The organism is Brucella pituitosa (genome assembly GCF_965577835.1).
GTDB classification, from domain to species: domain Bacteria; phylum Pseudomonadota; class Alphaproteobacteria; order Rhizobiales; family Rhizobiaceae; genus Brucella; species Brucella pituitosa.
Genome location: NZ_OZ264092.1, coordinates 57,672 through 115,342, shown reverse-complemented (window position 1 = coordinate 115,342; position 57,671 = coordinate 57,672). Strand labels below are relative to the sequence as shown.

The window sequence follows — 57,671 nt, the reverse complement described above, 5'->3', positions numbered from 1 at the left end:
TCGGTGTCACGTTCCAGAGCAACGTCTTCACCGTAGTGAGCACGTGCGGCAGCTTTCGCTTCCTCTTCGCTCTTCTCCACGAAGCACTTACCATCCGGTCCGTACCATGCAGGGATCTGATGCCCCCACCACAGCTGGCGGGAAACACACCACGGCTGAATGTTTTCCATCCAATCGAAATAGGTTTTTTCCCAGTTTTTCGGTACGATCTGTGTGCGGCCATCGCGGATCGCTGCCATAGCTGGCTTTGCGAGTTCGGCTGCGTTTACATACCACTGATCAGTCAGATACGGCTCGATAGGCACGCCACCACGATCGCCGTGCGGGACGGCGTGCGTGTGATCTTCAATCTTTTCCAGATAGCCCTGTTCATCAAGCATTTCGACGAGGCGCTTGCGTGCAGCAAAGCGATCAAGCCCCTCAAACTCTTTGATAAGCGCGATGAGATCGGGTGTCAGTTCCAGACCTTCAAGGAAATCAACATTGTCCTTGAGCGTAATCGCTGCCGACGGCGTCAGAATGTTGATTGCGCGAAGATCGTTGCGCTTGCCAACTTCAAAGTCGTTGAAGTCGTGCGCAGGTGTAATCTTCACAGCACCAGAACCGGCTTCCGGATCAGCATAATCGTCAGCAACAATCGGGATGCGACGTCCAACAAGCGGCAGAACGATGTTGTTGCCGACAGACGCGTGATAACGCTCATCCTTCGGGTTAACAGCGACACCCGTGTCACCAAGCATGGTTTCAGGGCGCGTTGTTGCGACAACGATGAAGGTGTGCGGATTATCTGGATCGAACGGAATGTTCTCCAGCGGATAACGCAGATGCCAGAGATGGCCTTTGATTTCGCGGGATTCAACTTCGATATCGGAAATCGCGGTCAGAAGCTTCGGGTCCCAGTTCACGAGACGCTTGTCGCGATACATCAGTCCCTGCTTGTAAAGCGAGACAAAGACTTCGAGAACAGCCCGCGACAGCCCCTCATCCATCGTGAAGCGTTCACGCGACCAATCGCATGATGCACCAAGACGGCGGAGCTGATTGGAGATCATTCCACCTGATTCAGACTTCCACTGCCAAATACGTTCAATAAACTTCTCGCGGCCCATGGCATGACGGTTTGGTTCCTGGCGTTCAGCAAGCTGGCGCTCGACAACCATCTGCGTGGCAATACCCGCATGATCCATGCCAGGCTGCCAGAGAACATTCTTTCCGCGCATGCGCTCGAAACGGACCATGATGTCCTGAATCGTGTTGTTAAGCGCGTGCCCCATGTGCAGCGATCCCGTCACATTCGGCGGAGGAATGACCACAGCAAAGGGATCGGCGCCAGGCTTTGAGCCTGCACCCGCCTTGAATGCGCCGGCTTCTTCCCAGCGTTCAGCGATTTTCGGCTCTACAGCCGCGGCGTCATAAGTCTTCTCAAGCATGGAAACGTCCGGTCTTTATGCGGAATGAATTGATTGACGGCTCAATAGCAATTAACAGCCGACAAATCACCCTAAAAGTTAAAACCCGCCTGCGAGACAGACGGGTCATGAGGTCCAATCTGGTGCGAACCTGATCTAAAGCGCACCTCGCTTTAGATCAGCGTTTTTCGCATATCTTTATCTCAAAACTGGTTCCCACTATTGCGAGATATGCTTAGCGTTCGCCTCGCACCACGCGTTCGATTTCTTCGCGAACGAGCCGCTCAACAAGAGGCGGCAGATTGTTATCAAGCCAGCTCTGCAACATCGGGCGCAAAAGGTCAGAAGCGATTTCATCGAAAGAACGGCGCGGTTCCGAGTGAACCGCATGGTTCAGATCCTGAAACGCAGCGGCAACTTTCCGTTCGGTGCCCTCTGACAAAATATGTGCTGCACCCTGCGCTTTCAAGTCGACAGGTTGAGTTGCAGCAACAGGTGGTGCTTCAGCTTCCGGCTCAGAAGGTTGTGAAGCATCAAGCTCAACGGCAATCTGCTCTTCCAAAGATTGAGTGACTTCAACTTCGGCATTGGTCTCTGCGACTTCACTGCGATGATCATCATTCTGTGCGTCGAGAATAAAATTGTCGTCGTCCTCATCCGCTTCAGGAATTTCATCTGCAACAGTCACAGCAGTAACTGCTTCTGAAATCGGGCCACGCAATACGGGCTCATCTAAGAAGACGTCGCTCTTGGGGGCAGATTTATTTTCTGCTTCAGGCTGAGTTTCCTGCACTGTAACGGGCTTACGAAACTTGGCGACTTCACCACGTGCTGGAAATGCGGACGCAGCAGGCATCGGATGACGCGAAACATCGCTATCTTCGATAATCCGGCGAATGGAAGCGAGTATCTCTTCCATTGACGGTTCGCGTGCTGCGCTGGATGTTTGTGCCATAGCTGTCCGTCTTTCCCTTATTGCCAATTACTCACACAGGCAGAGAATCAATGGATTAAGGGTACCGGACCTGCGGCGATTTGAGAATCCCTCCACAGGCACATGAAATCCGAACCCACAGCTTTATCATTTTATTAAGAATTTCCGGGCGCAGCGAGAATCAAACAAAAACGGCGCCGATGGCGCCGTTTCTTTATCTCATATGCTTAGGGCTTAACGGCCATCTGGCGTGCGCAGGCCGAACCACTTGTCCTTCACAGCATTGTAATGCTCTTCAGGCTTATACTGAGCCACCTGCAACTGCATATCCTGCGCTGTCATACGACCACTTGCATTCAGAAGCGCATAGCTTGCAACAATCGAGTCATGCTCTGCCTGAACAAGTGCGATCTGCACCGTGACAAGCGCGTTCTGCGCGTTCAACACATCAAGCGTGGTTCGCTGTCCAACTTTACGTTCTTCGATAACACCATCAAGAGCCAGCTGAGCTGCTGCGATACCGTCGCGGTTTGCCTTGACGGACGCACGCGCTGCTTCAAGCTGTGACCAAGCCGAGCTGATTGCCTGACGCACCCTGTCCTGAATAATATCGACTTCGATACGTGCCTGACCGAGCTGTTCTTTGGCCTGACGTATCTGTGCCGATGTACGGCCGCCGGTATAAATCGGGATACTTACACCAACACCGACCGAAGCCGAGTTGCCATCGCCAGCATTCGTGCCAGCATAAGTGTCGAGGTGGCTCGCGCTGGCGGTCAAACCAACGGTCGGTAGCAACGCACCTTCCTTGGCCTTGACGTTGAAGCCTTGCGCGTTAACTGCATACTGGGTAGCCAGAATGCCCGGATGCACGGTAACAGCGTTTGCATAAGCAACATCTGGAGAGCGTGGCAAGTTCTTGGCGGCAGGTGCCGTGGCAAGACGATCTGGTTGCGATCCGATGACCTGAACATAAGTCGCTTCGGCAGACTTCACATTGGCGCGGGCCGAATTGAGCTCCGCAACCGCTGTCGAACGCTGCGATTCTGACTGAGCAACATCAGTACGTGTGCCTTCACCGACGTCAAGACGTGCACGCGAAGCACGGACCTGCTCGTTCATCGCAGCAAGGTTCTTTTCGCGAAGCACTGCGACCTGGCGAAGCTGGTACACATTCATATAAGCTTGAACGGCTTCCAGAAGTGTATTCTGCTCATCGTTGCGGAGGTTTTCGCGTTGCGCAAACACGGTCGTTTCAGCTGCGGCGACATTGTTCTTGGTCTGAAAACCATCGAACAGCATCTGATTCAGCTCGATACCGTAAGTCCCGGTCGTGCGATAACCATTTAAGGGGGTCTTCCCGCGAACAGCCTGATAAGAACCTGTCACCTGCGGACGGTAGTTAGATTTTGCAATCGCAACGTTTTCGTCCTGAATGCGCACACCTGCCCGCGATGAGTTCAGGGTTGCGTTGTTCTTATAGGCTTTCATGAGAGCGCCGTTCAGCGTCTCTGACAAAGCGGCCTGTCCCGATAAAACGGTGCCAGACAGGAGTATTGCCGCCGCCATAAGTCCTTTGCACGCTTTGAACACCGTATACCTCATATCAGAACAAACGAATCTATAATCGAACCGATCGGTTCGGGAAGACTTAATAACGTGTAAATTCCGCTATTTCCATCTTTCCCGCCAGTGCTTTCACAAACAATTTCTGCATCGTTGCAGAATTGCCCCACGCGCTGGATTAAAACTCGAACTGCTCAATACGCTCAAAACCGGGAAGCGGACGAACTGCTGTATTGAAAACGCTGCGTCCCGAAGCAACACCGTTTTCTTTCACATAAAGTCGCGCAATTCCGGCATTTCCACGCCCTTCGACGACAACCAGACGGCCACCCTCTTTAAGCTGATTGAAAAGTACTTCCGGCACAAAATCAACTGCACCCTCGATGAAAATCACATCGTAAGGCGCTTCGGAAGGGTAGCCTGCATTCAAATTGCCTGAAACGATCACAACATTGTCATGGCCAAGTTCCTGCAAACGAGCCGTCGCAACGGCCGATAAAGCGGAATCACTTTCGAGGCCAATGACCGATCCAGCTAACTCAGAAAAGATTGCAGACGAGTAGCCAGTACCGCAACCGACATCCAGAACGACATCGTCCTTGTTAACCTTTGCGAGCTGCACGAGCTTTGCAAAAGGTGACGGTTCCATGAGGAAGCGCGGCGCAGTGCCCTCGCTTTCAAGAAGCTGATCTTCATCGATATAAGCAAGCACCTGACGGTTTGCCGGAACAAAAGCTTCGCGTGGAACAGTCAGAAAAGCATCGATGACCCTGAGGTCCGTTACATCCGTGGTACGGATCTGGTTATCGACCATCTTCGTGCGAAGATCCTGGAAATCGGCTGCCATAGCCATGCCCTACATCCTTCTATATCGCGATCACGCGATGATTATGCCTTCTGGCACCCATTTCGAACAGAGCCCGGATCGTTCGGCAAATCCGTAACAATCGCGGTTCACTATCTTTATGGGACACCATAAACGAGATTTGCCGTTGATGTGGCAAAAATCGGCCTCTCAGTCAATCAAACACAAGATTTGCAGACCTGACTGCAACACTTAGTCGCCGCGATCTGCGCCCTTGTGAAACTGATCAAAAAAATGCCGGGCATTTCAGCCCGGCAATTATGCTTTGGATAAATATCTTACAAGCGGTGCATCATCACAACGCGCGCAATGTCGATCACTTTATTGCGCAATCGTCGCGGGATAACCGGCAGCAGACAGAGCATTGAGCGCTTCATCCTGCGACGCGCGGCCATCAAACTCGACCTCTTTCTTATCGAGATCAATATTAACAGTGGCCCTTTCATCGAGCTTCCGCAGAGCGCCCGTGACACTATCGGCGCAACCACCGCATTTCATCTTCGGTACAGAAAAAATTACCATTCAACTACTCCTTGCTCGTGAACAGTTCCCGTTGGGATTGAATACAGAACCGCTCTACTTCGTTGTCTCAAGCATTTAGCTCAGACGAAAATGCTTCGGTCTTTTGGCTTAAATGCTTTAACTGACACCACTGTGCAGCTTCCCATCGTGACAAGGTCAAGCGTGAATTTTCGTTACGGTGCCTCACAGCTTTCCGGCACACTCTCTTCGATGGCCAGTGGTGACTTGGTCAATGAGCCCGTCATGATCTGCATTGGCTTATAAGGCGGCTCTTCCTGCATACCAGGATTGGTAAGACGGATCGTATAACAGCCCGTGAACACTTGCTTTTTGCCGTCATCGCCTTCAGATTCGATTGCAATCGGAAGGCTCCAATAGATTTGTCCTGCGCCCGGATCTGGATCGATCTTCCTGACCGCAACCTTTACGCTCTTGGTGCCCTCATACCCCTTGGCAAATGTCTTGAAATCAGGCTCCCGCCCCTCCTCCGAATAATAGCTGTAAGCGCGAGCATATTCCTTGCGATTGATCGCATTGTAATAAGATTCCATCAGCGCCTGTGGAGTCGAGCGGTCATCGCGATAATCAGGAACAGTTACGCCATCACCAGCATCCTGAGTTTGTTCGGACGGCTTGGTTTGTTCGACAGGCTTTTCCTGCTTCTGAGTTTGGGCCGGAGCAGCTTTCTTGGGCGCTTCCTGGGCTTGCACACCGGACATCAGAACCAGGGTGCTGAAAACGCCCGCGACCCCAGCAAGTATCAAAGGCTTCATGCGCTCAATCGACATTCGCTTCTCCTCTTCCAGCAATTCTTTGTTTGCAGAGCACCAAGGTATGCACGCTCGTTGTGGCTGCGCTCCCGATTTGGTGTCTTGCAGTAATGATGTTACAACACTAACTATAGTGAAAACGTGGCAATCCCGCAGAAAAGCGCATTGCTTCGAACAGACTGGATGATTCTCCAGTTGCAGACCAGCATAACACCGGAAGAGATGAAAAATGGGCCGTTTCTCAGTCTTGACACTTACCGATGCAGCAGCAGCTCGCGTTAGTGAAATCATGGCGTCGCGTGACGGTGCGCTCGGCATTCGCGTCGGCGTGAAAAAAGGTGGCTGCGCTGGCATGGAATATACGATTGATCTCGTCACTGAGCCGAAAGCCGGCGATGACTCCGTCGAAAAAGATGGCGCAAAGGTTTATATCGCGCCTGAGGCTGTGCTGTTCCTGCTAGGCACACAAATGGACTTCGAAGTGACTACGCTACGCACCGGATTTGTCTTCAACAACCCCAACCAGACATCCGCTTGTGGTTGCGGTGAATCTGTTGAGCTGACCGCAGCGTCCCCGGAAAGCCTTCGTCAAATGCAGGGCGCAGCTTAAATACCCGGGTTCCAAAAATGGACGATCAAACCTTACGTGACCTGTTTGAAGGATTGGGGGCGATCAGCATTCGTCGCATGTTTGGCGGCAAGGGTATCTATCATCAGGGATTGATAATAGCGCTCGTTGTTCAGGACGAACTGTTGTTGAAAGCTGATTCCCAGACGGCACCTGCCTTCATCGAAGCCGGTTCCAGTCAATGGGCTTACGATAGTCGGAAGAGTGGCAAGCCTGTCGCCATGCCTTACTGGAGTGTGCCGGACGAGGCTTATGACGACCCTGAAATCATGACTGATTGGGCGCGTCTGGCATTCGCGGCGAGTCTTAGGGCTACTCCTGTTAAAGCGAAGTCATAAGAACGGCTCTGACAGAGCGCTCTCACCCAATTATTCACATCGAAAATATAAAACGCCGGCCTGATTGAACCAGACCGGCGTTTTCAATTTGCAACAACCTAATTTCAGACGCCAGTCGGGATCAACATAAAGGCTGGGATGTCATTACCAAAACCAACTGGAACCGGACCATCATCGTCATCGCGATCACGGCGACGCTTGTGGTTATCGTGCTGTGGCTTATTACGGCGCTCGTCGTTTGACGAGCGGATCGCATCACGACGCTCTTTGATTTCGCTGATTACTGGCTGCGGCTCATCTGCCTGAACAATCACAGGTGTCTCGACCTTCTGCTTATCTTTCGATCTGCCCTTGGCATCTTTACCTTTGCCACGAGCATTCTTGCCCTTACGTGACGTATCTTCAGATTCGTCGGATGCTGGCAAGGTTGAAAGATCGCCGTCAAGCCATTCAATCTTTTCGCCAATCATGGATTCGATTGCCGTCAGATATTTCGTGTCTGAAGGCGTAACAAGCGTAAACGCCTTACCAGAACGTCCGGCACGACCTGTACGACCGATACGGTGCACATAGTCTTCCGAATGGATCGGAATGTCGTAGTTGAACACATGACTTACGTCCGGAATGTCGAGGCCGCGCGCCGCAACATCGGAAGCAACCAGAAGCCTCAACTTGCCTTCTTTGAAGTTGGCCAGCATCGTCATGCGCGCGCGCTGGTCCATATCGCCATGCAACGCACCAGCATCAAATTCATGACGCACCAACGAGCGGAAAAGCTCGGATACATCCTTCTTGCGGTTGCAGAAAATGATAGCATTCTTGAGCGTATCACCCTCAGCACGGATCAGATCACGCAGCGCTGCGCGCTTGTCCCAATCCTTCTTGCCCGACTTTACCAGACGCTGTGTAACTGTCTTGGCAGTCGAGGACGCCTTGGCGACTTCAATACGTGTCGGCGAATGCAAAAACTGTTCGGTCAGCTTGGTAATTTCCGGCGGCATGGTCGCCGAGAAAAACAGAGTCTGACGCGTGAACGGGATCAGCTTGCAAATACGCTCGATGTCGGGAATGAACCCCATGTCGAGCATGCGATCAGCTTCATCGATCACGAGAATTTCAACGCCGGTCAAAAGCAGCTTACCGCGTTCGAAATGATCAAGAAGACGACCAGGCGTTGCAATGAGCACATCTGCGCCACGCTCAAGCTTGCGCTCCTGCTCTTCAAACGAAACACCGCCAATCAGCAATGCCACGTTAAGACGCTGATTGACGCCGTACTTTACGAAATTTTCTTCTACCTGAGCTGCCAGCTCGCGCGTCGGCTCAAGAATGAGCGTGCGCGGCATACGAGCACGTGCCCGGCCTTTTTCAAGAAGATGGAGCATCGGCAAAACGAAAGACGCAGTCTTACCCGTGCCTGTCTGAGCGATGCCAAGAACATCTCGACGCTCCAGTGCAGGTGGAATAGCACCAGCCTGAATGGGTGTAGGCGCGGTGTATCCCGCAGCTTCAACAGCAGCGAGCACTTTCGGGGAAAGACCGAGTTCGGCAAATGTCGTCAATGGAGGCGCAGCTCTCTTTTTGGAAATGAATTCCACCCATCCTGTCATTGCAGCCGCGTCAACCGGCGCAGGAACCAAGGCAGAAAAGGCGTCTGCAACGCAATAAGCGTCTTCTTGCAGCATCGCCTACGTCCACTGCGTGCAAAAGTCAACTAAAATACCGCATCAGAATATAAAAACGCTTATTTATTTGTATTTTATTGTGTTTCACTCCACACTAATGCGTGATTTTACTAAAATTATAGCCAACTAATGTCTAAATTGTTCTGTTAGAATTCGCTCATCCCAAGAATGATTTTGATCAAACAAGATGGCAACCTGGCTGTCCGGATCTTCGCGGACGGTGACTGACCTTACTGACTTGACTTCGTTATTGTCAGCAACAGCATTAACCGGTCGCTTTTCTGTCTCCAGCAAATCCATTCGCACGGTCACATGTTTTGGCAACAATGCCCCACCCCAGCGCCTTGGCCGGAATGGGCTTACGGGTGTCAACGCCAGTAGCGGAGCCTCAAGCGGCAGAATTGGTCCCTGTGCCGACAGATTATAAGCGGTTGATCCTGCGGGCGTTGCAACCATGACCCCATCACAAACCAACTCCTCAAGCCGCACCTTGCCGTCAATGGTGATACGAACCTTCGCTGCCTGATAGGATTGCCTGAAAAGCGATACTTCGTTGATTGCGAGCGCCTTGAACGGCGGCGCATGTTCAGTTTCAGCAATCATCTCCAGAGGACGGATTGTCTCTTTCTGCGCCGCATAAATGCGTGCAGGCAAATCTTCCACGCTGAATTCATTCATAAGGAACCCGACCGAGCCACGGTTCATGCCGTATACCGGTATGCCGCTGTTCATAAAATCGCGCAAAGCCTGCAGCATGGTGCCATCACCGCCGAGAGCCACGACGGTATCTGCATCTTCAGCCGCAACATGTCCGTAACGTTTCACCAGCTCTTTCTGAGCCGCAAGTGATTCTTCTGTTCCCGATGAGAGAAAGTGAAGCGCCAGGGATTTATCGTCCATATCATTCATTCCAATGCGCCAGCTTGTGGTCTGATTCCGATATTTGCATCCCTTGAATATAGGCTTTGAGCAAATGTCGGAATCAAAAGACCACGAGTAAATTTACGAATCGAGTGAATTTATCGAACTTGACGATTGAAACAGCATTTATGTCCGCCGGGATTCAAACGTCAAATTCAATCCACTCGTGCAATTTCCACAGGCTTGATGGCTATCATATGCAAAACTTGCTTACCATCACCCACCTAATGTGAATTTTCGCTTTACACGGCTGAAAATTATGCTAATTCCACGCCTGTGCTGCCCTTATAGCTCAGTTGGTAGAGCACCTGATTTGTAATCAGGGGGTCGGGAGTTCGAGTCTCTCTGGGGGCACCACTAGCGCATAACACCAAGCGCTTTACTTTATTTCCTTCTAAATTTGATCTGCCTACAAGAATAAGGGATTATAATCCCTTGCTCTGGGTTGTAATGTTGCCTCTCGCAACCATTGCATTCATAATAAATACATATTAAGCATGCATAATATCTCAAATAAACTTTTTTGGTTTAGTACATCATGCAACAGCGGCGTATATGTGTTTCCGTCGTCACTCGCAGCAGACCGAAGATGCTCTGCAATCTTTTTTCATCGCTTGCTTCAATAAAGAAGCCAGACAACGCATCCATTACATTTCTTATTGTTGAAAATAACGCCTCTCCAACGCTTGATGAAACCATTGAAGGTTTCCGTGCACAGATGCGTGAAGATCAGATCGATTACATTATCGAAGGCGTCTTAGGCATTTCGTCAGCGCGTAATCGTGCGCTTAACCACGCAATCGAACATGGTTTCGATTTTCTTGTCTATGTGGACGATGACGAATTTGTCGAACCTGATTGGCTTATAACTCTGCTCGCTGAGCGGGATCGTCTTGATCTTGACATCATCGGCTCGCCTGTCAGGCCAAAGCCCTTTGATGAAAAGCTCACCTTTCTGCAGAAGCTGGTTTGGTCGGGTATTGAGCGTAGCGGCTACAAGTCCGAAAGAAAATGTCGCCGTAAATGTCAACTAGGCCGTGCAGATTCCATAAAGGTTGCCACAGGCAGCTGGATGGGGAAGCTGGAGTTTTTCCGCAATACAGGATTGCGGTTTGATTCCCACTTTGGCCTGACGGGCGGCGAAGACTGGAACCTTTGGGCTAAGGCAAAATCGCTGGGTGCAAGAACTGGCTGGGCTTGTGATGCCATTGTCTATGAAACGGTGCCCTCGTCCCGCCTGACGCTGAGTTATCATTATCGCCGTAATCGCGATCACAACATCACGGAGTTCGGCGCCCGCTATCGCGAAAATCCAAACAAAACGCTAAAAAAGTTGCCGCTCAAGATTGCTGGCCGTGCGCTTAAATTTCTGGGTACAGTCCTGTCCATACCCTTCAGAGGCGGTCAGGGGCTTGTCTCATCCGCAACGGCGTTAGGCGGGCTGGTTGGCCTCGTACAGGGATGTATCGGAAAGAACTCTCTGCACTACGCCAACACGACAGGCTTCTGACCAAAGAAAAAACCCGCAAAATGCGGGGCTTTTTCGTTCTTAGTACCAACCGACAGCGACCTGCGCTTCTTCCGACATACGGTCGGCGGACCACGGAGGATCGAATGTCATCGTCACTTCAACCATCGAGACACCTTCGACTGCGCCCACCGCGTTTTCCACCCAACCCGGCATTTCGCCAGCGACAGGGCAGCCAGGGGCTGTCAGCGTCATTTCAATTTTGACAGTGCGATCATCTTCAATATCGATCTTGTAGATCAGACCAAGCTCGTAAATATCCGCTGGAATTTCAGGATCATAAACCGTCTTCAACGCGCCGATGATATCATCGGTCAGCCGGAGCAGCTCGTCCTGCGGAATAGCAGAAGCTGAAAAGACAGACTTTCCATCTGCCGATGCGCTCGCATCGTCCGTCGTGATTTCAGTCTGTTCCTGAACTTTTTGTTCGATCTCGGTCATCCGAAAAACTTCCTTGCCTTTTCCAAGGCTTCTGCCAGCGCGTCGACTTCAGCACGGGTGTTATACATCCCGAAGGATGCACGGCATGTAGAGGTGACACCAAAGCGTTTCAAGAGCGGTTGTGCGCAATGTGTGCCTGCACGCACTGCAACCCCTGCCCGGTCAATGACCATCGAGACGTCATGCGCGTGAATACCTTCAAGCGCAAACGAAATAATAGCGCCCTTGTCCGGAGCATTGCCATAAATGCGAAGCGAGTTGATCTTACCCAGCTGCTCATGCGCATAGTCACGCAAGTCTTCCTCGTGAGCGAGGATCGCATGACGGCCGACCTTTTCCATATATTCGAGAGCTGCACCAAGGCCAATCGCCTGAACGATTGGCGGTGTACCAGCCTCAAAACGGTGTGGCGGGTGATTGTAAGTGACGTTTTCTTCCGTCACTTCCTCAATCATTTCGCCACCGCCCTGGAACGGACGCATCTTTTCAAGCATTTCGGCGCGACCATAAAGAACGCCAATACCCGACGGACCGTAGACCTTATGGCCGGTAAAGACATACCAGTCACAGCCGAGATCCTGCACATCAACCGGCAGATGGACTGCACCCTGACTGCCATCGACCAGCACCGGAATACCGCGCGCATGGGCCAGTTCAACGATCTTCTTGATCGGCGTCACAGTACCAAGCGCGTTGGACATATGAGTGATTGCGACAAGCTTCGTGCGCTCGGTCAGACGTTTTTCGAATTCCTCAATATGGAACACGCCTTCGTCGTCAACCGGCGTGAAGACAAGCTTTGCACCCTGCCGTTCGCGGATAAAATGCCATGGCACGATATTGGAGTGATGCTCCATAATCGACAGGAGGATTTCATCGCCCTCGCCGATATTCGGCATGCCGTAACCGTAAGCGACCGTGTTGATCGCTTCAGTCGCGTTCTTCGTGAAGACGATTTCGTCGATAGAGCCAGCATTCAAAAAACGACGGACTGTTTCACGCGATTTTTCGTAAGCGTCTGTCGCAGCATTGGAAAGAAAATGCAGGCCGCGATGCACATTGGCATATTCATTCGCATATGCATGGGTAACAGCGTCGATGACACTTTGCGGCTTTTGCGCTGATGCGCCATTATCCAGATAAACGAGCGGCTTGCCATGAACCTGTCGTGACAGGATGGGGAAGTCTCTGCGGATCGCTTCGACATCATAGGCCGCTACAAGCGGATTCTTCTGATCCATGATCGTTCCTTCTACCATTCAGGCAGAAAAGGCAGAGTGAACAATCCACTCCGCCTTATTTATTCAAGCGTGGGCTGAAAGCCAGTTCGAAAGCACATCTTCCAGTGCCTCGACGAGAGCTTCGTTTTCCAGCTCTTCAATGATCTCGGCGATGAATGCTTTGATCAACAGGCCGCGGGCTTCGTTTTCAGGAACGCCGCGGGCCATCAGATAGAAGAGATAGTCTTTGGAAAGCTCTGTAACCGTCGCACCGTGGCCGCAAGCCACGTCATCAGCAAAGATTTCCAGCTCTGGCTTCGCATCAAACTCGCCATCATCCGACAGTAGCAGCGTGTTGCAGGCCATGCGAGCGTCGGTCTTCTGGGCGATCTGTGCAACACGGATCATGCCCTGAAACACACCACGCGCGCGATCTTTGACCACGTTGCGGATAATCTGGGTCGAACGCGTATTCTCGACGAGATGCGCCACCGTCATTGTGATGTCGGTGTGAGAATCGTCCGCCAGAAGGTTGAGGCCGCGAAGTTCGAAATCCGAATCTTCACCTGCCACAGTCAAGTGCACTTCCTGACGAACCAGTTTGCCACCCGCATTGACGATGTAAAGCGTAAGCTTCGATCCTGCGCCAATGGTTGCGTTGAACTGAGCAAGTTGCGTTGCCTGACCGAAATCACGCAGGATAACCCAGATAACATCAGCGCCGTCACCAACGCTCACATGGCTTACAGAGGTCGAGAAAGCATCGCCTTCACCACCCGACTGACGCTCAATGATCGTCGCCTTGACGTTTGAACCAATTTCGACTGGGAAGCGCGTATGACCCTGCCCGGCCTTCTGAAGGTTCTGCAGTTCCAGCGGTGCTTCAAGCTCCGTGTCATCGGCAATCGAAACAGCCCAGCCATCGCTGACATAGGCAGCATTGATCTGGCCGATTGTATCATCGGTGCCGCGAACGGTAAGCTGTGGAACAAGCGATCCGTCAGCGAGCGCATCACGCACAGCAGTCAGGGTCACGCCTTCGGGAGCCTTTGCGTCGAGTGCTACACCATTGCTTGCGGCAATGATTGATGAGCCCGCGAGCAGCGCAGGAAGCGCATTGGTGCCTGCAGCCGAATTGAAGTCAGCAACGCCTTTGAGAAGCGTGCGGAAATCCGTGTAGTGCCAGCTTTCGATGCGGCGCGACGGAAGACCGTGAATTTTTAGCGTTTCCAGTGCATTGTCACGTGCGATGACAACGTCGCCATTGCCGGGCAGTTCGCCCATGCGGTCGGCAAAACTGTCGATCAGCGCGCTTTCAGCGGGCGTTCGCGGCTTTGCAGTTGGAGCGGTCTGGATATTCATGATCCATCCCTCCTCAGGCGACTTCGCCGATTACGTCGGCATAACCATTTTCTTCAAGATGAAGAGCAAGATTCTTATCGCCCGACTTGATGACCTGTCCCTTGTAAAGAACATGAACGCTGTCCGGCACGATGTATTCAAGCAAGCGCTGATAGTGTGTGATCACGATCACGGCACGGTCAGGCGAACGGAGCGCATTCACGCCGTCCGAAACGATCTTCAGCGCATCGATGTCGAGGCCGGAATCGGTTTCGTCGAGTACGCAAAGGCTTGGTTCGAGAAGCTGCATCTGCAGGATTTCTGCGCGCTTCTTTTCACCGCCCGAGAATCCAACATTCAGTGGACGCTTGAGCATATTCATGTCGATGTTGAGGCCACCAGCAACGTCTTTGACGCGCTTGATGAATTCAGGGATCTTGAGCTCAGCTTCGCCACGTGCCTTGCGCTGGCTGTTCATCGCAACCTTGAGGAACTCCATCGTGGCAACGCCTGGAATTTCCATCGGATACTGGAACGCAAGGAAGATGCCCTTGGCAGCACGTTCAGCAGGATCCAGTTCAAGGATCGACTCGCCGTTATAGAGAATGTCGCCTTCGGTGACTTCATAATCATCGCGACCTGCGAGGATATAAGACAACGTCGACTTGCCCGAGCCGTTCGGGCCCATAATGGCGGCGACTTCGCCCTTGTTTACGGTCAGGTTCAGACCACGGATGATTTCGGTATCCGTGTCAGCGATCTTTGCATGAAGGTTCTTGATCTCAAGCATGGGTATAAACCTTGTCTCTCAACGCAGCCTCACGAAGAGCTGCTTATGCCAGTTAAAGGGCTGGCCAGAAAAATCGGATGCGGGAAGGCAATAAGGATGCGTCGGATCAACCGACGCTACCCTCAAGCGAAATGCCAATCAGCTTCTGCGCCTCGACGGCGAATTCCATTGGCAGTTCCTGAATAACTTCCTTCACAAAACCATTGACGATGAGGGCGATTGCCTCCTCTTCTGGAATACCGCGCTGCATGACGTAGAACAGCTGGTCTTCGGAAATCTTGGAGGTGGTTGCCTCGTGCTCAAACTGTGCCGTGGCGTTTTTCGCCTCAATATATGGTACGGTATGCGCACCACAATCGTTGCCGATCAAGAGCGAGTCGCACTGGGTGAAGTTACGGGCATTTTCAGCTTTGCGATGGGCTGAAACCTGTCCGCGATAGGTATTGTTGGAATTACCGGCCGAAATACCCTTGGAGATGATGCGGCTCGACGTATTCTTGCCGAGATGGATCATCTTGGTGCCGCTATCGATCTGCTGATAACCGTTCGATACGGCAATCGAGTAGAACTCGCCACGCGAATTATCGCCACGCAGAATGCAGGACGGGTATTTCCAGGTGATAGCGGAGCCGGTTTCTACCTGCGTCCACGAAATCTTGGAATTGTCGCCACGGCAATCACCACGCTTGGTAACAAAGTTATAGATGCCGCCCTTGCCGCTGCTATCGCCCGGATACCAGTTCTGAACGGTCGAGTATTTGATCTCAGCATCATCGAGCGCGATCAATTCAACGACTGCTGCGTGAAGCTGGTTTTCATCGCGCTGCGGTGCAGTGCAACCTTCGAGATAGGAGACATAAGCTCCTTCTTCAGCGATGATCAGCGTGCGTTCGAACTGACCCGTATTCTTTTCGTTGATACGGAAATAGGTCGAAAGCTCCATCGGGCAGCGAACGCCCTTTGGCACGTAAACAAACGAACCATCCGTGAAGACAGCCGAATTCAGCGTCGCATAATAGTTGTCCGAAACCGGAACAACTGAAGCGAGATATTTCTGAACCAGTTCAGGATGTTCGCGAATTGCTTCCGAAATAGAACAGAAGATTACGCCAGCTTTAGCAAGCTCTGCCTTGAAAGTCGTGACAACCGAAACACTGTCGAACACCGCATCAACAGCCACGCGGCCCGATGCATAGACGTTGTCCGACGGGTTGCCGTCGATTTCGCTTGGATCGCCCTGTTTGCGAACGCCCGCAAGAATCTCCTGCTCACGCAAAGGAATTCCGAGCTTTTCGTATGTGCGAAGCAATTCCGGGTCGACTTCATCAAGCGACTTAGGGCCAGACTGATTCTTCGGCGCCGCATAATAATAGACGTCCTGAAAATCGATCTTGGGGTAATCGACGCGTGCCCATGTTGGCTCTTCCATTGTGAGCCAGCGTTCATAGGCCTTCAGACGCCATTCAAGCATCCATTCCGGCTCGTCTTTCTTGGCGGAAATGAAGCGAATGATATCTTCATTAAGACCCTTAGGGGCCTTCTCAGATTCGATTGTCGTTTCGAAGCCGTACTTATACTGGTCCACGTCCAAGCCGCGAACCTGATCAATGGTCTCCTGCACTGCAGGCATTGGCGTTCTCCATCCTCGTCAGATTCAAGGTCCGACAGTTGCAAACGTCAGGGCGATGATAGTCGCTATCCTCGCCGCAATATAGTGTGCGTGACGCTTCTTTAAAACCCTTCTAAACTTAATTTCAAGCCCGGCTTTAAATTTGCGGGTAAAATTCAAGAATAATTTACGGGGTTAAGCCCGATTAGGCGTTTAGCCGGCCTTTGAGCGCTCATGACGGGCAACGATTTTGCGCAGAACATCAAGAAACTGGTCGACAGATTCTGTTGAAGCATTCGGTTCAAGCGAAACGCGGATCGCGCCCGGACCATCTTCATGCCCCATCGCAGCAAGAACATGGCTCGGACCAACCTTGCCAGAAGAGCATGCCGATCCGGCTGAAAGGGCTATTCCACCAAGATCGAAAGCGATCTGAACGGTTTCAGCCTTTTGCCCGTCAAGCGAAAAGAAAGTCGTGTTCGGCAGACGATCAACGGAATTGCCATGGATTGTGGCGCTCGGTGCAATTTCCATAAGTCCGGCTTCGAGCCTGTCTCGTGCTTCGAAAGACCAGCCATCGCCGTTTAGTCGCGTGGCTGCAACATCCGCAGCAGCACCAAAACCAGCAATGAGAGGCAACGCTTCTGTTCCCGCACGATGTCCCTTTTCCTGACCGCCACCACGGACCAGCGCCTTCGGCATCATGAGATCAGAGATTGCGATCACAGCACCGACGCCCTTCGGACCACCGATCTTGTGAGAGGAAATTATCAGATAATCTCCGCAATTATCTGTAATATCTAATTTAATACGCCCGGCAGCCTGCACCGCATCAACGACGAAAATTCCGCCTGCGGCTTTGACCAGCGCCGCAATTTCGCGAATGGGCTGAATAACGCCGGTCTCGTTATTTGCGACTTGAACCGCAACGAGCGGCAAGCCCGTACTCTTGTCATGCGCTTCCAATACCTGTTGCAGTGCGTCCAGCTTCAGGATGCCGTTTTCATCAACGGCGAGTATGGTGATATTTTCAGCTGGAAATTGCCCACCAGTCAGCATGCATGGATGCTCAGTTGCACTCACATAAAGATGCGACAGCCGCACCGGCGACCGTCCCATCATATAGATTGGCGTCAGCAAGGTGGATGCAGCTTCTGTGGCACCTGATGTAAAGAAAACATGATCAGACTTGGCATTGACCAGCGCTGCAACGCTGCGACGCGCAGCTTCAACAAGTCCACGTGCAGCCCGGCCTTCACGATGCACCGATGACGGATTGCCAGGAATGCCCAATGCCTCGATGACCGCATTGCGCGCTTCATCGAGCAAAGGCGCACTGGCATTATAGTCCAGATAGAGCCTCTTGCCGGTTCCGATCACCGATACTATCTCCTAAGCAACATCTTAAAGTGGCTCAGCACGCTATTCGCACGCAGTTCGCGCGCAATTTTCTTGAATTTTCAATCAGGAAAAGCCTATTAAGCCACATTAGGTACTGAACATTGGTTCAGACTAACGAAATTTCAAATCGGTTCTAGAAGCGGCGCACCCCCACGTCAAGTTCGCCACCCTGAAGCCGATCTTCCGATCACAAGCGGAGTACACATGCCTGAAGTCATTTTCAACGGCCCTGCCGGACGCCTCGAAGGCCGCTATCAGCCTTCCCGGGAAAAGAATGCACCTATCGCCCTGATCCTGCATCCGCATCCGCAGTTCGGCGGAACCATGAACAACAAGATCGTCTATGATCTGTTCTACATGTTCCAGCAGCGCGGTTTTACGACACTCCGCTTCAACTTCCGCGGTATCGGTCGTAGCCAGGGCGAGTTCGATCATGGCGCAGGCGAACTGTCGGATGCAGCAAGCGCACTCGACTGGGTGCAGGCGCTGCACCCCGATTCCAAGAATTGCTGGGTCGCCGGTTATTCTTTCGGTTCGTGGATTGGCATGCAGCTTCTGATGCGCCGTCCGGAAATCGAAGGATTTATCTCAGTCGCGCCGCAACCAAACACCTATGACTTCTCGTTCCTGGCGCCTTGCCCATCCTCTGGTCTGATCATCCACGGCGATCAGGACAAGGTTGCACCGCCAAAGGATGTTCAGGGGCTGGTGGACAAGCTCAAGACGCAGAAGGGTATTACGATTACCCAGAACACGCTTGCTGGCGCGAACCACTTCTTCTCAGGCCAAAGTGATCTGCTCATCGAAGAGTGCTCTGAATATCTGGATCGTCGTCTTGCTGGCGAACTGGTGGAAGTTCGTCCCAAGCGTCTGCGCTAATACGCAAAAAAACAAAATCCGGCGAGACTACGCATCGGCCCAAGAATCGGAAGCGATTTTTGGGCCGATGCTTAGATCCAATAGTTTAGAGCGTCCTTTACGCGCCCAAGAGGGCACGCGGCGCTCTAATCGCCGGATTTTTTATCTGTCTACGGACACCAAAACACCACCTGAAACGGGTTTATCGCAACCAGTTGTCGTTGGATAGGTTAGTGGAAAACCGCGTAGCGAACGTACGGCGAGATAGCCCCAGGCTTCTGCTTCCATTGCATCACCATCAAAACCTGCATTATCGGCATCAAGCACGCGTGCGCCTTCGCGCTCGGCAAGTGCGCTCAGTTCTGTCATGATCGCTCCGTTCTTACGTCCGCCGCCACTCACAACGTAAGTACGTGGCTGTGACGGCAAATGTGATGCCGAACGCAAGATTGCAGCAGCACTGACATAAGCAAGTGTACGGGCTCCTGTCTCGACTGAGGCCTCGTCTTTTGCAGGCACAATAAAATCGCCGCGATCCAGCGACCGGCGATGATTTCCTTTGAAAAATTCATGATCGAGATATCGTGCAGCCAGAACGTCGTCGACGCTGCCACTCATCGCCGTAATGCCCCCCGGATCAAAGCTGCCCTGCCCGTGCAACTCCATCCATTGATCAATCAGCATATTGCCCGGTCCACTATCGTAAGCGATCAGCACACCGCCTTTGTCCACATAGGTCAGATTGGAAATTCCACCTATATTGACGAAGACAACAGGTCCTTCGAGACCAAACGGAAGGTTGGCTGCAAGCGCTGCATGATAAGCGGGAATCAGTGGCGCACCTTCGCCGCCATGGCGCATATCTTCAGCACGCATATCATAGACAACAGGAATACCTGTCTCGGCAGCCAATAGTGGTCCATCGCCAATCTGAACAGTCAGAGCTTCCTGCGGTCGGTGCAATACGGTTTGCCCATGGAAACCGATTACATCGATTTCCTCGGGCTGCAATGCATACTCATGCAGAAAATCCTGAATGGCGATGGCGTGCAGTAATGTCTGGTCACGCTCGAGTTGTTTGAGAATGCCGGGACGCTCATTGCGATCGGTTATACCGCGCGCATCAATAAGTGCCGCCTTCAACCGCGCACGAAACCCATCCGAATAAGACACAGCACTTGAAGGGCCGCGCTCGATCCAGTTTTCGCCATCGGTCGTTATGAGAGCGATATCGATGCCATCCATCGAAGTACCACTCATCAATCCAATAGCGCGTTTCAAATCGGCCATGCCGGAGTTTCCTTGTTATTCCCGATTGAATGATGTTAAAGGCAAAATATAACAAGGCAAAATACCATAATGCGGTAAGCACTTATTATTACTGCTCACATCAATCACGCCTTATCAGTCAGGAAAAGGACATGTCCGGTTTCAAATCCGATTTTCTTCGCACGCTTTCCGAGCGCGGCTTCATTCATCAGATGTCTGATGAAAGCGGCCTCGATGAATTGTTGGTCAAGGAAACCGTGACAGCTTATATTGGCTTTGATCCAACAGCACCAAGCTTGCACGCTGGTGGCCTGATCCAGATCATGATGCTGCATTGGCTGCAACAGACCGGACACAGGGCTGTAGCCCTTATGGGCGGCGGCACAGGCATGGTCGGCGATCCATCCTTCAAGGATGAAGCGCGCAAGCTGATGACCGAAGACACGATTGCCGAGAACATTGCCGGTATCAAACGCGTTTTCGCGAATTACCTGACCTTTGGTGATGGCCCGACCGACGCGATGATGGTCAACAATGCCGACTGGCTGCGTAACATCAATTATCTCGAATTCCTGCGTGATGTTGGCCGTCATTTCTCGGTCAACCGCATGCTGTCGTTCGATTCGGTAAAGACGCGTCTTGATCGCGAACAGTCGCTGTCATTCCTCGAATTTAACTACATGATCCTTCAGGCCTACGATTTTGTGGAGCTGAACAAGCGCTATGGCGTGCGCCTGCAGATGGGCGGCTCGGATCAGTGGGGCAATATCATCAACGGTATCGATCTCGGTCACCGTATGGGCACACCGCAGCTTTATGCTCTCACCTCGCCATTGCTCACCACAGCTTCCGGTCAGAAGATGGGCAAGTCACTGGGCGGTGCAATCTGGCTGAATGCCGATATGCTGAGCGCTTATGATTTCTGGCAGTACTGGCGTAACACTGAAGATGCCGATGTAGAACGCTTCCTGAAGCTCTACACAACGCTGCCAATGGATGAGATTGCGAAGCTGGCCGAGCTTGGTGGTTCTGAAATCAACGAAGCGAAGAAAATCCTCGCAACCGAGATTACTGCTATCCTCCACGGCCGTGATGCAGCCGAAGAAGCTGCGGAAACTGCGCGTAAAACCTTTGAAGAAGGTGAACTGTCGCAGAACCTGCCAACAGTTGGTGTCCATAAGGCAACGCTTAATGATGGCATCGGCGTTCTGGCGCTGATGGTGCTCGCAGAGCTCTGCGCCACTAATGGTGAAGCACGTCGCCATATTGAAGGCGGTGCAGTTCGCATCAATGATGAACCGGCCACCGATCCGCGCATGATTATCAACGCGTCGTCTCTCAACGAGCAGGGCGTCATCAAAGTATCACTTGGCAAGAAACGCCACGTGCTTATTCGTCCTGCGTGAGCCGTGTCCCATAACGATAAAAGCCGGGCTATGCCCGGCTTTTTTATTGGACTGATTTCCTCAGCCTCAGAATTCAAAGATGGAGCGGAAGATACCCGGTGCGATTATGGAAATCGGGTTCACGATAACCTGCGGCTGCTTTGCACTGCCTTCAAGCTTGAAGGTAATGCCCAGCAAACCGCGATCACGTCCGTTGCCCAGCAGTGCGCCAAAGATCGGCACTTCGCCAAAAATGCGGTTCACGCCATAGGCGGGCATGAAGGTGCCTGTGATCGACATATTGCCACGCGAATCATAAAGCGTGCCCTGGAAGGTCGTGCCAACAGACGGTCCGCGCACCACCCCCTTGGAGAGTTTCAGATAGCCTTCGCCCTTTTCGATAAGCGAAAATCCACGTTCGATATCAACACGCGACACGTCTATATCCCGTTTGACTGCCTGATTAAGACTGGTGCCGCCACTGCTCGGCGGGCTCGAAACAATCTTTGCCAGTCGTGGTTCATTGATGATTGCGAAATTTCGCGCATCGATCTGGCCACTCAATGGACCATTGCCCTGCCCGGCAAGACCCACGGTAATTTTGCCGCCACGCATCTTATCGTAGAAATCAAAGAAGCGCAGAACCGCACCCGCATCATTGGATTGTAGCGAAATTGACCGTGCATCGCCCTGATCGTTGTTGGTGGCAACGAAAGCCTGACCGGAAGTTGTAACAGCGTTCACAGACACGCCTGAAATCTTGTTTCCCGCATTCTCATACGAAACAGCCACATTGCGCAGCATCTCGTCATTAAAGCCGCTCACTGCATCTATCTGTGCGCTGACAACCACGCGCGGGCTCTTGCCACCAGAGCCTCCACTCTTCTTCTGAATGTCCGATATCTGTTTGATGATGGAACGGGCGTCAAATTGAGATCCGCGTATCGTAACGCGATAACCACCCGCACTTTTCGTCGCCTTAACGCTCAACCGATCTGAACGGGTGAGCCGTATGTCACTGAAATCGGCCGACTGAAAATCACCACCAGCAATCGAAAGATTGCCTTTTGCACCAAACGCATCGCCGGTCAGTACCAGATTACGGATATCCAGTTTGCCATCATTGCCGTTGCTTTTGATCAGGTCGAACGTCACCTTTGCAGGAACACCGCTCCCCTTGCGCCAGCCAAGCCATGGCAAGTCTACCTGTGTCTTGTTCAAGTCAGCCGATACGTGTCGCTTGCCATTTTCTTCCATGCCGAGATCGACCGACATCGGGCCAGAAAACAAATCTTTTAAGCCGGGCAACAATTTATTGCGCGAGCCGTCATCGAGATCGAGCTTGATCTTCTGTTCCCGTTTCGCCGGACCCGAACGATCAACGGGTTCAGTCATGGATATCTTTGCAGGAACGCCGTCGAGTTTTGCATCCGCAGTAATGAGAGCCGCCGTCTGATCCACTTTAATACTGCCATTCGCCTCGCTCACCATGGAGCCGCCCACAGGCTGTGAAATGGCCAGATTGGAGAACCCGATATCGGCATCCCATGTCAGTGTTCCGGGAGGGGCACCTTTGGAAACAGCGAAACCGACTTTCACCCGTGCCTTGACATCACCTGTCGCGTCTTCAGGCTTAAAAGGCACGTTCTTCAATACATCGATTGGCTTCTTGCCCGCAATTTCCGCGATCGCGGCGGCATCACCCGAAACGAGCAAATCAAGGTCAGCGATAACCGGTCGCTGTGGCCCCCAGGGAATAATCAACGTTCCGTCAGAAACAGATGCTTTGCGATTATCCGGCGTGTAAGCAACGCCATTTGCCAGTTTGATTGTTGTGTGCGCACCACGAACTGAAATACTTCCTGTAACATCGCGAACGGGAGGCAGTTCACCAATCACATCAAACCGCGTGTCGGTCACATTGAAATCGGCCTTGATTTCCTCCCCCGTCAATGGTGGCGGCAGACCAGGACCATTGAACCGTCCGCCTGCCAGAGAAATATCGATGCGGCTATCCTTCAATGTGCCGCCAAAGAGGTTCTTCAGAACCCATTCTCGCGCACCATCTGCCACGTCGATTGGCCAAAGATGCTTTGCGTCAGCGACCGCCATTTTCGGAATACGGAGCATGAAAATCATTTCGGGCGAGCCATTGCCAAAGCCCATGCTTCCCTGACCGTATAATTCTCCCGTATTGGTCTGGACATCAAGATTGGAGAACTGAAGGCGTTGTTGATTGGCCAGGAAGCGACCTGCGATCTTCACGCCGAAGGGCAATTCCGGGTCGGTTGATTCCGCAGGCATACTCGTGGCCGAACTCGTCAGCACTTCAAAGCGATAGCTTGGACCGCCGGTATTGTTGTCGGCATCTGGTTCCGGTCCGAAAGCACCGTTAAACTCCGCATTCATTCCGCCTAACTGAATGCGTGATGGTTTAACTTCGATTTTGCCGCTGCCACTCGCATGTTCAATACGAAGCAACGCACTACCGCGAACATCAGTGACCCGCCCAATCTCCATATTGATACCATCGACGGACAATTCGGCCATAACCCGCTCAGGATTGTCGCCATTGGCAGCTTTGCCGGACAAAGCAAGGTTCGCTTTACCGCTCAGGTCGAAATGCGCAGGATTCACGCGATTGCCATCGATAACCGGCGCAACCTCTTCCGGTGATCCCAGATCGATCGGCAGATTTTTGACCTTGATCTGGAACGCATCCAGATCGTTTTCTTGTCCCTTACGATCAATGCTGCCATCAACCGTGATGGTCTTGTTCTGCCAAACGACGCTACCCTCAACGGCGATTTTTCCGGAACTCTCGACCAGACGAAGCTTCTGCACCTCTATGCTTTGCTGTGTGTCGCCAGTCTTGAACCGAATTGTAGTGTTCAGCAGCCCGATGGCCTGCGTGTTCTGATCGCGCAATAACTCAAGATTGCGCCGCATAGTCGAGAACAGCTCTTCGGAAACTGCATCAAAATTGATGTAGCCGCGCTTGTCATACGGAAGAGATTTCCAGAAACCAGCACCTTCCTGTTCAGGCAGATCGAAAGAAGCGCCATCAATCTCAAGCTCAGCGACGCGGACTTTGCCTGTCAGCAACGGCAAAGGCGCCAAACCAAGGCGTACCGACTTGATATTCTTGATTTCAATGCCCTGTTTCGGATCAAGGATCGAAACATCCCTCGCCTCCATCGCAACCAGACTGTTCTGATCAAGCGATAATCCGGCACTACCGATCGTGGCTGAAGCATCCTTGCCGAGAACTCCGCTCAGGCTCTTCTGGGCTTCATCGCGCAAGAGATCGCTGTTCACGCCGCCGCGCAAAATCACGAATCCCACACCACCAATCAGAACAAGAACGATGCATAAGGAAAGAAAAGCGTGGGAGCACCACGACATAAACGAGCGACGGGAGCGCATTGAGGGAAGCACAACCCCTTCCGCGCCTTCGGCTGCGAGGCGTTCGATTCTCTTCATCTCACGCTTGCTAAAGCGGATTTTGCGCGGGTTATCTGTCAATATTCCAGCCGAACATCTAATTTCCGCAAATGAGCACCCTTACAAGGCGAATTACAAAAACTCGTTATCACTCTGCTTTTATTACGCTTCTGCATTTCAGCAAGGCCGCTGATCAGCTTGATTGATATGTCATCGATGCACGTCATCACGCCCAACCGGATGCGCTTGAGCAGTTGCACAAGCCCAGCCCGAATGCGATAGCTCGGAGTGTAACAGGCAGTTTCCCCGTTTATCCATAAAAGAAAGGCGCAGATATGGCTCGTCCCCAGGTTGGAGATCTGGCACCAGACTTCACTTTGCCATCAGATAGCGACACAATTACCTTGTCGTCGCTCAAAGGCAAACCAGTCGTTCTTTATTTTTATCCCAAGGACGACACGTCGGGTTGCACTAAGGAAGCCATTGCCTTCTCTCAGCTGAAACCGGAGTTCGATAAAATTGGTGCTCGCGTCATCGGACTGTCACCCGACAGCGCAGAAAAGCATGCGAAGTTTCGCAAGAAACATGAACTGACCGTCGATCTGGCTGCAGACGAAAACAGAACGGTTCTCGAAGCATATGGCGTGTGGGTCGAAAAGAGCATGTATGGCCGCAAATATATGGGCGTTGAACGTGCAACCTTCCTGATTGATGCCGAAGGACGTATTGCGCACGTGTGGGAAAAAGTAAAAGTGGCAGGCCATGCTGAAGCCGTTCTTGACGCAGCTCGCGCGCTCTGACAGCCGAAACTACCGAAAGTTTTTTCCCGTCCATTCCGTGGGAAATGCATACGACTAAAGCTCGGAAAAGCTTTGTTAACCATGATAACATGCAATCGAATCAATAATCTGGAATGAGAAGACTGCAGGCATGGTGCAGAAGTCGACGGGGCTAAAGAAGACAAACCGCGATAAGCATCGCACTGATGCTGTCGCGTCTTCTACGCCTATCAAACGCTTCAGTTTCTTCACGATCCGTACAAGCTTGGCCACATTAGGTGCAACGGTCTTGGTCGCAGGTCTCGGCTCAGGCATCTATAAAAACGTGCATGACACTACAGAAAACCAACACGGTTTGAATGAGCGTGTCAGCAAGCTTGCATCCGTACTGAAAAAGCCAGCCGTCATGCAGCCATTGCCTGAAATGCCATCGGAATCAGTACCGAACATTTCAGCTCAACAGGAACTGTTGGTTCCCGGTGATGCGATCAGCATTCAGGCTATAGACCCCATCATCACCGGTCCGCGCGCGTACAAGCCGCGCGCCAATGCAGGAAGCGTTGCTTCAAAGGATTCCTGAACGGCGACCGTTCACAATATGGTTTTTTGATTTAGGCACAAAAAACCCGGCTCAAGGCCGGGCTTTTTTCAGAACATGTTCTCAAAAATATCAATCGATATCTTCGATGAGCTCAGCCCCACCATGGATGCGGTGAGCAAGCGCTGCTTCCATGAACGGCGTTACGGCGCCATCAAGCACTTCCTGCGGATTGGTGCTTTCAACGCCGGTACGCAAGTCTTTGACCAGCTGATACGGCTGCAATACGTAAGAGCGGATCTGGTGACCCCAGCCTATCTCAGTTTTGTTGGCATTAGCCGCATCAGTCGCTTCTTCGCGCTTTTTCAGCTCATTTTCGTAAAGACGAGCGCGCAACATTGACCATGCTTTTTCGCGGTTCTTGTGCTGCGAACGTTCTGCCTGACACTGCACCACAATGCCGGTTGCGATATGCGTAATACGCACAGCCGAATCCGTTGTGTTGACATGCTGACCACCCGCGCCCGAAGCGCGGTAGGTATCGATGCGAACATCGGCTTCAGTCACCTGCACATCGATGTTGTCATCGATAACAGGATAAACCCAGATACTCGCAAACGAGGTATGACGACGCGCGTTCGAATCGTAAGGCGAAATACGCACCAGACGATGAACGCCGGATTCCGTCTTTGCCATACCGTAGGAGTTGTGGCCCTTGATAAGGATCGATGCTGATTTGATGCCGGCTTCTTCGCCGTAATGCACTTCCATCACCTCAACCTTGCGCCCACTGCGTTCGGCCCAACGGGTGTACATACGCAGAAGCATGGATGCCCAATCCTGACTTTCCGTACCGCCTGCACCGGCATGCACTTCAAGATAGGTATCGTTCGCATCCGCTTCACCGGAAAGCAGCATGTCGATCTGTCGGCTGTCAACTTCCTGCTTCAACTCGCGGATTGTGTTTTCCGCGTCAGCAATAATCGACTTGTCGCCTTCCTCTTCGCCCATAGCGATGAGTTCAATGCTGTCACTCAGCGTCTGTTTCAGCGTGTTAATGCCGTTGATGCTGTCTTCCAGTTGCTGGCGCTCACGCATCAGTTTCTGGGCTTCCTGGGCATCATTCCAAAGGGTCGGATCTTCAGCTCTCTGATTCAGATAGCCCAGACGTTTGATTGCCTGATCCCAGTCAAAGATGCCTCCTCAGCAGGCTTATGGCCTGCTGGATTTCGTCAACCAGCGTCTCGATTTCCGCGCGCATGGGCAAATCGTTCCTTCAATAATTCAGTCGTGGGTGGAGAGAACAGAGGCTCAAAAATGAACCGTTTTGTTCTAAAGCGCTTCACACCAAAGCGAAGCGCTCTGCCTCAACGCAAGAAGGCATAAAAGCCATTCGAGCGCCGCGGACCATAATTAGCACGTGGCGCAGTGTAAAGAGGGATAGGTTAGTAAAGTCCGCCAGAACCTGAATTGATAGCACGGGTTGCCTGCGGCGATTGTGGCTGAACTGGCGACCCTTCACGGAACTGATCCATACCGATAACCGAGTAGGTATCAGATGGTCCGGTGCCGGGCTTGAACGCTTCCATGATAAGGTTCGGATCGCCCTTGTTGGTACGCATGCCTGTCTTGCGATTGATCGCAATCAGCGTCATGCCTTCTGGAACACGGAAATCCACCTTAGGCGTTCCAGCCAGAGCCTGCCCCATGAACTCTTTAAAGACAGGCGCTGCCAAACCACCACCCGTGCCACCGCGACCAAGCGGAGTTGGCGTGTCGTAGCCCATGAAAACACCGACGACCAGATCAGGTGTGAAACCAACAAACCATGCGTCTTTTTCGTCATTGGTCGTGCCGGTCTTACCAGCAAGCGGACGATCAAGGCTCTTAAGCAGCTGCGCTGTACCACGCTGCACAACGCCTTCCATCATCGATGTGATCTGGTAGGCAGTCATCGGATCGAGCACCTGATCGCGATTGTCGATCAGAGTGGGCTCTTCCTGATTTGACCATTGCTGAGCGTTGCAGCCTTCACACTGGCGCGCGTCATGCTTGAAGACAGTCTTGCCGTAGCGGTCCTGAATACGGTCAATCATCGAAGGTGTAATGCTCTGTCCGCCATTTGCGATAACGGAATAAGCCGTAACCATACGCAGGACAGTCGTTTCACCAGCGCCAAGCGCCATCGACAGAACCGGCAGCATCTTGTCGTAGATACCGAAACGCTCTGCATATTCCGCAACAGTCTTCATACCCATGTCTTGTGCAAGACGCACGGTCATGACGTTACGCGACTGTTCAATGCCGTAACGAAGGGTTGAAGGACCAGAGAATTTGCCCGAATAGTTTTTAGGAGCCCAGACACCAAGCGCGCCGCCCTGATTAACTTCAAGCGGACCATCCAGAACAACGGACGCCGGTGTATAGCCATTATCAAGAGCAGCCGCGTACACGAACGGCTTGAATGACGATCCAGGCTGGCGATAGGCCTGCGTTGCCCGGTTAAACTCGGATTCTCCAAAGGAGAAACCGCCAACCATCGACAGCACACGGCCGGTATGCGGGTCCATGGCAACCAGTGCACCCTGCAGCTTTGGCGGCTGCTGGAGACGGAAGCGGGAATCGCCATCACCGACTTTCGAAACATAAACAATGTCGCCTGTGTTCAGAACACCTTCTGGCGATTTTGCGCTGCCGCGCTTGCCACCAATATTGGTGACGCGCATTGCCCATTTCATGTCATCAGCAGCGATGAATGCGCGCGTACGCTCTTTGCTGCGCGAACCCGAACCTTCTACTTCTGGCTGAAGACCAATATCGGCACCAGCAGCCGAGACGTTCAGGACAACAGCGAGCTGCCACTCAGGCACATCAGGATAGGCCTGCAAATCACCAAAAGCGGTTGCCCAGTCACCGCCAAGTTCGGCGTGCTTCAAAGGTCCACGCCAGCCGCGTGCCTCGTCATAACGGAGCAATGCAGCCTGCAGTGACTTGCGTGCTTCGACCTGCATGGTTGGATTGAGCGTCGTACGAACTGACAGACCACCTTCATAAAGTGCGTCAACGCCATATTTCTGGATGATCTGACGGCGTACTTCTTCGCTGAAATATTCGGAAGCGAACAGGTAATGCGTTGCGGTGCGGGTCTTTACGCCAAGTGGTTCTTTTTTGGCTTCTTCCGATTCCTGTGTCGTGATGTAGCCGTTTTCAGCCATACGATCGATAACCCAGTTGCGGCGTTCAATCGCGCGATCCGGGAAACGGAAGGGATGGTAATTGTTTGGACCTTTTGGCAGAGCAGCCAGATAAGCAGTTTCGGCAATGCTCAATTCGCCAACGGATTTGTCAAAATAGGTAAGCGCGGCACTGGCAATACCGTAAGCGCCCAAACCAAAGAAAATCTCGTTGAGATAAAGCTCCAGAATGCGGTCCTTGGAATAGGCTTGCTCAATGCGCATCGCAAGAATCGCTTCTTTGATCTTGCGGTCATAGGTCTGGTTCGAACTCAGAAGGAAGTTCTTTGCGACCTGCTGCGTGATCGTGGACGCGCCGACCGGACGACGGCCAGAGCCCATATTCTTCACATTGGTCAGAACTGCGCGAGCGAGGCCACCGAAATCAAGGCCATGATGTTCGTAAAATGTCTTGTCTTCAGCAGAAATGAAAGCAGCCTTAACGCGGTTCGGCACAGCCTGAATCGGTAGATACATGCGACGCTCGCGCGCAAATTCCGACATCAGACTACCGTCCGAAGCATGGACACGCGTCATGACAGGAGGCTCGTATTTTGCGAGCACTTCGTAATCGGGCAGTTCTTTTGTAAGGCTTCCAATATAAACGGCGACACCGCCGGCCACCAAAAGCGCCAGAACCGTACCAATTCCGAAGAAATATCCGATAAGCCTTACCATAAATCCAGGATCCTGCCTTCAGATCATTCGCATAATTTAGGGGCAATCGAAACGAGCACCCGTCGACAAATGCCGCATTGGCAATAAAGTGGTTTAGTGACCATCAAATGCGTCAAAGGCAAGATCGTTTCTCTGTTTTTACCAATTTAACGCATGCAAACGCAGGGCAACGACAAAAATACAAGAAACTGTTGCAACCATGCATCTTATAAGCAGGGATGAATATGAGCCCCCTGCTAAACATTACATAATTCTAACCTTTTGACAAAGTGTCCGGATGTTTCTGAATCTCAAACGATTTTATGGCTCTTGCAATACGATCAGCCAGTTTGCGACGCCACTCAGGATTGCTGATCAGTTTCTCGTCCTCCGCATTCGAAAGATAGCCAATCTCAATCAGTACAGACGGAACATCGGGAGCTCGCAGAACTTGAAACCCGGCAAAGCGATGCGGGTTGTTGATCAGATTCACTTCCCCCTGAAGGGAGCTGATAACCTTCTCAGCAAAACTCAATGAAAATGTGTGAGTCTCACGCCGCGTGAGGTCCAGCAGAATGTCTGCGACTTCCGGCAGTTCTTCAGGAACAGCCCCTCCGACACTGTCGGACTTGTTTTCGCGTTCCGCCATAGCGCGGGCGACCGAGTCGGATGCTTTATCGGAGATCGTATAGACCGTTGCACCGCGAATATCGGTCTGATTGATCGTGTCGGCATGAATGGAAATGAAAAGATCGGCTTCCTGCTGGCGCGCCAGACGCACACGCTCCGAGAGACGCAGAAATGTGTCATCGTCGCGGGTCATCAAAACCTTGATATTTTTTTCTTTTGCCAGACGATCACGCAGCTCCTGCCCGAAAGCAAGGGTCAGATCCTTTTCCTTGATACCACTCAGGCTTTCCGCACCACTGTCGATACCGCCATGACCGGGGTCAACCATCACAATAAACGGACGCACGCCGCCGGATTGCGATGAAAGCTCCGTGTTCCCATTCTTCTGTTTTTGTTCGGTCGATCCGGTGACATCATGCTGAGACGCGAGCTTTGCAGCAAACTCACGATCCGAAGACGCGACGATATCGGCAACCAGGCGATAACCGGGAGCGGTTTCGTTCTTGATTACCTGAATGTTCTCCACATTGAATGGGCCACGCAGCGTGAGAATGAGGCGAGAACGGTGATTTCCGACGAGCCCATAACGCACACGGGAGACAAGCCCCCTCGCCGCCAAACTTTTCTCATCGAAACCGAAACGCGTTTCAGGAAGATCAAAAACGAGACGATGCGGATTGTCGAACATGAGTGTCGAATATTCAGGCTCGCGGTCGAACATAACGACGACGCGCATCCGCAAATCATCGCCTGCCATACGGTATGTCAGCGCAGAGAGTGGATCTTTACCACTATTGGCAGCCATGGCAGAACTGGCATGAAAGAAAACGGTACACATTATCACCAGCAGCGCGAACACATCTCGCACCACTGACATTTTTTGAGTTCCATTTTTATTGCTCAGAGAATGCATCCGTAATCGCGATCTAAACATTATGGAATAATTTTGGACCAGACATTTAAGCCATGGCCTGTGATTGCGCGCATTTCATAAATCTATCCGTACAAAATTATGGTTAACGAAGGCTTTTCGCCCCACGTTCCACGGCCTCGGCGGGTGGTTTTGACCTCTATAATCACCTTTCGGCAAAATTACGATGAAGGTGTCAACTGATATTCATACTTGTCATAGTTCAAACGACACCATAAAAGCTAAGGTAGGTTATGGAGTAGCTGTCAGAATCGTTTGCCGGTTTTCAAAACGGAGCGCGAGGAAAGATAGCAAAAACAGTGGTGTATTGAGTTCGCCACCCAATAACCCGCACAGAATTCAACGGAATACGGCTCCCCTGCCGCCTCCGTTTTTTAATCGGCCGACTGCGCATTGATACGCGCTGTCGCCAGCGCTCTGAAAAGAGCAAAGAGGTCGGCCCGGCTTTTTCGGGTCATATATGAGGTCGTTTCGTTCGGAACAGCTATGGGTCAAGCAAGACTGACCACTGCAAGCCTGAAGACCGTGATCGCCACGAGGCCATCGCGCGTAAGGACAGCAGCTTTTATTCCGACGAACCCAATATCATTCGGCAGATGCATCCCAGCCAGGACGACAGCCTTCAGGGTTTCGTCCGGCGCACGCGGCTTGCGTCCTAGCGCCGGCAGGAAAGACACTAATGTCCAACAAAATGCTTATAGATGCCTCCCACCCGGAGGAGACCCGCGTCATCGTAACGCGTGGCAACAAGATTGAAGAATTCGACTTTGAGTCGGAGCACAAGAAGCAGCTAAAGGGTAATATTTATCTCGCACGCGTTACCCGCGTCGAACCGTCTCTTCAGGCTGCGTTCGTGGAATATGGCGGCAATCGCCATGGCTTCCTCGCTTTCTCTGAAATCCATCCGGATTATTATCAGATCCCGGTTGCCGATCGTTTGGCACTGCTCGAAGCAGAAGCCAAAGCGGCCCGCAACGAAGACGACGAAGACGAACCGAAGGCAAAGAACAATGATCGTTCGCGCCGTCATCGCCGTCGTGGACGTCGTGATGGTCAGAATGGTGATTCGCAATCAAACGTCGCCCGCAATGGCCTGCCTGCAGCAGAGCCAGTCGGTCCTGCTTTTGAAAATTATGTGCCTGGCACGCCAGCCATCGCGCTGATGAAGCAGGCTGGCCATGTCATTTCTGAAGCTATCGACACCGACAATGTTGATGAGGATGACGATTCGGAAGTCGAGAACGAAGAAGACATGGTTGAATCGGTTGGTTCCGAGGATGCGATGGAAGAACTTCCTTCGCATAGCCGCACCAATCGTCGTCAGTACAACATTCAGGAAGTTATCAAGCGCCGCCAGATCATTCTGGTGCAGGTGGTCAAGGAAGAGCGCGGCAATAAGGGCGCTGCTCTGACGACCTATCTGTCGCTCGCTGGTCGCTATTCTGTGTTGATGCCAAACACCGCGCGCGGTGGTGGTATTTCGCGCAAGATCATCAATCCGCAAGACCGCAAGCGTCTCAAGGAAATCGTCAAGGAACTCGAAGTGCCGCAGGGCATGGGTGTGATCCTGCGCACGGCGGGTGCTAACCGCACCAAAGCCGAAGTAAAGCGCGATTACGAATATCTGATGCGCATGTGGGAGAATGTGCGTTCGCTGACGCTGCAATCGACTGCGCCTGCCCTCGTCTATGAAGAAGGCAGCCTGATCAAGCGCTCGATCCGTGACCTTTACAATAAGGACATCACCGAGATCCTGGTTGCGGGTGAAAATGGCTACCGTGAAGCGAAAGACTTCATGCGCATGCTCATGCCAAGCCATGCCAAGGTGGTTCAGCCTTATCGCGAACCAGTTCCTGTCTTCACGCGTTATGGCCTTGAAGCACAGCTTGATCGTATGCTGCTGCCACAGGTAACGCTGAAATCCGGTGGCTATCTCATTATCAACCAGACCGAAGCGCTGGTTGCGATTGACGTCAACTCGGGTCGCTCAACCCGCGAACACTCGATTGAAGACACGGCCCTCCAGACCAATCTGGAAGCGGCCGAAGAAGTCGCGCGCCAGCTGCGTCTGCGCGATCTTGCCGGTCTGATCGTTGTCGACTTCATCGACATGGAAGAAAAGCGCAACAACCGCGCTGTCGAAAAGAAGATGAAGGACTGCCTCAAGGACGACCGGGCACGCATTCAGGTTGGCCGCATTTCGCATTTCGGCCTCCTCGAAATGTCGCGCCAGCGTATCCGCGCGTCAGTTCTTGAAAGCACGATGCAGGTTTGCCAGCATTGCGGCGGTACAGGACATATCCGTTCTGACTCCTCCATGGCGCTGCATATCATCCGCGGCATTGAAGATTATCTTCTCCGTCATTCGGGCTACGACATCGTCGTTCGTACCCCAGCCGCATCGGCGCTTTATGTATTGAACCATAAGCGTCAGCTACTGGCTGATCTTGAAGGCCGTTTCGGCGCTAATATCAGCATCGATGCGGACGAAAGCGTTGGTCATCAGCATTTCGTCATCGACAAGGGCGCGCCTTCGACACGTCCTATAACCATCCAGCCTGTTCAGCCGATGGTTTATGAAGACGACATCGAAGATCCTGAAATTCCGCTTGAGGACGATGAAGCCGAAGAAGAAATCAAGGCTGAACCACAGGCTCGCGAAGAAAGCAGCGAAGAAGGTGATCGCAAGCGTCGCCGTCGCCGTCGCCGTCGTGGTGGCCGTGATCGCGAACAGACGGAACAGACTGAATCCGGCGCAGAAGCTTCGGACGAAGATGGCGATGAGGACGAAGATACCAGCCCTCAGAGCAACGCTTCGCTGAGCGAAGAAGATCGTCGCAAGAAGCGTCGCCGTGGTCGCCGTGGCGGACGCAAGAACCGTCGCGAAGACGAAATTCAGGTCAAGAAGGTGCCTGATGCCGAGCCAGTAGGCTACACGCCGGTCTTCCCACCAAAGGCAGAAGAAAAAGCTGCTGAAGTGGTCGTCAGTGAAGCGGTTGCTGTTGAAACGGTCACGGTTGAGGTGGTTGCGGCTGTTGAAGCATCCGCTGATGAAAAGCCTGCAAAGCCAGCTCGCAAGCCACGTGGTCGCAAGGCCGCGAAAAGCGAAGAGGTTGCTTCGGACGATGTTGTTGCAGTCGAAGCAGCAGAAGAGCCTGCAAAGCCCGCGCGCAAGACACGTTCGCGTAAGAAGCTCGCAGAGGAAGAAGCTCCTGTAGAAGCAGCCGCACCGGCTGAGGAAGCAGAAGAGATCAAGCCAAAGCGCCGTACCCGCAAGGCAGCCGCCAAGCCGGAAGTGGAAGAAGCTGTTGTCGTAGAGGCCGAAGTTGCTCCTGCTGCTGAACCACAGAAGGTTTCCGAGCCGGTCGTGACCTCAAGTGAAACAGAAGAGCAGAAGCCAAAGCGTGGCGGCTGGTGGCAGAAAAAGGGCTTTTTCTAAGCCCTGCCCGCTTAATACGTAGTATAAGAAAACCGGCGGAAACGCCGGTTTTCTTTTTGCTTTATCGATTGTCTGTTCAGGCTTTTTGTTGTGGAAGCCACTCTTCCAGGCGACGGACCACTTCCTGCATTTCCTCTACCTTGCCAGCATAGGAAAAGCGCATGGTGCGATGCCCGTCAATCGGATCGAAATCGCGTCCGGGTGTAGCCGCGATATTGGTTTCAGCAATCATACGGCGTGCAAATTCCATGCTGTCATTGGTGAAACGTGAAACATCACAATAGGCGTAGAACGCACCATCCATGGGTGCTGCAAGGCTCAACCCCATTCGCGGAAGATGATCGAGCAAAATCTGGCGGTTCTGCCGATAGCGGTCTTTCACACGTTCAAGTTCTGCTGTCGCATGAAATGCCTCAATCGCAGCGCGCTGGGATAGTTCAGGTGCCGAAATATAAAGGCTCTGTCCGAGGCGTTCGATAGCCCGAACGTCTGCGCTTGGCAGAACCATCCAGCCGATGCGCCAGCCGGTCATGCAATAATATTTCGAAAACGAATTGATGATGGTCACATCATCCGAAATCTCAAGTGCCGTAACGTCTTCTGTTTCATAAGAAAGACGGTGGTAGATTTCATCCGAAATCACGCGAATGCCGAGATCGCGGGCGGTCTCGATGATCGCCTTTAATTCAGGCTTGTCGATCACCGCACCCGTGGGGTTTGCGGGACTTGCAAATAGCACGCCTTTAAGCGGTTTTTCGGCATGGGCCGCAGCAAGCGCTTTGGCAGTCAACGCGCCGGATGATCCGCCTTCATTGGCGATCTCTACGACTTCGAGGCCAAGCGCTGTCAGAATGTTGCGGTAGGCAGGGTAGCCCGGACGCGTGATTGCAACACGATCGCCCGGATCGAAATAGACAAGAAATGCAAGATTGAAGGCCGCCGAGGAGCCTGTGGTAATGGCAATGCGCTCAGGCGAGACGGTTACGCCATAGTTGTCAGCATAATGCGCAGCAATCGCCTCGCGCAGTTCGATCAGGCCAAGCGCATCAGTGTAGCCGATACGACCATCTTTCAAGGCGCGTTCAGCAGCCAGCCGCACAATTTGTGGCGCAGGATCTGCCGGTTGTCCGACTGCCATCGAAATAATCGGATGCCCCGCAGCGCGACGACGATTGGCTTCCGCCAGAACATCCATGGCGTGAAACGGTTCGACTGCGCTACGCTTGGAAAGAGTATTCAACTTGGCCTCCAGAAAAGCGGGGAATGCAATGCAACTCCCCCGCCCTATAATCGCCGGATTGGTAAAGCAACAGCGCTATAGTAAAAACAGCGATGAAGATTGATATAAAGCCCTTAAAGTAAGCCAGATTTGTAAGATTCGCTTTTATTTCGTTTGAGCAGGATGAGGAGCACTATGGGGAGCATGACTGCAACTTTCACGACCAAAGCGTTTTCTTTTCAGAATGTGATGCGCCGTTCAGTTGCTGCCTTTGCAGCCCTTGCTATTGCCGTTACGGGCGTTTTGCCTGCACAGGCGCAATCGCGCGGCGGCGGTGTTCCCATCGTCCGCGATGCTGAAATCGAAGCGCTTGTCGCCGATTATGCAGCCCCTATCCTTAAAGTCGCCGGATTAGGCGGACGCGGTGTCCGCGTTATTCTCGTCAATTCGCAGAGTTTCAACGCTTTCGTCGATGGCCGCCGTATTTTCATCAATACAGGCGCAATCATGCAGGCCGAAACGCCCAACGAAATCATCGGCGTTATCGCACATGAAGCTGGGCACATAGCTGGCGGACATCAGGACCGCCTGCGTGAACAGTTGAGCCGTGCACGCACAATGGCTGTGATCGGCATGCTTCTAGGCGTTGGTGCGGGCGTTGCTGGTGCTGCATCTGGCAGCGGTGCCGCAGCAGGCGCTGGCGGCGGTATCGCCATGGGCAGCACGGAAATGGCAATGCGCAGTCTGCTCAGCTATCAGCGAACCGAAGAAATGACCGCTGATCGACTGGCTGTGAACTATCTCAATGCCACCGGTCAATCCACGAAGGGCATGCTTGATACGTTCCAGCGTTTTGCTTCCGCTCTTTCGTTGTCGGGCACACAGATTGATCAGTATCGCATCAGCCATCCGCTGCCGCGCGAGCGCATTTCCAATCTTGAGGAGCTTGCCAAAAAGAGCCCCAACTACAACAAGACGGATTCGGCAGCTCTTCAGCTCAGACATGATATGGCGCGTGCAAAAATTGCGGCATATTCCAACAATATGGGCGCGTTACAGCGCATGTTCCGCGGCAATCCCGGCGGCCTGCCTGCACGTTATGGCAGCGCCATCACAACATATCTGAATGGCTCGGCGCGTTCTGCGCTTCCTAAATTTGATGCACTCATCAAAGAACAGCCTAAGAACCCATATTTTCAGGAAATGATGGGCGAAGTTCTGATCAAAGCCAACAATCCTCAGGGCGCAGCCAAGGCTTTCCAGCGCGCTGTTTCACTCGACACACGCAAGTCCCCGCTTCTTCGGATGAGCTATGGCCGCGCTTTGATGTTGACAGGAACAAAAGCGAATATGCCGACCGCAATCAAGGAGATTAAAGCCGGCATTGCGTCCGACCCGGAATTTCCGGGAGGATATGGCTATCTCGCCCAAGCCTACGGCCAGTCGGGCGATATGGCGCGTGCAGACCTTGCCACAGCCGACATGAACTATTATTCCGGCAAACTACAACAAGCTCAGATTTTTGCGATCCGTGCGCAGAAACAGATGAAATCCGGATCGCCGGACTGGATGCGTGCGCAGGATATCATCAACGCCAAAGCTAAAAAGTAATACACACGGATGTCGCTTTAACGATATCCCGAGCAGGTTTTCAGAACGTAAGAAAGTGATCGGTATGAAGAATGTAATTTTGGGCTCGATTGCAGGTGCCGTGGTTGGCGCTGCAGCGCTTGCTGCTGGCTATTATGCTGGCACCGCCCATCAACCGGCACCAGTTGCCGCAGCACCTGTTGCAGCCCCAGCTTCATCTGAGATGTCACAGCAAGCTGTTGAAAACATCGTTCGCAACTATCTGTTGCAGAACCCTGAGATCATGGTTGAGGTGCAGACTGCACTTGAAACCAAGCAGGCCGAAGCTGCGCAAGCGCAGGTCAAGCAGATTCTTGCTTCCAGTCAGGATCAGCTATTTAATCCGTCGCACGATGCGGTCTTCGGTAATCCGAATGGCGATGTAACCGTTTATGAGTTCTTCGATTACAATTGTGGCTACTGCAAGCGTGCGCTCCCAGACATGGAAGCCATCCTCAAGAACGATCCGAATGTCCGCTTCGTCATGAAGGAATTCCCAATCCTCGGACCGGACTCGATGCGTGCACATATTGTGGCACAGGCCTTCAAAGCGCTGATGCCTGCGAAATATGCCGAGTATCATGAAGTTCTTCTCGGTGCGCAGGAGCGCGCGACGGAAGCCTCAGCAATTGCTGATGCGGTAAAGCTCGGCGCTGATGAAACGCAGCTTCGCGAGAAGATGAAGGATCCGGCAATTACCAACGCCTTCCAGGAAACCTATCAGCTCGCCCAAAAGCTCAACATTACTGGCACACCTTCTTACATCATCGGAAACGAGCTTGTTCCGGGCGCTATCGGTGCGGAAGGCTTGATTGAAAGAATCGCTGCGGCACGCGCTGCGAGCAAAAGCTGATTTGACTAAGGCCGTGTCTCGTGGGCGTTTACATATATCGCACGGGATGCGGCCACTAAATCAGATCTCGGAAATGACTATTTTTGCCACATATTGCGTCCATTCCACAAAGAATAGCGGGAAAAACGCTGTGGTGAAACATTAGCATCGAATTAGAGGGTTTCGACTTGCGTCCAAGCCCTCTATATGGAATGCGAAGTGTAATCGAAATTTCGTAATAGGCCCGTTATCGATCACGGACGAATATGGTGAAAACAGTTTTTGTTCTGAACGGCCCCAATCTCAATCTTCTTGGGAAGCGTGAGCCTGGCATATACGGTGTGGCAACGCTCGATGATATCGAAGCGAGCTGCAAGCGTGAGGCTGAACAACTCGATCTTGATGTCGATTTTCGCCAGACCAATTACGAAGGCGATCTGGTCAGCTGGATTCAGGAAGCAGGCGATAAAAACGCCTATGTTCTGATTAATCCAGCTGCTTACAGCCACACTTCGGTTGCTATTCACGATGCAATCCGCTCGGCCAAGGTTACGGTCGTGGAAGTGCATCTGTCGAACATTCATGCGCGTGAAGCTTTCCGGCATCACTCCTATGTCTCCGCAGTCGCCAAAGGCGTCATCTGCGGCTTTGGCGCGGAAGGATACCTGCTCGGCCTGCGCGCACTCGCGGCAATTGCCAAAGAAGAAGAAAACAACGGGCAAGCGTAAAGGGGCCTGATATGTCCAGCAAAACTTCCGTCATCGACAAGGAAACCATCCGTGATCTCGCGGATATCCTCAATGAAACCGACCTGACCGACATCGAAGTCGAGCATGGCGATCTGCGCATCCGCGTTTCGCGCAAGGTAACGGTTCAGGCTGCAGCTACCGTAATGCAGGCCGCACCCGTAGCAGCTGCTGCGCCTGTCGCTGCTGCTGTTGCCGCAGAGCCAACCAAGGCAGAACTCAGCAAGAACGCTGTTCCTTCGCCAATGGTCGGCACCGCCTATCTCGCCCCTGCTCCCGGCGCACGCAACTTCATTGAAGTTGGTACGCAGGTTAAGGAAGGCCAGACGCTCCTCATCATCGAAGCTATGAAGACCATGAACCAGATCGCCGCTCCACGCGCCGGTACGGTCAAGGCTATTTTGATTGAAGATGCAGCGCCTGTAGAATTCGGCGAACCGCTTGTCGTCATCGAGTAAGATGACCATCTGGTCAGAAGAATTTCGGCTTATTCAATGAACGGGCAGCAAAGCGCAATGTTTCAAAAGATACTCATAGCCAATCGTGGCGAAATCGCTCTTCGCGTGCTCAGGGCTTGTAAAGAGCTGGGCATCAAGACGGTCGCAGTTCACTCCACGGCAGACGCCGATGCGATGCATGTTCGCCTTGCGGACGAAAGCGTGTGCATTGGACCGCCTCCATCACGCGACAGCTATCTGAATATTCATCAAATCGTTGCCGCTTGCGAAATCACTGGCGCGGATGCAATCCATCCGGGCTACGGCTTCCTTTCGGAAAATGCCAAATTTGCTGAGATTCTCGAAGCACATGGCATTACCTTCATTGGACCAACCTCTTCGCATATCCGCGTCATGGGTGACAAAATTGAAGCCAAGCGCACTGCAAAGCGCCTTGGCATTCCTGTCGTTCCGGGTTCGGATGGTGGTGTGACCGACGAAAACGAAGCCAAGCGCATCGCAAAGGAAATCGGTTATCCGGTCATCATCAAGGCATCCGCCGGTGGTGGTGGTCGCGGTATGAAAGTCGCAAAGACCGAAGACGATCTGGCGGTAGCCCTTGCAACGGCACGTACCGAAGCAGGTGCTGCGTTTGGTGATGATGCAGTCTATATCGAGAAATATCTCGAAAAGCCGCGTCACATCGAAGTGCAGGTCATGGGCGATGGTGCAGGCAATGCAATCCATCTGGGCGAACGCGACTGCTCGTTGCAGCGTCGTCACCAGAAGGTTTGGGAAGAAGCCAATTCGCCAGCGCTCAATGCGGAAGCACGCCATAAGATCGGTATGATCTGCGCCAATGCTATTGCCGATATGGGCTATCGCGGTGCAGGTACGATCGAATTCCTTTATGAAAACGGCGAATTTTATTTCATTGAAATGAACACTCGTTTGCAGGTGGAGCATCCGGTTACCGAAGCCATCACCGGCATCGATCTTGTTCACGAACAGATCCGTGTAGCAGCTGGTCTCGGCCTTTCGGTCAAGCAGGACGATGTACGCTTCTCGGGTCACGCTATCGAGTGCCGCATCAATGCTGAAGATCCGCGTAACTTTACGCCATCACCGGGTCTTATCACGCATTACCACACGCCAGGCGGTCTCGGCATTCGCGTGGATTCGGGCGTTTATTCCGGCTACCGCATCCCGCCGTACTATGACAGCCTTATCGGCAAGCTCATCGTGCACGGTCGTAACCGCGTCGAATGCATGATGCGTCTGCGTCGTGCGCTCGATGAATTCGTCGTCGATGGCGTCAAGACGACCCTGCCCCTGTTCCAGGACCTGATTTCCAATCAGGACATCGCCAATGGCGACTATGACATTCATTGGCTGGAAAAATATCTGGCCAAGCAGTCAGAGACACCAAATGCATAAGAACATGGGTGCATAAGTAAAGTGACCGCAGGAGCTTCCCCGGACGACTATTCGATCGAGCCGGAGCTGCTCCTGCGGGCCTATGCCACCGGGGTTTTCCCGATGGCCGAAGAAGCGGATGATCCTGAGATTTTCTGGGTTCGTCCTGAGAAGCGCGGTATTATCCCGCTTGATGGCTTTCACATCCCCAAAAGCCTGCAAAAAACAATCCGACAAGCTATTTTTGAGATCAGGCTCGATAGTGATTTTGAGGGCGTTATCGACGGCTGCGCAAGCGGTTCCGGCGAACGTGCGCGTACGTGGATCAATGGGCCAATCCGTGAAGCATATGGCAAGCTGTTTGAAGCCGGACATTGCCACACCGTTGAAGCATGGCACGACGGACAACTCGTCGGCGGACTTTATGGTGTCACGCTTGGTCGCGCATTCTTTGGCGAGAGCATGTTTACACGCAAGCGCGATGCATCAAAGGTGTGCCTCGCCTATCTTGTTGAACATCTGAATCGGCAAGGGTTTGTCCTGCTCGATACGCAGTTCACAACTGCTCATCTGGAGCGCTTCGGTGCCATTGAGGTAAAGCGTAAAAATTACGAAGTGCTGCTTGAGCAGGCGCTGCAGGGCAACGCAACATTCTGAATGACGTATTGAGCAGTACAGTTAAAACTGCACCATCAGGACTATCCTGCCATTCTCGCTGAATTATTTGCGCTGATCCGGCGGTGGAACGTCAGACTTCTGTTTGCAATCCTTCAACCACACGTCATAAATCGGGTGCTCGACAGCATTGAGACCCGGGCTATCAGCAAACATCCAGCCTGTGAAAATACGACGGATCTTTCGGTCGAGTGTAATTTCGTCGACTTCGACAAAACCATCCGTCCGCGGCGCTTCATTTTCGGTGCGGGAATAGCAGACTTTCGGCGTCACTTGCAGCGCACCAAACTGTACGGTCTCGTTGATGTAAACGTCAAAACTTGTGATGCGACCTGTAATCTTGTCCAGCCCCGAAAACTCGGCCACTGGGTTCGATATCCGTTCGGCCTGAGCAAGGTGAATGCTGCCTGTGTTTGAAAGAAGCACGATCAGCGCGACTTGTGTCGCCTTGCTGACCCAGTTCTTTCCATTACCAGCCATACTGGAAGAATGCTTCGTCAAAACGGATATCCGCATCAAAATGGTGAATTAAAAAGCCGGAATAATTCCTAAGCATGAAATGTGACGATTCGTTGCCCTGCTGCAAGCAGCAATGAACCGACAGCGCCTGCGCAGCGCCTCTATCCTCAAAACCTTTTGCAAACTGGCAATCGGAGATGAAAAATCCGGCGTGATATGCCACGCCGGATCACAATTTCAATATTTAGCTACCAGGGGTCCAGGCATCGTATTCGCCAGTCACGCGCGGACGCTCCGCAGGCTGTGTACCCGGAATAGCGATCGAGCCTTTCGGACGGTAAGCCAATGGCGAGCCTGTGAGGTTCTGCAGATGTGGCTTCTGCCAATCGCGCGGCTTGTAGTCTTCCTTGCTTGGCGGCGTATCGACGCGGTGATGCATCCAGCCATGCCAACCCGGAGGAATTGCGCTTGCTTCTGCATAGCCATTGAAAATGACCCAACGGCGTGTACGACCTTCAGAGTCCTTGCCACCCTGATAGTAGACATTACCGAACTCGTCTTCGCCTACGCGCTCGCCCTTGCGCCACGTATGAAGGCGGGTGCCGAGCGTCTGGCCATTCCACCAGGTGAAGACTTGTGTAAGAAATTTCTTCATGACCTATCCAGATCCGTTTTCGCCACAGGCAGAGTAACTGCTGGGTTTTGAACGCTTATGGCCCTATCGAAAGACCAAGGCAAGGGGCAAGTTGCCGCTGTCACAAGAGTATGATGCAGCGACAGGCCGAATTTACATGTCGCATTATCCTACGCAAAACCGCCTCGCACTTTTGCTTGAAATGCTTTGTTTCTACGCATTATCCTACGCAAAACCGCTTCGCACTTTTGTTGGAAATGCTTTTTACATAGACCAGCCTTCAAGAGACTTTTCCATAATAAGCACCGGCTCCTTGCAATTGGGGTCGCCCCAATCTTCGCTACGGCCGACCTGAGCATAGCCCTTACGTTCATAGAAGCGGACTGACTTTGCATTCCGCTCGATCACTTCAAGCCGCATGGTGTTTACACCGGGAAAGGCCATTTCGACTTCTGCCAGAAGCATGGTTCCGATGCCCTGCACCTGCGCGTCAGGGCGTACGTAGAGCTGATGAAGCGAAGCCTTGCCCTCTCCGGTCTGGCTTGCAAAAGCCATTCCATCAATGCCTCCTGCGCCGTTGTCAGCGACAATGAATTCCGAGTATGGCTTCTTCAGATTGGCTTTCAAAGCTGCAACGGAATGCCATTGACCGGTGACGGTATTCACCATCTCCCGGCCAATAATATCGTCAAAGGTCGCATGCCAGGTTGAAACCAGCAATTCATGCACGGCCTTCAGATCGGCTTCACTGGCGCTGCGAACCCACATTATTCTTCAATCCCAAGCTTTGACTTGACCAGATCATTCACGGCCTGCGGGTTGGCCTTGCCGCCTGTTGCCTTCATGACCTGACCAACGAACCAGCCGGCCATGGTTGGCTTGGCTTTGGCCTGCTCGACCTTGTCCGGATTGGCGGCGATGATATCGTCAACTGCCTTTTCAATCGCCCCGGTGTCGGTAACCTGTTTCATACCGCGTTCTTCGACGAGGCTCTTCGGGTCACCGCCTTCATTCCAGACGATTTCAAACAATTCCTTGGCGATCTTGCCGGAAATTGTACCGTCCTTGATGAGATCGATGATCGCGCCGAGCTGAGCTGGCGAAACAGGCGATTCTTCAATGTCCTTGCCCGCCTTGTTCAGCGCACCAAGAAGATCGTTGATGACCCAGTTTGCGGCTGCCTTGCCGTCACGTCCATCACAAACCGCTTCGTAGTAATCGGCGATGGCCTTTTCTGTTACCAGAATCGAGGCGTCATAGATCGAAATACCGAGCTTTTCGACCAGGCGGTCTTTCTTGACATCCGGCAGTTCCGGCAATTCAGCGGCAAGCGCATCAACGAAAGCCTGATCGAATTCAAGCGGCAGAAGGTCAGGATCAGGGAAATAGCGATAATCATGCGCTTCTTCCTTCGAGCGCATCGAACGGGTTTCACCCTTTACCGGATCAAACAGCCGGGTTTCCTGATCGATAGAGCCACCATCTTCCAGAATAGCGATCTGGCGGCGTGCTTCATACTCAATCGCCTGGCCGACAAAGCGGATCGAGTTAACGTTCTTGATTTCGCAGCGTGTACCAAATTCACCGCCCGGACGCCGAACGGAAACGTTCACGTCGGCGCGCATGGAGCCTTCGTCCATGTTGCCATCGCAAGTGCCAAGATAGCGGACAATCGTGCGCAGCTTGGTCAGATATGCACGGGCTTCGTCGGATGAACGCAGGTCAGGCTTGGAGACGATTTCCATCAGCGCCACGCCAGAGCGGTTCAGATCGACATAGGACATTGTTGGATGCTGATCGTGAATCGACTTGCCGGCATCCTGTTCCAGATGCAGGCGTTCAATGCCGATCTCCACATCTTCGAACTGGCCCTTGTTGTCGGGGCCGACCGAAATCATGATCTTGCCTTCGCCAACAATAGGTTGCTTGAACTGCGAAATCTGATAGCCCTGCGGCAGATCAGGATAGAAGTAGTTCTTGCGGTCAAAAACCGACTTCAGATTGATCTGCGCATTGAGCCCAATGCCGGTGCGTACGGCCTGCTTGACGCATTCAAGATTGATGACAGGCAACATGCCCGGCATCGCAGCATCAACCAGAGACACATTGGCATTCGGATCAGCACCGAACGATGTGGAAGCGCCGGAGAACAGCTTGGACTCGGACGTGACCTGAGCATGGACTTCCATGCCAATGACGATTTCCCAGTCGCCGGTGGCGCCAGAGATGAAGCGTTTTGGTTCAGGTATACGCGTATCGATAAGAGACATGCTGGCTCGCAAATATTCTGATTGAGCTAAAAACTGATTGGTTACTGGCTAGAGCAAAGCCCCATTGGATGCAAGCTTTTCGGCCACTCAATTCAATGGATGAAACGGATAAGGCCGCGCAATGCGCGGCCTTATCATCGATTCTCAGCTAAGAAGAATTAAGCCTCGTCGGACTTTTCTTCTGCCTTCTTCTTAGGAGCAGCCTTCTTCTTCGCAGCAGCCTTCTTGGCTGGCTTTGCTTCTGAAGTTGCATCTTCGTCGTCTGCGGTCAGCTCTTCCTTCGTGACCTTCTTGTCGGTCACGTTGATGTTTGCGAGCAGATGGTCAACGACCTTTTCTTCGAAGATTGGTGCGCGGAGGTTAGCAACTGCATCCGGCGTCTTGCGCAGGAATTCGTAGATTTCCTTTTCCTGACCTGGGTAACGACGTACCTGGTCGTAAACAGCGCGCTGCAGTTCTTCTTCAGAAACTTCTACGCCTGCCTTTTCACCGATTTCGGAGAGAACCAGACCAAGACGCACGCGGCGCTCAGCAAGCTTGCGATATTCTTCGCGAGCAGCTTCTTCAGTGGTTTCTTCGTCTTCGAAGGTGCGGCCAGCTTCCTGCAGATCGAAGTTGATCTGCTGCCAGATGTTGTTGAATTCTGCATCAACAAGCTTCTCTGGGGTTTCGAACTGGTAATCACCATCGAGAGCATCGAGAATCTGACGCTTTACCTTCTGACGGGTGATCTGGCCGTACTGGCTTTCGATCTGTTCGCGAACAACCTGACGCAGACGCTCAAGCGATTCGATGCCGAGCTTCTTTGCGGTTTCGTCGTCGAGAACGAGTTCGTTTGGCTTGGCAACTTCCTTGACGGTGATGTCGAAGGTTGCTTCCTTGCCTGCGAGATGAGCTGCGCCATACTCAGCTGGGAAGGTTACGTTGATGACCTTTTCATCGCCAGCCTTGACGCCAACGAGCTGCTCTTCAAAACCAGGAATGAACTGGCCCGAACCGAGGATGAGCTGCGCATCAGTGTCTGCGCCGCCTTCAAATGGTTCGCCATCAAGCTTGCCGAGATAGTCGATCGTTACGCGATCTTCGTTTTCGGCTTTGCCCTTTTTGGTTTCAAAAGTGCGGGTCGAAGAAGCGATGCGCTTAACCTGTTCGTCGACTTCTTCATCAGCAATGTCGACAACTTCACGCGTTACAGCAATCTTGGAGAAGTCCTTGACTTCGATTGCTGGCAGAACTTCGTAAGTCAGCGAGAAAACGAAATCAGCCTTGCCGTCGAGAATCTGTTCAGCTTCTTTTTCGTCTTCCGGCATGGAAACGACAGGCTGGGTTGCCGACTTTTCGTTGCGGTCAGCGAGAATCGAACGCGACGAATCGTTGAGGATTTCGTTCACGATCTCAGCCATGAAGGACTTGCCGTAGGTCTTGCGCAGGTGCGCAGTTGGCACCTTACCTGGACGGAAGCCGTTGATCTTGGCGCGGCCACGCGCAGTTTCGAGCCGCTCAGAGAGCTTGGCTTCGAGATCTCCGGCCGGAACCACGACTTTAATCTCGCGCTTCAGCCCTTCATTGAGCGTTTCGGTAACCTGCATGTTCAAACCTTCACTTCTTGTCATTGTCCCGCCGTTACCGGCGCTTATGCCTCGTCGCGGGAGAGAAATTCTTTTGCCTTAAGGCAGTTGGTGCGGATAGAGGGACTCGAACCCCCACGGTCTCCCGCCAGAACCTAAATCTGGTGCGTCTACCAATTTCGCCATATCCGCCTCTGAACCGAAGTGCACTCCACCGAATGCACTAAATTCGCCTCAGATATTGAACCGCCTCTCGAAAGCGCGCGTCTCTATATCACTCAATTTTCCCGGTTCAAAGGAAAAAAGCCGTTTTACCGGCATTGATTTGCCAGCTCTTTCAAGCCGAAGCGCTTTCGTTCTATCCGCCCCTATATAGCGATCTTGGCGCCTTAGCCAAGCCCCTTTTCTTCAAGGGTGATATTAATAGAGCGGCTCTTGGTAAAGTTGCTTGCCGTTATCGCGCAAAGCTTTCATGACAGCGGTGCCCGCATCATCGACAGAAACCACCGCAGTAATTTCCAGATCACGCTGGCCATCCTCGATTGCACGCCCCTCGCCTTCGGGTACGTAATAGCGCTCTATGCCGTAGCGCATACTGATTGTCGCATCCGGGTAGTCGGAGATAGCGTAGGTTGATTGCCCACGAATCTGCACTTCATCAGAAGCCAAGTCCGTGAACGGCGTGAACGACGCACGAGAAATATTCCACACACCTTTATCGGACGGCTTCACCGCCACATAGACAGTACGCGACCCGTCGGCAGGTGTTCCCAGAATAATCTTGCGATCAATCGATGTAATATCATAACCAAGGATCACATAGTCGCCACGCATCAGATCGCGAGGATCGACCGGTCGCGTCTGCAGCACGATCTCATGGCCAGAACGCAGCACCGAAGCCCGCTTCTCGATGCTCGCATAAAGAATGCCGGTCTGCAGCACTGCAGCGACAACTGCGCCCGCGTAGAGCCACTTGCTTTTCAATAGGCTCATGGCTGCACCTCCACTGAACGCTTTCGCCCGAACCTGCTCTCCATACGACGCACAAAAGCCGCAAGCAGTAGCACCAACACGCCTGCAGTCAGGAAGAAGCCAGACGTACCGATCATCGACCCGACGGTTGTGAAGGCGAGGTAAAGCACTTCAAAAGAGAAAGCTGCATAGGCGATGGAACGCAAACTGCCATTGTCGCGTCCGCATATGGCAAGCGAACCAATCGAAAGGGCCAGAATGAGAATGCCATAAACGACATCCTGCGTGATGTTCTTGTCAAAGATCGTTGAAAGCATCTTATCGACCTGAAGAATGCCAAGCGCCAAAAGCGCAAGCAGCAAACCATAGGAAGCCAAAGGATGCGCGAAGCGTGTCAGTCTCTGAAGGGCTTTATGTGCAAAGGCATCCGCCAGCATCAAGCCGATACCGATAATCAGCATCATAGCAAGAATCGCCCGGCTCTCGTTTTCCGAATAAAGAAGAACGGCCCACCCCAGCACAAACAGGCACCACAGATGTGCAGCATGACGGGATCGCGTGAAACGGGCAGCGCCAGCGCCAACAAGAACCAGCAACGGCCCCATCCAGCGATAACTGAGATCGCCATAGTCATTACTGAAAGCATATGTAGACAGATAGAAGCACGCGACGCCCGCACCAAAGGCTGTCAGCACCGGCGAACGCAACAGGAAGGCCGATGCCAGAACACCGCCTGCCCAGACGAGCGCTGCTGAGTGCACATCACCCGACAGATGGTACATCTGACCAACGAGCGCTATACCAGCCCCAAAGGATGATGCCGCAACGATATAAAGCGCTTGCGGCAATAGCCTGTCGCCACGCGACTGTCGCCATGCCCCGCCAAGATAGCACGCCCAGATCAGGACAAAGATCAGGCCGATACGCATAATACGCGGCATATCCTGCCAGTTGGCAGCAACCAGCATGATGACCGCCGCTCCCAGCAACAGCCCACCAAGTGTCGCGAGCACCGAGCCAAGACTGAACCGGGGACCACGTTTTTCGAGATCAACATTCAGGCGCGATGCCGTTTCGGCATCAATAAGTCCTTCATGCTGCCAGCGCTCAATCAGGCGCTCTACAGAAACTGAAAACGACAAAACAACTCCCGAACAATCTATCCATTGAGGCCACTATCTTACCAAGTAGCTGAGAACATATAGGAAACTCGCCAGCCGGCAAATAGTTAGGTCCTGTTCCTTTACGGCAATTTTGTGCTCGACCAGTCTAATCGATTTAGCGCGTCGTGCAGAACCCGCAAGGCAGCTATGCAAACTCGGGTCTGCAAGTAGCGAAAACAATGAGTTATATACTGGGCAACAAACAAGATGAATTGAACACCAGTTCCTCAACGATGAAGGAATAATACCATGAACCTCTTCCGCTCTTACAACAACTGGCGCCGTTACCGCGATACCGTCAACGAGCTGAACCAGCTCTCGACTCGCGAACTTAACGACCTTGGCATTTCCCGCGCAGACATCCCATATGTAGCGCGTCAGTCCAAGGGACGCTAATAACTCATTCAAATTTGCTGGGCCTGAATCCTCCTCCCATCAGGCCCGGTTTATCGCAAAGTCCTCCTCCCAAGCTTTGCGATACCAGGACCGGTCTCTCCTCCTCCCAATTCCGGTCTGACAATAATGGCATCCGTCGCACCTCCTCCCGCGACGGATGCCATTTGTTTTTGTGGCACCTGTTTACCCTCGTCTGATGCGCTTCTCCCATTGAAGGCGGCATGCAAAGGCGGTATGGGATTTGCCATGTCAAAAGATACCGATCTCTCCCCCGTACATGTAGTCGGCGGCGGCCTCGCCGGCTCTGAAGCCGCGTGGCAAATTGCGCAAGCTGGCGTTCCTGTGGTTTTGCATGAAATGCGCCCTGTTCGCGGCACTGATGCGCATAAGACAGAGCAGCTTGCAGAGCTGGTTTGCTCAAATTCTTTCCGTTCGGATGATGCAGAGACCAATGCTGTAGGTGTGCTTCATGCCGAGATGCGCCTTGCAGGCTCGCTGATCATGGCATGCGCCGATGCAAATCAGGTTCCGGCTGGTGGCGCACTCGCGGTTGACCGTGAAGGTTTTTCGCAGGCAGTGACTGCAAAACTCGAAGCTCATCCACTCATCACCATAGAGCGCGAAGAAATCGCGGGCTTGCCACCGGAAGAATGGGGCACGACGATTGTCGCAACGGGTCCACTGACTGCACCTTCGCTGGCCGAGGCCATTCAGGCGCAAACCGGTGCCGATGCGCTCGCTTTCTTCGATGCTATCGCACCGATTGTGCATTTTGATTCGATCGATATGGATGTTTGCTGGTTCCAGTCGCGCTACGATAAGGTTGGCCCCGGCGGCACCGGCAAGGATTACATCAACTGCCCCATGGATAAGGAGCAGTATGAAGCCTTTGTTGCGGCATTGATCGAAGGCGACACGACCGAGTTCAAGGAATGGGAAGGTACGCCCTATTTCGACGGCTGTTTGCCTATCGAAGTCATGGCTGAACGCGGTCCTGAAACCTTGCGCCATGGCCCAATGAAGCCAATGGGCCTCACCAACGAGCATAATCCAACGGTCAAGGCCTATGCGGTCGTGCAGCTGCGTCAGGATAATGCGCTTGGCACGCTCTACAATATGGTCGGTTTTCAGACGAAACTGAAATACGGCTCCCAGACCGGTATCTTCAAGATGATCCCTGGCCTTGAGAATGCTGAATTTGCGCGTCTTGGCGGATTGCACCGCAACACCTATCTCAATTCGCCGGTGCTGCTCGATAATGTGCTGCGGTTGAAGTCACGCGAAAGCCTCCGCTTCGCTGGCCAGATTACGGGCTGTGAAGGTTACGTCGAATCATCGGCAATCGGCTTGCTGGCCGGACGTTTCACCGCTGCTGAAAAGCTTGGAAAGACACCGGTTACGCCACCGCAGACCACTGCTTTTGGTGCGCTTCTCGGCCACATCACGGGCGGTCACATCGTTGCTGATGATGAGGAACCGGGCAAACGCTCGTTCCAGCCGATGAATGTGAATTTCGGCCTGTTCCCGCCGATTGAAGTTCCAAAGACTGAAGGCAAGCGCCTTCGCGGCAAAGAAAAGACCATTGCGAAAAAGCGTGCATTGTCCGCGCGGGCGCTGGCTGATTTTCAGGAGTGGCTGAGCAATAACGCGTATTTTTGAAAGAAGTTACATATCAAATAGATAGGGCGGTTTTCTGAATAAGAAAACCGCCCTATTATTTAAAAACCTGCTTTAAACATCAGCCATTGTTTGCGTATGGCTGAAAGGTCAGCCACCTGATCGGCAGCTTTGCCGCCAAGCCGCTCAATAGCATTGAGATAGGCCGGAACAAGCGCCATTGGCAGGAATGCCGGTCCGAGGCTTTTGGGCAGATCCTTTTGGGCCTTGTCGAAGATTGCCAAGTGTTCGCGCGCAAGCGCCATCATCACACTGATGACGCGCACATGAGCAGATTTCTCGTCGTTGCCAAGAAACTCTTCGCGCGTCACGCCAACTGCCTGCAACATATCAGCGGGAACATAAAGCTGCCCACGACGACGATGGATCGGCATGAGGCGCAACAGACCTGTTACTGCCTGCGCAACACCTGCATGTCCCGCCGTCTCGGTATGCGACTGCGCTGCATCACGGTCGAGAATGAAACCTGCCAGCTGAATGAGAGTGGAAGCGGTCTCACCACAGTAGCCTTCAAGATCGTTCCGGCTTGGCATCGGATCGTCATAGAGATCGAAAATACGTGCTTCGCAATAATTGTCGAAAGCCACGCGCGGCAGATCGTATTTGGTAATCGTATCGATCAGTGCTGCAGCAACAGGATGCGCATCCGCGCTGCCCCGCTCCTCGCCGTTGATGAGATCACGCCACCACTGCAGACGGACTTCACCGGGTAGTGGCTCGTGTACCAGATCGCGAATACGGGCAATTTCTGCATTGAACGCATAAAGGGCTGCAAGCGCGCCGCGTTTGTTTTCCGGCGCATAAAGCACCGAAAGATAACGATCCCGGTCGGCTTCGCGCAGAAGCGCCAGACAATGTGCCTCATTCTGGTTCATGAAAATCAGTCTACAGCAATCAGTGCAGCGGCAACCGCGCGATCTTCGGCGAGCAGCACATTATAAGTACGCACCGCAGCGCCTGTGCTCATTGGATCGGACGAGATACGGTGCTCGCGGAGGATAGCACGAACATCTTCTGGAATGCGTCGCAAGTCCATACCCGTACCGACCAGAAGAATTTCAATATCACTCGCCTGCTCGAGAATGGCACCCAGATCATGGCGCGATATAATTGGCGGTGTCTGTGGGTCCCAGCCATGAATACCCGACGGCAAACAGAGAATAGACCCCTTATGTGACATATCGGCAAAGCGAAAACCGCCATTGCCGTATGCATCAATAGGTGCCCGGCCCGGAAAGTGGGCTTCGCGAATTTCTATGCCTTTTGCCATTTCTAACTGTCCAGATTGAGCGACTGTGCGAGATCATCGCTCATTGCATCGTCACCATCGGCTGCACGTGGCTTGAGGCCAAACTGTACAAGCAGAGGTGCTGCAATAAAGATCGAGGAGTAAGTCGCCACGATAATGCCGACGCTAAGCGCCAATGCGAACATGCGGATATCCGCTCCACCGAACATATAGAGCGGAATATGCGCAATGAAAGTCACAAAAGCGGTTGGCAAAGTACGCGACAATGTCTGATTGATGGAGGCGTCGATAATCGCGGGCAATGGCGCACTGCTATAACGCTTCAAGTTTTCACGCACACGGTCATAAATCACGATGGTATCGTTGAGCGAGTAGCCAATAATCGTCAGGACTGCCGCAACACTCCACAGATTGAATTCCATTCGGAAAACAATAAACACACCAGCCAGAATGATAACATCATGCAGGGTCGACAACACAGCACCGAGCGCCAGCTGCCAGCGGAATCTTATCCAGACATAGATGAAGATACCAGCCAGCGAGAGGAACAGCGCCAGAAGTCCGGCCTGTGACAGCTGTTCCGAAACCGTTGGACCAACAACCTCGACGCGTTGGAACGAATAATCCTGTTCGAACTCGCCACGCAGTTTGACGGCAACAGTCTGCTCCGCGTCGTCGCCCACTTCCTGACTGCCGATAATTACGAGCGCCGAACGCGGTGACTTGGCAGGCAGAACGCGCGCGCTGTCGATATTGAGCTCGCTCATGCGTTCTTCGATATCCGGCAGATTTGCATCGCCGCTACGTGCCTGCAATTCCACCATCGAACCGCCACGGAAATCGATGCCGTAGTTGAGGCCGATATTGACGAAAAGTGCCACAACGATCGCACTCGCCAGAACCGAAATGCCAAGCGTTACGAACTGAAGGCGCATGAACGGAATATGCGTAACAGTCGGCACCAGCTTCAGACGGCGCTTGGGGATTTCTTTCGGCTTCGCCGTGCGCACCCATTGGGCAATCAACAAGCGCGTGAAGGTCAGCGTCGTGAACAGCGTCGTCAGAATACCGATTGTAACGGTGAGCGCAAAGCCATGAACCGGGCCGGAGCCCATCAGAAACAGCACAAGCGCTGCAATCATCGTCGTTAAATTTGCGTCCACGATGGTCGAAAGAGCACGATAGAAGCCCGATTCCATCGCCTGAACAACGGAATAGCCCTTGCGGCGATCTTCGCGCACGCGCTCATAAATCAGAATATTGGCGTCAACCGCCATGCCGATAATCAGCACGATACCCGCAACGCTTGCCAGAGTAATAGATGCGCCAATCAGCGATATGATCGCCACCAAAATGATCATGTTGACTGCAAGCGCCACCATGGCGATGACGCCAAGGATGCCGTAGGACAGCACCATGAAAAGACCGACAAGAAGAGCAGCCAGCAGAGCTGCAGAAACTGCAGCGCTCGCGTAGTCATCGCCGAGTGCCGAAGCAATTGTGCGTTCTTCCAGAACAGAAACTGCCTTTGGCAGAGCACCGGAACGCAGAACGACCGACATATTGTTGGCGGACTGCAGATCGAACGCGCCTGAAATCTGCAATTCATTCGTATCGAGCGGTTCGTCCACAACGGGTGCGGAAACAACCTGATTATCGACGACGATTGCAAAGCTCTTGCCGATAGCCTGAGCGGTCGCTGCAGCGAGATTGCTGCGCCCCTTCTCATCCAGCGTCAGCGTAATGATCGGCTCATTATCGTCTTCAGAAAGTGTCGCTTTGGCATCCGTAACGTCTGCGCCTGTAAACACTGGCTCATTTTTCACAAGATAACCGATCGGCGGGTCATCATAGGAATAAACAACTGTGCTGTCGGCAGGCGGCGTTCCGCGAATAGCATCGTCGGGCGACACACTGTCATCGACCGCGCGGAAGGAAAGATTACCGCGAATGCTGAGAATATCTTTTAGAAGCTGAGCATCATAAAGGCCGGGAACTTCAACGCGAATGCGATTACGCCCCTCTTCCTCGACAATGGGATTACCATAACCGAGTTCTTCGAGGCGTTGGCGCATGATTTCTTTGGTGCGATCGAGATCGCCCCTGCCAGCATTCTGCACCTGAAGGACAAGACGGGAACCACCGGAAAGATCAAGTCCAAGCGCGACCTGCTTTGTGGGCAAAAATCCGGGCAGATTTGCCAGTGTTTCACGCGAGAAAAAATTAGGCGATGCAATGAGGAAGCTGGCAAGTATTGCCAACCAAATCAGAGCCGATTTCCAACGTGAAAAATAAAGCATAGAGCAGCAATTCCGTTTCGGCTTGGATAGAGCGTGCCGGAGCGCACTTGTTGCAAACGGCTCTCCAGCTTGGGCGAATGAACCACAATCAAGAGTGGCCCATGCACGATAGAGCGGTTCCAGTTAAAATTGAATTGTTGGAACCGCTCTAACTTTTTCGTTCTTGAGCATTATCCCACGCAAAACCGCTTCGCACTTTTGCTGGAAATACTTTACTGATCAGACCCCGGTTATGGAAACCTTACCGAGGCCCGTGCAGTCTGATAAAATTTACTTGTTCTTGTTGTCGGCGACTGGTTCGCCCTTAACGCGCACTTCGGAAAGAGCGCTGCGCAGAACGCGAATCTTAACGCCTTCAGCGATTTCAACGTCGAGTTCGCCGTCGTCGTGGACCTTCTGGACCTTACCGACAATGCCGCCACCGGTCACAACCGTATCGCCGCGACGAACTGCTGCCAGCATTTCCTGACGCTTCTTCATCTGGGTCCGCTGTGGGCGAATGATGAGAAAGTACATGATTACAAAGATCAGAACGAAAGGCAGAATGCTCATGAGCATGTCTGGCCCGGCGCCGCCGCCGGAGGCTTGTGCAAAAGCCGGTGTTACGAACATTGGGAACTCCTCTGAAGTCTCGAAGACAAATTCTTTACGGCATTACAATGGTTAGCGCGTCAATTGCAACCGGCGAAGGCCCTACTGCGCCAAGGTCGCACACTTTTCCCGCCCGCTGTGGCATGTTAAGCCCTGATCCTCACTATTTGAGGGCTTGGAATGACGACCGAAAATATACTCAGCCAGAAACTGGACCGACTGATCGCGGCACTGGAGCGTATTGCTCCACCACAACCGACTGTACCCGACCTTGAAGCAGCCGATTGCTTCGTCTGGGCGCCCGAGCGTCTAACACTCGACCCCGTCAGCCGCGTTAATCGCGTCGATATCTCGCTCATTCGTGGCGTTGATTTGGTGCGGGACCAGCTCGTTGACAATACCCGACGCTTTGCAAAAGGCTACCCGGCCAACAATGTCCTGCTCTGGGGCGCACGCGGCATGGGCAAATCATCGCTCGTTAAAGCAGCACAAGCCAGCGTCAATGCAGAGCAAACCGAAAAGCTGCCATTGAAGCTTGTTGAAATTCATCGTGAAGACATCGACAGCCTCCCTGCCTTGATGAATATCATCAAGGAAACGCCGTATCGGTTTATCCTGTTCTGCGACGATCTTTCTTTTGATCACGATGACACGTCCTACAAATCGCTGAAGGCCGCACTCGAAGGTGGCGTCGAAGGGCGCCCGGACAATGTGATCTTCTATGCAACGTCCAATCGCCGCCATCTGATGCCGCGCGATATGATTGACAATGAGCGTTCAACAGCCGTCAATCCGTCTGAAGCCATTGAGGAAAAAGTGTCACTGTCGGATCGTTTCGGTCTGTGGCTCGGTTTCCACAAATGCAGCCAGGACGACTATCTCGCCATGGTTGATGGTTATGCAGCGCACTACAAGCTGGATTATGATCCGCAGACGATGCACGCAGAAGCACTGACCTGGTCGACAACGCGCGGTAATCGTTCGGGTCGTGTAGCGTGGCAGTATATTCAGGATCTTGCTGGCCGTCTCGGCAAAGCGATGTAAACCGCACTATAGCATCGTGCTTTATGCGCCGAAGAAGGCGCGCGACGCTCTAAAGAAAAAGGCGGGTCAGAGACCCGCCTTTCTTATTTCAGTGACCATTTCAGATCAGGATTCCAGATACTTGGACGGATTGACCGGGGAAGAGTTCTTGCGCACTTCGAAGTGCAGCTTAGGTGATTTCGCATTACCGCTCATACCAGACTTCGCAATATCTTCACCGCGACGAACCTTCTGACCACGCTGTACGAGAATCTGGCTGTTATGGCCATAGACTGTAACCAGCCCATTGTCGTGGCGGATCAGAACCGTCTGACCGAATTCCTTCAAGCCGTCGCCTGCATAGATGACGACGCCATTTTCAGCAGCTTTAACGGCGGTGCCTTCCGGAACCATAATGTCGATACCGTCATTAACGGAAGTGCCTTCACGCTGGCCGAAGCTCGTGAGAACGCGACCACGAACAGGCCAACGCATCTGCGAAATACCGGTTGAGGAAGGAGCAGCCGACTGATCCTTCTCTGCGTCTTCGATCACCTTGTTGCTCGCCTGCGGCGGCGTATAAGGCTTCACATTCGATGCCGCATCAGGCGCAATCGATGCTGTTTGCACTGGCGCTGCGGCTGCTGGCTTTGCTGGCTGCGGAGAAACAGCGGCAACCTGCGTTGCGCCACCTGCTGCGGATGGAATTGCCAGAGACTGACCGACACGGATTGCACCGTTGGTAAGGCCATTTGCCTGCTTCAGCTTGTCAACCGGCACGTTGTGCTTCTGTGCGATAGAGAAAAGCGAATCGCCCGACTTAACTGTGTAGGCACCGCCTGCTGCGGCAGTTTGCGCAGCTACAACAGGAGTTTGCGCCTGCGGTGCAGCAGCATGATTGGCGGCTGGCAACGGAACGCCATTTGCCGTTGCTGGCAACTGTCCGAGAACATTGGATTTCGCATTCGCGGCTGCGTTGTTCGCAGCACCAGCAGCGCTTGCCACCTGAGTTCCAGCATTATTCACGGCGCCATTCACACGATTGGCAGCAGTATTTTGCGCCTGATACACCTGATTCTGTGCCTGTGTTGCCGCAGCTGCAACCGGCGCAGAAGACACTGGCGGCAGACTGTTACGCTGAACCGAGCCGCTCGAAACCGGCTGGGCGGCTGCCACCGGCGCAGATGCATAAACATCGCCGGCAGGCTGTTGTTGCACAACACGCTGATTAGACGTGGAGCCAGTATAAAGACCATCCGTGAAGCGCATCGTATCGGCGCTGCA

51 protein-coding genes and 2 tRNA genes (2 of these 53 cut by a window edge) are annotated in these 57,671 nt (G+C 52.8%); 18 read left to right on the top strand and 35 right to left on the bottom strand.

What is annotated here, in order from left to right; genetic code table 11:
* From ACSME1_RS00565 to ACSME1_RS00540, 6 genes are all read right to left on the bottom strand, one after another.
* Nucleotides 1–1,430, bottom strand: the 5' portion of a protein-coding gene (locus ACSME1_RS00565) for a valine--tRNA ligase (protein ID WP_024898873.1). 1,303 nt of this gene lie to the left of the window's left edge; only the first 1,430 of its 2,733 coding nucleotides appear in the window; the start codon lies at nt 1,428–1,430; its stop codon lies off the left edge, out of view.
* 214 nt (nt 1,431–1,644) lie between these two features.
* The gene (locus ACSME1_RS00560; protein ID WP_024898874.1) at nt 1,645–2,364 is read right to left on the bottom strand and encodes a PopZ family protein; all 720 of its coding nucleotides are present in this window, start codon (nt 2,362–2,364) and stop codon (nt 1,645–1,647) included.
* A 213-nt stretch (nt 2,365–2,577) separates the two neighbouring features.
* Nucleotides 2,578–3,948, bottom strand: coding sequence for a TolC family outer membrane protein (locus ACSME1_RS00555; RefSeq protein ID WP_036567698.1), 1,371 nt, complete (start codon nt 3,946–3,948; stop codon nt 2,578–2,580).
* Between the two features lie 139 nt (nt 3,949–4,087).
* On the bottom strand, nt 4,088–4,756 hold the full coding sequence (locus ACSME1_RS00550) for a protein-L-isoaspartate O-methyltransferase family protein (RefSeq protein WP_024898876.1): 669 nt from the start codon (nt 4,754–4,756) through the stop codon (nt 4,088–4,090).
* A 339-nt stretch (nt 4,757–5,095) separates the two neighbouring features.
* Nucleotides 5,096–5,296 (bottom strand): heavy-metal-associated domain-containing protein, encoded by a 201-nt coding sequence (locus ACSME1_RS00545; protein ID WP_024898877.1) that lies wholly within the window; start codon nt 5,294–5,296, stop codon nt 5,096–5,098.
* Nucleotides 5,297–5,469: 173 nt separating this feature from the next.
* Complete coding sequence (locus ACSME1_RS00540; RefSeq protein WP_024898878.1) at nt 5,470–6,084, bottom strand: hypothetical protein; 615 nt, start codon at nt 6,082–6,084, stop codon at nt 5,470–5,472.
* Nucleotides 6,085–6,295: 211 nt separating this feature from the next.
* Between ACSME1_RS00540 and sufA the strand changes: the two genes are divergently transcribed.
* Together sufA and ACSME1_RS00530 are read left to right on the top strand one after the other, a co-directional pair.
* Entirely contained in the window at nt 6,296–6,676 is a 381-nt protein-coding gene (gene sufA, locus ACSME1_RS00535) for a Fe-S cluster assembly scaffold SufA (RefSeq protein ID WP_024898879.1), read from the top strand.
* Nucleotides 6,677–6,693: 17 nt separating this feature from the next.
* Nucleotides 6,694–7,032, top strand: coding sequence for a TfoX/Sxy family protein (locus tag ACSME1_RS00530; protein ID WP_024898880.1), 339 nt, complete (start codon nt 6,694–6,696; stop codon nt 7,030–7,032).
* Between the two features lie 104 nt (nt 7,033–7,136).
* Here ACSME1_RS00530 and ACSME1_RS00525 read toward each other — a convergent pair whose 3' ends face one another.
* Entirely contained in the window at nt 7,137–8,594 is a 1,458-nt protein-coding gene (locus ACSME1_RS00525) for a DEAD/DEAH box helicase (RefSeq protein ID WP_024898881.1), read from the bottom strand.
* 249 nt (nt 8,595–8,843) lie between these two features.
* Entirely contained in the window at nt 8,844–9,617 is a 774-nt protein-coding gene (locus ACSME1_RS00520) for an NAD kinase (protein WP_024898882.1), read from the bottom strand.
* A 302-nt stretch (nt 9,618–9,919) separates the two neighbouring features.
* Here ACSME1_RS00520 and ACSME1_RS00515 point away from each other — a divergent pair.
* Nucleotides 9,920–9,995, top strand: a tRNA-Thr gene (locus ACSME1_RS00515).
* A gap of 232 nt (nt 9,996–10,227) precedes the next feature.
* Nucleotides 10,228–11,148 (top strand): glycosyltransferase family 2 protein, encoded by a 921-nt coding sequence (locus ACSME1_RS00510; protein WP_435654928.1) that lies wholly within the window; start codon nt 10,228–10,230, stop codon nt 11,146–11,148.
* Between the two features lie 39 nt (nt 11,149–11,187).
* On the opposite strand, the gene ACSME1_RS00505 is transcribed toward ACSME1_RS00510, so the two are convergent.
* The 6 genes from ACSME1_RS00505 to ACSME1_RS00480 all read right to left on the bottom strand — a co-directional run bounded on the left by ACSME1_RS00505 (nt 11,188) and on the right by ACSME1_RS00480 (nt 17,947).
* A complete protein-coding gene (locus ACSME1_RS00505) occupies nt 11,188–11,607 on the bottom strand; it encodes an SUF system Fe-S cluster assembly protein (protein ID WP_024896642.1) in 420 nt (139 codons plus the stop codon).
* Nucleotides 11,604–12,848 (bottom strand): cysteine desulfurase, encoded by a 1,245-nt coding sequence (locus ACSME1_RS00500; RefSeq protein ID WP_024896641.1) that lies wholly within the window; start codon nt 12,846–12,848, stop codon nt 11,604–11,606. The genes ACSME1_RS00505 and ACSME1_RS00500 overlap by 4 nt, the downstream gene beginning before the upstream one ends.
* 63 nt (nt 12,849–12,911) lie before the next feature.
* Nucleotides 12,912–14,189 (bottom strand): Fe-S cluster assembly protein SufD, encoded by a 1,278-nt coding sequence (gene sufD, locus ACSME1_RS00495; protein WP_105705978.1) that lies wholly within the window; start codon nt 14,187–14,189, stop codon nt 12,912–12,914.
* A gap of 13 nt (nt 14,190–14,202) precedes the next feature.
* Complete coding sequence (gene sufC / locus ACSME1_RS00490) at nt 14,203–14,958, bottom strand: Fe-S cluster assembly ATPase SufC (protein ID WP_024896639.1); 756 nt, start codon at nt 14,956–14,958, stop codon at nt 14,203–14,205.
* Between the two features lie 106 nt (nt 14,959–15,064).
* A complete protein-coding gene (gene sufB / locus ACSME1_RS00485) occupies nt 15,065–16,588 on the bottom strand; it encodes a Fe-S cluster assembly protein SufB (RefSeq protein WP_024896638.1) in 1,524 nt (507 codons plus the stop codon).
* Nucleotides 16,589–16,780: 192 nt separating this feature from the next.
* A complete protein-coding gene (locus ACSME1_RS00480; RefSeq protein ID WP_105705979.1) occupies nt 16,781–17,947 on the bottom strand; it encodes a cysteine desulfurase family protein in 1,167 nt (388 codons plus the stop codon).
* A gap of 225 nt (nt 17,948–18,172) precedes the next feature.
* Here ACSME1_RS00480 and ACSME1_RS00475 point away from each other — a divergent pair, with 225 nt between their 5' ends.
* On the top strand, nt 18,173–18,847 hold the full coding sequence (locus ACSME1_RS00475) for an alpha/beta hydrolase (protein WP_024896636.1): 675 nt from the start codon (nt 18,173–18,175) through the stop codon (nt 18,845–18,847).
* Between the two features lie 141 nt (nt 18,848–18,988).
* Here ACSME1_RS00475 and ACSME1_RS00470 read toward each other — a convergent pair whose 3' ends face one another.
* Nucleotides 18,989–20,116 carry an anhydro-N-acetylmuramic acid kinase gene (locus ACSME1_RS00470; protein WP_105705981.1) on the bottom strand — a complete coding sequence of 376 codons (1,128 nt, stop codon included), beginning with the start codon at nt 20,114–20,116 and terminating at the stop codon, nt 18,989–18,991.
* A 131-nt stretch (nt 20,117–20,247) separates the two neighbouring features.
* Here ACSME1_RS00470 and tyrS point away from each other — a divergent pair, with 131 nt between their 5' ends.
* Nucleotides 20,248–21,501 (top strand): tyrosine--tRNA ligase, encoded by a 1,254-nt coding sequence (gene tyrS, locus ACSME1_RS00465; RefSeq protein ID WP_100559090.1) that lies wholly within the window; start codon nt 20,248–20,250, stop codon nt 21,499–21,501.
* 66 nt (nt 21,502–21,567) lie between these two features.
* On the opposite strand, the gene ACSME1_RS00460 is transcribed toward tyrS, so the two are convergent.
* Nucleotides 21,568–24,963: an RNA-binding protein gene (locus tag ACSME1_RS00460; RefSeq protein ID WP_105706067.1), complete on the bottom strand. Its 3,396-nt coding sequence runs from the start codon at nt 24,961–24,963 to the stop codon at nt 21,568–21,570.
* Between the two features lie 296 nt (nt 24,964–25,259).
* Here ACSME1_RS00460 and bcp point away from each other — a divergent pair, with 296 nt between their 5' ends.
* The gene (gene bcp / locus ACSME1_RS00455; protein WP_024896632.1) at nt 25,260–25,724 is read left to right on the top strand and encodes a thioredoxin-dependent thiol peroxidase; all 465 of its coding nucleotides are present in this window, start codon (nt 25,260–25,262) and stop codon (nt 25,722–25,724) included.
* A gap of 130 nt (nt 25,725–25,854) precedes the next feature.
* Nucleotides 25,855–26,283 carry a hypothetical protein gene (locus ACSME1_RS00450; protein ID WP_105705982.1) on the top strand — a complete coding sequence of 143 codons (429 nt, stop codon included), beginning with the start codon at nt 25,855–25,857 and terminating at the stop codon, nt 26,281–26,283.
* 90 nt (nt 26,284–26,373) lie between these two features.
* Here the strand turns inward: ACSME1_RS00450 and prfB are convergent.
* The 4 genes from prfB to ACSME1_RS00430 all read right to left on the bottom strand — a co-directional run bounded on the left by prfB (nt 26,374) and on the right by ACSME1_RS00430 (nt 32,369).
* A protein-coding gene (prfB, locus tag ACSME1_RS00445; RefSeq protein WP_100559094.1) for a peptide chain release factor 2 occupies nt 26,374–27,502 on the bottom strand; the annotation gives its coding sequence in 2 pieces (ribosomal slippage) (nt 26,374–27,432 and nt 27,434–27,502; 1,128 coding nt in all).
* A gap of 184 nt (nt 27,503–27,686) precedes the next feature.
* A complete protein-coding gene (locus ACSME1_RS00440; RefSeq protein ID WP_100559096.1) occupies nt 27,687–30,152 on the bottom strand; it encodes a penicillin-binding protein 1A in 2,466 nt (821 codons plus the stop codon).
* A gap of 253 nt (nt 30,153–30,405) precedes the next feature.
* Nucleotides 30,406–31,638 (bottom strand): N-acetylmuramoyl-L-alanine amidase, encoded by a 1,233-nt coding sequence (locus ACSME1_RS00435; RefSeq protein ID WP_424576206.1) that lies wholly within the window; start codon nt 31,636–31,638, stop codon nt 30,406–30,408.
* A gap of 545 nt (nt 31,639–32,183) precedes the next feature.
* Nucleotides 32,184–32,369, bottom strand: coding sequence for a hypothetical protein (locus ACSME1_RS00430; protein ID WP_024896627.1), 186 nt, complete (start codon nt 32,367–32,369; stop codon nt 32,184–32,186).
* A 2-nt stretch (nt 32,370–32,371) separates the two neighbouring features.
* On the opposite strand from ACSME1_RS00430, the gene ACSME1_RS00425 reads away from it, so the two are divergent.
* On the top strand, nt 32,372–35,131 hold the full coding sequence (locus tag ACSME1_RS00425) for an Rne/Rng family ribonuclease (RefSeq protein ID WP_105705985.1): 2,760 nt from the start codon (nt 32,372–32,374) through the stop codon (nt 35,129–35,131).
* Nucleotides 35,132–35,207: 76 nt separating this feature from the next.
* Here the strand turns inward: ACSME1_RS00425 and ACSME1_RS00420 are convergent, their stop codons facing one another.
* Nucleotides 35,208–36,371 (bottom strand): pyridoxal phosphate-dependent aminotransferase, encoded by a 1,164-nt coding sequence (locus tag ACSME1_RS00420; protein ID WP_024896625.1) that lies wholly within the window; start codon nt 36,369–36,371, stop codon nt 35,208–35,210.
* A gap of 174 nt (nt 36,372–36,545) precedes the next feature.
* Between ACSME1_RS00420 and ACSME1_RS00415 the strand changes: the two genes are divergently transcribed.
* The 6 genes from ACSME1_RS00415 to aat all read left to right on the top strand — a co-directional run bounded on the left by ACSME1_RS00415 (nt 36,546) and on the right by aat (nt 42,067).
* On the top strand, nt 36,546–37,961 hold the full coding sequence (locus ACSME1_RS00415) for a M48 family metalloprotease (protein ID WP_105705987.1): 1,416 nt from the start codon (nt 36,546–36,548) through the stop codon (nt 37,959–37,961).
* Between the two features lie 64 nt (nt 37,962–38,025).
* Entirely contained in the window at nt 38,026–38,832 is an 807-nt protein-coding gene (locus ACSME1_RS00410) for a DsbA family protein (RefSeq protein ID WP_024896623.1), read from the top strand.
* Nucleotides 38,833–39,077: 245 nt separating this feature from the next.
* Nucleotides 39,078–39,539: a type II 3-dehydroquinate dehydratase gene (gene aroQ / locus ACSME1_RS00405; RefSeq protein WP_024896622.1), complete on the top strand. Its 462-nt coding sequence runs from the start codon at nt 39,078–39,080 to the stop codon at nt 39,537–39,539.
* Between the two features lie 11 nt (nt 39,540–39,550).
* The gene (gene accB, locus ACSME1_RS00400; protein ID WP_100559109.1) at nt 39,551–40,015 is read left to right on the top strand and encodes an acetyl-CoA carboxylase biotin carboxyl carrier protein; all 465 of its coding nucleotides are present in this window, start codon (nt 39,551–39,553) and stop codon (nt 40,013–40,015) included.
* A gap of 57 nt (nt 40,016–40,072) precedes the next feature.
* On the top strand, nt 40,073–41,431 hold the full coding sequence (gene accC, locus ACSME1_RS00395) for an acetyl-CoA carboxylase biotin carboxylase subunit (protein ID WP_036566847.1): 1,359 nt from the start codon (nt 40,073–40,075) through the stop codon (nt 41,429–41,431).
* A 66-nt stretch (nt 41,432–41,497) separates the two neighbouring features.
* The gene (gene aat, locus ACSME1_RS00390) at nt 41,498–42,067 is read left to right on the top strand and encodes a leucyl/phenylalanyl-tRNA--protein transferase (RefSeq protein WP_100560179.1); all 570 of its coding nucleotides are present in this window, start codon (nt 41,498–41,500) and stop codon (nt 42,065–42,067) included.
* Between the two features lie 63 nt (nt 42,068–42,130).
* On the opposite strand, the gene ACSME1_RS00385 is transcribed toward aat, so the two are convergent.
* The 9 genes from ACSME1_RS00385 to ACSME1_RS00345 form a co-directional block, all read right to left on the bottom strand.
* Complete coding sequence (locus ACSME1_RS00385; RefSeq protein WP_435654927.1) at nt 42,131–42,601, bottom strand: DUF2155 domain-containing protein; 471 nt, start codon at nt 42,599–42,601, stop codon at nt 42,131–42,133.
* Entirely contained in the window at nt 42,555–42,767 is a 213-nt protein-coding gene (locus ACSME1_RS00380; protein WP_100559111.1) for a hypothetical protein, read from the bottom strand. The genes ACSME1_RS00385 and ACSME1_RS00380 overlap by 47 nt, the downstream gene beginning before the upstream one ends.
* Nucleotides 42,768–42,788: 21 nt before the next feature.
* Complete coding sequence (locus ACSME1_RS00375) at nt 42,789–43,199, bottom strand: NADH:ubiquinone oxidoreductase subunit NDUFA12 (RefSeq protein ID WP_100559113.1); 411 nt, start codon at nt 43,197–43,199, stop codon at nt 42,789–42,791.
* A gap of 243 nt (nt 43,200–43,442) precedes the next feature.
* Nucleotides 43,443–43,946, bottom strand: coding sequence for a GNAT family N-acetyltransferase (locus ACSME1_RS00370; RefSeq protein WP_105705989.1), 504 nt, complete (start codon nt 43,944–43,946; stop codon nt 43,443–43,445).
* The gene (gene gatB, locus ACSME1_RS00365) at nt 43,946–45,448 is read right to left on the bottom strand and encodes an Asp-tRNA(Asn)/Glu-tRNA(Gln) amidotransferase subunit GatB (protein ID WP_100559115.1); all 1,503 of its coding nucleotides are present in this window, start codon (nt 45,446–45,448) and stop codon (nt 43,946–43,948) included. Before gatB ends, ACSME1_RS00370 begins: the two co-directional genes overlap by 1 nt.
* A 158-nt stretch (nt 45,449–45,606) precedes the next feature.
* Complete coding sequence (gene tig / locus ACSME1_RS00360) at nt 45,607–47,037, bottom strand: trigger factor (RefSeq protein ID WP_024896614.1); 1,431 nt, start codon at nt 47,035–47,037, stop codon at nt 45,607–45,609.
* Between the two features lie 88 nt (nt 47,038–47,125).
* Nucleotides 47,126–47,208 (bottom strand) — tRNA-Leu (locus tag ACSME1_RS00355).
* A 228-nt stretch (nt 47,209–47,436) separates the two neighbouring features.
* A complete protein-coding gene (locus ACSME1_RS00350; protein ID WP_105705991.1) occupies nt 47,437–48,009 on the bottom strand; it encodes a GDYXXLXY domain-containing protein in 573 nt (190 codons plus the stop codon).
* Nucleotides 48,006–49,130, bottom strand: coding sequence for a DUF2157 domain-containing protein (locus ACSME1_RS00345; protein WP_105705993.1), 1,125 nt, complete (start codon nt 49,128–49,130; stop codon nt 48,006–48,008). Before ACSME1_RS00345 ends, ACSME1_RS00350 begins: the two co-directional genes overlap by 4 nt.
* 270 nt (nt 49,131–49,400) lie before the next feature.
* Here ACSME1_RS00345 and ACSME1_RS00340 point away from each other — a divergent pair, with 270 nt between their 5' ends.
* Together ACSME1_RS00340 and trmFO are read left to right on the top strand one after the other, a co-directional pair.
* Nucleotides 49,401–49,547, top strand: a complete 147-nt coding sequence (locus ACSME1_RS00340; RefSeq protein WP_084486703.1) for a DUF1127 domain-containing protein — start codon at nt 49,401–49,403, stop codon at nt 49,545–49,547.
* Nucleotides 49,548–49,793: 246 nt separating this feature from the next.
* Entirely contained in the window at nt 49,794–51,206 is a 1,413-nt protein-coding gene (trmFO, locus tag ACSME1_RS00335) for a methylenetetrahydrofolate--tRNA-(uracil(54)-C(5))-methyltransferase (FADH(2)-oxidizing) TrmFO (protein ID WP_100560181.1), read from the top strand.
* 59 nt (nt 51,207–51,265) lie between these two features.
* On the opposite strand, the gene ACSME1_RS00330 is transcribed toward trmFO, so the two are convergent.
* From ACSME1_RS00330 to yajC, 4 genes are all read right to left on the bottom strand, one after another.
* The gene (locus ACSME1_RS00330) at nt 51,266–52,099 is read right to left on the bottom strand and encodes a phytoene/squalene synthase family protein (protein ID WP_100559121.1); all 834 of its coding nucleotides are present in this window, start codon (nt 52,097–52,099) and stop codon (nt 51,266–51,268) included.
* Nucleotides 52,100–52,104: 5 nt separating this feature from the next.
* On the bottom strand, nt 52,105–52,494 hold the full coding sequence (locus ACSME1_RS00325) for an Mth938-like domain-containing protein (RefSeq protein ID WP_024896609.1): 390 nt from the start codon (nt 52,492–52,494) through the stop codon (nt 52,105–52,107).
* 2 nt (nt 52,495–52,496) lie between these two features.
* Nucleotides 52,497–54,773 (bottom strand): protein translocase subunit SecDF, encoded by a 2,277-nt coding sequence (secDF, locus tag ACSME1_RS00320; RefSeq protein ID WP_105705994.1) that lies wholly within the window; start codon nt 54,771–54,773, stop codon nt 52,497–52,499.
* Between the two features lie 270 nt (nt 54,774–55,043).
* Nucleotides 55,044–55,385: a preprotein translocase subunit YajC gene (gene yajC / locus ACSME1_RS00315; RefSeq protein ID WP_024896607.1), complete on the bottom strand. Its 342-nt coding sequence runs from the start codon at nt 55,383–55,385 to the stop codon at nt 55,044–55,046.
* A gap of 159 nt (nt 55,386–55,544) precedes the next feature.
* On the opposite strand from yajC, the gene ACSME1_RS00310 reads away from it, so the two are divergent.
* Nucleotides 55,545–56,408: an ATP-binding protein gene (locus ACSME1_RS00310; RefSeq protein WP_105705995.1), complete on the top strand. Its 864-nt coding sequence runs from the start codon at nt 55,545–55,547 to the stop codon at nt 56,406–56,408.
* Between the two features lie 105 nt (nt 56,409–56,513).
* On the opposite strand, the gene dipM is transcribed toward ACSME1_RS00310, so the two are convergent.
* Nucleotides 56,514–57,671 carry the 3' portion of a cell division endopeptidase DipM gene (gene dipM / locus ACSME1_RS00305; RefSeq protein WP_024896605.1) on the bottom strand. Its footprint extends 99 nt past the window's final position, so the window shows 1,158 of its 1,257 coding nt (coding positions 100–1,257); its start codon lies off the right edge, out of view — the gene reads right to left on this strand; the stop codon is at nt 56,514–56,516.

Excerpts from the sequence above, each read along its gene's own strand:
- sufA (WP_024898879.1), top strand. The coding sequence starts at position 6,296 with ATGGGCCGTTTCTCAGTCTTGACACTTACCGATGCAGCAGCAGCTCGC.
- ACSME1_RS00350 (WP_105705991.1), bottom strand. The coding sequence starts at position 48,009 with ATGAGCCTATTGAAAAGCAAGTGGCTCTACGCGGGCGCAGTTGTCGCT.
- ACSME1_RS00440 (WP_100559096.1), bottom strand. The coding sequence starts at position 30,152 with ATGGTAAGGCTTATCGGATATTTCTTCGGAATTGGTACGGTTCTGGCG.
- ACSME1_RS00475 (WP_024896636.1), top strand. The coding sequence starts at position 18,173 with ATGCCTGAAGTCATTTTCAACGGCCCTGCCGGACGCCTCGAAGGCCGC.
- ACSME1_RS00340 (WP_084486703.1), top strand. The coding sequence starts at position 49,401 with ATGAACCTCTTCCGCTCTTACAACAACTGGCGCCGTTACCGCGATACC.
- tig (WP_024896614.1), bottom strand. The coding sequence starts at position 47,037 with ATGCAGGTTACCGAAACGCTCAATGAAGGGCTGAAGCGCGAGATTAAA.
- ACSME1_RS00410 (WP_024896623.1), top strand. The coding sequence starts at position 38,026 with ATGAAGAATGTAATTTTGGGCTCGATTGCAGGTGCCGTGGTTGGCGCT.
- ACSME1_RS00540 (WP_024898878.1), bottom strand. The coding sequence starts at position 6,084 with ATGTCGATTGAGCGCATGAAGCCTTTGATACTTGCTGGGGTCGCGGGC.
- trmFO (WP_100560181.1), top strand. The coding sequence starts at position 49,794 with ATGTCAAAAGATACCGATCTCTCCCCCGTACATGTAGTCGGCGGCGGC.
- bcp (WP_024896632.1), top strand. The coding sequence starts at position 25,260 with ATGGCTCGTCCCCAGGTTGGAGATCTGGCACCAGACTTCACTTTGCCA.
- ACSME1_RS00435 (WP_424576206.1), bottom strand. The coding sequence starts at position 31,638 with ATGTCAGTGGTGCGAGATGTGTTCGCGCTGCTGGTGATAATGTGTACC.
- ACSME1_RS00555 (WP_036567698.1), bottom strand. The coding sequence starts at position 3,948 with ATGAGGTATACGGTGTTCAAAGCGTGCAAAGGACTTATGGCGGCGGCA.
- ACSME1_RS00310 (WP_105705995.1), top strand. The coding sequence starts at position 55,545 with ATGACGACCGAAAATATACTCAGCCAGAAACTGGACCGACTGATCGCG.
- ACSME1_RS00500 (WP_024896641.1), bottom strand. The coding sequence starts at position 12,848 with ATGGATCAGAAGAATCCGCTTGTAGCGGCCTATGATGTCGAAGCGATC.
- ACSME1_RS00505 (WP_024896642.1), bottom strand. The coding sequence starts at position 11,607 with ATGACCGAGATCGAACAAAAAGTTCAGGAACAGACTGAAATCACGACG.
- ACSME1_RS00330 (WP_100559121.1), bottom strand. The coding sequence starts at position 52,099 with ATGAACCAGAATGAGGCACATTGTCTGGCGCTTCTGCGCGAAGCCGAC.
- sufB (WP_024896638.1), bottom strand. The coding sequence starts at position 16,588 with ATGCCTGCAGTGCAGGAGACCATTGATCAGGTTCGCGGCTTGGACGTG.
- gatB (WP_100559115.1), bottom strand. The coding sequence starts at position 45,448 with ATGTCTCTTATCGATACGCGTATACCTGAACCAAAACGCTTCATCTCT.
- secDF (WP_105705994.1), bottom strand. The coding sequence starts at position 54,773 with ATGCTTTATTTTTCACGTTGGAAATCGGCTCTGATTTGGTTGGCAATA.
- ACSME1_RS00470 (WP_105705981.1), bottom strand. The coding sequence starts at position 20,116 with ATGGCCGATTTGAAACGCGCTATTGGATTGATGAGTGGTACTTCGATG.
- ACSME1_RS00450 (WP_105705982.1), top strand. The coding sequence starts at position 25,855 with ATGGTGCAGAAGTCGACGGGGCTAAAGAAGACAAACCGCGATAAGCAT.
- ACSME1_RS00385 (WP_435654927.1), bottom strand. The coding sequence starts at position 42,601 with ATGCGGATATCCGTTTTGACGAAGCATTCTTCCAGTATGGCTGGTAAT.
- ACSME1_RS00560 (WP_024898874.1), bottom strand. The coding sequence starts at position 2,364 with ATGGCACAAACATCCAGCGCAGCACGCGAACCGTCAATGGAAGAGATA.
- ACSME1_RS00520 (WP_024898882.1), bottom strand. The coding sequence starts at position 9,617 with ATGGACGATAAATCCCTGGCGCTTCACTTTCTCTCATCGGGAACAGAA.
- ACSME1_RS00510 (WP_435654928.1), top strand. The coding sequence starts at position 10,228 with ATGCTCTGCAATCTTTTTTCATCGCTTGCTTCAATAAAGAAGCCAGAC.
- accB (WP_100559109.1), top strand. The coding sequence starts at position 39,551 with ATGTCCAGCAAAACTTCCGTCATCGACAAGGAAACCATCCGTGATCTC.
- ACSME1_RS00375 (WP_100559113.1), bottom strand. The coding sequence starts at position 43,199 with ATGAAGAAATTTCTTACACAAGTCTTCACCTGGTGGAATGGCCAGACG.
- ACSME1_RS00415 (WP_105705987.1), top strand. The coding sequence starts at position 36,546 with ATGGGGAGCATGACTGCAACTTTCACGACCAAAGCGTTTTCTTTTCAG.
- tyrS (WP_100559090.1), top strand. The coding sequence starts at position 20,248 with ATGTCCGGTTTCAAATCCGATTTTCTTCGCACGCTTTCCGAGCGCGGC.
- ACSME1_RS00425 (WP_105705985.1), top strand. The coding sequence starts at position 32,372 with ATGTCCAACAAAATGCTTATAGATGCCTCCCACCCGGAGGAGACCCGC.
- ACSME1_RS00550 (WP_024898876.1), bottom strand. The coding sequence starts at position 4,756 with ATGGCAGCCGATTTCCAGGATCTTCGCACGAAGATGGTCGATAACCAG.
- ACSME1_RS00545 (WP_024898877.1), bottom strand. The coding sequence starts at position 5,296 with ATGGTAATTTTTTCTGTACCGAAGATGAAATGCGGTGGTTGCGCCGAT.
- sufD (WP_105705978.1), bottom strand. The coding sequence starts at position 14,189 with ATGAATATCCAGACCGCTCCAACTGCAAAGCCGCGAACGCCCGCTGAA.
- yajC (WP_024896607.1), bottom strand. The coding sequence starts at position 55,385 with ATGTTCGTAACACCGGCTTTTGCACAAGCCTCCGGCGGCGGCGCCGGG.
- ACSME1_RS00530 (WP_024898880.1), top strand. The coding sequence starts at position 6,694 with ATGGACGATCAAACCTTACGTGACCTGTTTGAAGGATTGGGGGCGATC.
- aroQ (WP_024896622.1), top strand. The coding sequence starts at position 39,078 with ATGGTGAAAACAGTTTTTGTTCTGAACGGCCCCAATCTCAATCTTCTT.
- ACSME1_RS00370 (WP_105705989.1), bottom strand. The coding sequence starts at position 43,946 with ATGTGGGTTCGCAGCGCCAGTGAAGCCGATCTGAAGGCCGTGCATGAA.
- ACSME1_RS00325 (WP_024896609.1), bottom strand. The coding sequence starts at position 52,494 with ATGGCAAAAGGCATAGAAATTCGCGAAGCCCACTTTCCGGGCCGGGCA.
- accC (WP_036566847.1), top strand. The coding sequence starts at position 40,073 with ATGTTTCAAAAGATACTCATAGCCAATCGTGGCGAAATCGCTCTTCGC.
- ACSME1_RS00460 (WP_105706067.1), bottom strand. The coding sequence starts at position 24,963 with ATGAAGAGAATCGAACGCCTCGCAGCCGAAGGCGCGGAAGGGGTTGTG.
- sufC (WP_024896639.1), bottom strand. The coding sequence starts at position 14,958 with ATGCTTGAGATCAAGAACCTTCATGCAAAGATCGCTGACACGGATACC.